The following is a 57,671-nucleotide window of genomic DNA, read 5'->3' on the forward strand; positions in this document are numbered from 1 at the left end:
TTGGTCAGCAACGCGGCGACCGGCGGATTCCGCCACTTGCTGGACTCCAACCCCAAACACTTCGCCGCGGCGATGAACACCAACGTGCTCGCCCTGATCCACCTGGTCAAAGCAGCCGTGCCACTGTTGGAAAGGGCGCAGGACCGCGGCAAAGTCATCGCGATTTCCAGTCACGGATCCCACATGGCGCTGCCCATGTACGGCTTGATCGGGGGATCGAAAGCGGCGTTGGAAAGCATCACGCGACACTTGGCGTTGGAACTGGGGGATCGTCGCATCAACGTCAACGTGGTTAAATCGGGGCTCGTCGAAACGGATTCGACGCGTCGCATCCCGGGGGCGGAAAAAATGTTTGCCGCCCGAACGGCCAAGACCATGATGGGAAAACGACAGCTGGAGGCCTCCGACGTCGCCAATGCCGTCGCCTTTTTGGCCAGCCCGATCAGCGATTTGATTCAAGCGACAACCATCACCGTTGACGGGGGAGCCGCCGCACACGTGTAGTCGCACACGCATCGCCGCGTGCCAGTCGCTGCGTGCCAGTCGCTGCGTGCCAGTTGCTACGTGCCAGTCGCCGCGTGCCAGTCGCTGCCGAGCCGAACCATGAACGTCCACCACCATCAAGACTCTGACACGCCGCTTGCCGTGATCGGAATGGCCTGTCGTTTGCCCGGCGCGGACGACTTGGATGAATACTGGTCGCTGATGATCGAAGGCCGCAGCGCGATCGCAGAACTGCCTCCCGAGCGGTTGGATCAACGACGTTACTACGACCCTGAAATCGGACGCTTCGGCAAGACGTACTCCAAAATCGGCGGCATCGTCGGCAACCGCAAGACGCCGATCGAGCCGTTTCGTCTTTCAGACCACGACATCGACAACGCGGACCATTCGCATTTGGATTTGTGTCAGGTCGCCGGTCAGGCGATTCGCGATGCCGGCCTCGATCCGCAGGCCACCGGGTCGACACGCGGTGGCGTGTACGTCGGCCATCAACGTGGTTCCAACTTGATCGGCGAATTGACACTCGGCGTGATGGCCACCCAGGCGATGGATTGTCTTCGGCAAACGGATTACGTTTCACAAATGTCCGCCCACGAGCAAGCCGCCTTGGTCGAGGAAATGGCTCATCGGGTGCGTCGTGATCTGCCCGAGCGACGTCCCGGCGGCGGCCCGTTTTTGGAAAGCTCCGAAGCGTCGCGGCTGATCTCCAAAGCGTTCGGGCTGGACGGTCCTTGTTTGTCGATCAACGCGGCGTGCAGTTCTTCGCTGGTCGCGCTGGCCGCCGGCGCCCATGCGCTACAAATGGGTGACATCGACTTGGCCGTGATCGGCGGGCTGTCTTATTGCAAGCTGGACGCATTGATCTTGTTTTCGCAAGCGCAGACCGTCAGCGGAACCGGTTCACGTCCGTTTGATGCCGACGCGGACGGACTGGTCGCCGCGGAAGGCTACGTCGTCGCGGTGGTCAAAACGCTCGAACGTGCCTTGGCGGACAAGGATCCCATTCGTGCGGTGATCCGTGGCATCGGTGTTTCCTCCGACGGCAAAGGCAAAAGTCTGTGGGCGCCGCGGCGTGAAGGACAAATCGCCGCCGTCCGCCGCGCCTATTCGGCCGACGTGGCGCCGAGCTCGGTTCAGTATGTCGAGGCCCACGCGACCTCGACACCGGTCGGTGATTCGACCGAAATCAACAGCTTGGCCGAGGCGTTTAACGAATCTTTCGAAAGTGAACTGAATCAAAAGATTCCGATCGGCAGCGTGAAAGCCAACATCGGCCATACGCTGGAGGCCGCGGGACTGGCCGGGCTGATCAAAACGGTTCTGGCGATGCAGCACCGAATGATTCCTCCGGTGATCAATTTGCGTCAGCCGAACCCGAAAGTGGATTGGGCGGCTGCGCCGTTTCAACTGCCGACGACCGCGATCCCCTGGCCGGATCCGCCGCCGGGCAGCCCCCGGCGGGCAGGCGTCAACGCGTTCGGCATTGGCGGATTGAACGTCCACGTCGTTCTGGAAGAACACTCGACCGCGACGCCAAGGCGTTTTCGATCGCCCGGCGAACAGTCCGCCGACGACCGGTCGATCGCCGTGGTCGGCGCCGCGCTGCTGACGCCCGGTGCGCGAACGATCGCTCAGTTTTGGGATCTGCTGTCGACTGGGCAGGATCCCAAGGTGCCCGTGCCGGACGATCGCTGGGATGTCCGTCTGGACCACGGGGACGAAGCCAAGCGTTGGGTGGGCGGGTTCATCCAAGATTACCAATACGATTGGCGACGGCATCGCATTCCGCCGAAACAGGTCGCCAACGCCGACCCGCTTCAGTTCATGATCCTGGACACGGTCGCCCAAGCGCTCGAAGACTCCGGATACAAGTCCAAGCTGGACCACGAGCACACCGCGGTCATCGTCGGCAATCTCGTCGGCGGCGAGGCCAGTTCTCAGCTGCTGGTCGGGCTGCGGTTGCCGGCGCTGCGTGAGGTGATCGAAACGGTGCTGAGCGAGAAAGGCGTTCCACCGGCGCAGATCGCCGAGACGTCGCAGCGATTTGCCGAGGTGCTGTTGGAGCGGATGCCGGCCTTGTTGGACGAAACCGGTGGATTCAGCAACAGCTCGTTGGCCTCGCGGATCACCAAGACCTATGACCTGATGGGCGGTGCGTTCGCCCTCGACAGCAGCGACAACTCTTCGATCATGGCGGTCAACACAGCCCGAGGGTTCTTGCTGCGGGGCGGGTGCAAGATGGTGATCGCTGCCGGAGCCCAGCGTGACCTCGGCCCCCATGCGTTCGAATGTCTTCGCCTGGCATCGCGGCTGAGTCCGTCCGGTCGTGTCCGATCGCTCGATCAATACTCCGACGGCATGGCGCCGGCCGAAGGCGTCGCGGTCGTGTTGCTGAAGAAATTGAGTGACGCCAAAGCCGACGGCGACGAAATCCTGTCGGTGATCCGCGAGATCGGTGTCGCGCGTCACGACGATCAACAAACCGCACAGCGACTGGCCATCGGTCGCGCCCTTTCTGGAGCGGAGGTCACACCCGAACAAGTCTCCGCCGTCGACCTTTCCGCCAGCGGTGTTGCCGAGGAAGACCGTGACGAATTTCATGCGATCGCTGAGGCGTACGCTGTGCAGCGTGAGCGACCACTTCATCTGCGCTCGCTGGCGGGACAACTCGGTCACGCCGGCAGCGCAGCGGGAATGATTGCGCTGATCAAGTCGTCGTTGTCGTTGAAGCACCTTCAATCGCCGGTCGGTCTGCCTGCCGATCAGCCGATCGACGCCTTGTCCCACCAAGCGTGGTGTGAATTCCCTGTTGCAAACGAGGACTTGCCGCTGGTCGATCCCTCCGGCCGCGTCTTTTCCGCACTCAATTGCTACGCCAGGGGCATGGCATGTCACGTCGTGATCGAGCGGGGACAGCCCGTCCCGAGCACGTCGTCTCAATCCGGTCGCGGCAACACGATTCGCTCTGTGTCCAATCCCGATCACGGCTATCGAAGCTGGATCGCTGAAGCCGACTCGCTGTCCGAACTGATCGACAACGCCAAACAGATTGCCGCGGGCGGGTCCGTCGATTCGGCCGCCGCACGGCACCGCACGGTTTCCGACAGCATTGCTTCCAACCGCACTCTCCGGCACGGGCTGGCGATCGTCTATCGATCTGAAGATGAACTTCGCAAGCGCGCGGGGCTGTTTGTTTCCCGCCACTGCGACCCCAAACGCGCTGCCCTGTTTGAAAGCCAGGGCATCTACTGTGTCGAACGAACGCGGCGACCGATGGTGGCGTTCTTGTTTCCAGGTCAAGGATCGCAGTACCCGTCCATGCTGACGGATCTGGTTTGGGAAAATCCCGTTGCCGCCGCGGCCGCCGCACGCATCGATGGCATCCTGCAATCCTTGGACTACCCGAGTTATCGAGACTTGGTCGTCGACCAGGCGGATCGCCTCGGAACGGACGTCTGGCGCACCCAACTTTCATTGCTAGTCGCGGATTCGATCCTGATGGAAGTGGTCGACGCGATGGGCATCAAGCCCGATCGCATTTCGGCACACAGCTATGGAGAGTTCCCGGCATTGGTCGCAGCCGGTGCGTGGGATTTCCGAACCGCGGCGTTGGCGACGTTTCATCGTTGTCGGTTGATCACCGAGTCCACACAAATCGACGGCGCGATGCTCGCAGTCGACTTGGATCGCAATGAGGCGAGTCAACACTGCAACGCCTATCCGGGCGAAGCCTTCGTCGCGAACTGCAACAGCGACCGACAAACCGTCATCGCCGGCAGTCGTGGCGTGATCGAGAGCTTGAAAACGCGGATGGCCGAAGCCGGGGTCCACGCCAAAATCCTCGGCGTGCCGCGTCCCTATCACACACCGTTGATGGCACCGATTCAACCGGCGTTTCGACAGATCCTCGACCAACTGGAAATCGCCCCGCCGCGGACTCCGTTGTTGAGCAGTGTCGACAACCGCTACGTCGCCGAACCGGACGCGATCCGCGAAAACTTGGTCCGTCAGTTGGTGCAGCCGGTGCTGTACACCGACCAGATCCGGCGACTGGCCGGCGAAGGCGTGAACGTGCTGGTGGAAATCGGCCCCAACCCGGTTCTGACACGGCTGCACGAACAGATTGTCGGGCAGATCGTCGGCGACGAATCGTTGTCGATTGCGACGGACCACAGAAAGCGTCACCCGGGTGAGTCCCTGACCCGGCTGGACGCCGCATTGCGGGCCGCCGGTGTCCCGGTCGGCGGATCGGACGGCATGGAAACACGGTTGCGGCGTCCGGGCTCCGAGGGTGAGCTTCCGTCACCGGCGTCAGAATCCGATGGGCCCGTAGGCTCGCGCCAAACGGCTGATCATCAACAGACATCAGCCGGTTCGCGCCTGCGTCCGGGCTTCGGGAGTGATCTTTCGTCGCCGGCGCCAGATTCCGAAGCGGGGCTTCAGCTCTTGTTCTTGGAGGGTTCGCCTCGCGCGATGGGGGCCGCACACGGTCAAGCCATGGCGGTGGCGATACGCCGCATGCTCGATCGTTACCAAGAGATTGCAACGGGCAAGTTGGGCAGAACACTGCCGGATCTGTCGCTCGCCAAATCGATGTTGGACAAACTGGTCGACGAATCGGCGTCCGAGGAAATGCGTGGGATGGCTGACGCTGCGGGCGTCCCCGTCGACGCGCTGTTGGAACACAACCTATACGCTTATCCGGAGATCGGCGCCGGCTGCACGCAAATCCTGGCCGGCCGACCATCGTCTCCATCACGATCGGGCGGACAACCACGCCAGACACAGTGGCTGCACGCGGCCAATGAAGACATGCCGCTGGGGCTGTTTCTTCGCGACACGATGCGTCGCTGCGTTCAAGTCCGGCGACCGACCAATGGATTGCCGCACGTGCTGTTCTCCGCCGCAGGCCACGTGTTGGGGATCAACGGCGTCAATGCAGCCGGGTTGGTGATCACCGGCTCGATGTTGTTGGACCGGCCCCGCCGCAGCGAAACGCTTGACGGACTGCTGCACTCGATCGTCATCCGTCGCGTTCTGGAAACTGCCGAATCGGTCGACGACGCCGTCGACATGCTGCGACGCACGCGTACCACCGGCGGCTGGGGGATGTGCGTTTCAGACGCGTGCGGGAGCGATCCGGCCTACGTCGAATACGATTGCGGAACGTTCCGATCCGAGCGGCTGAATGACCATCGGCTGGTCAGCAATCATGCCCAACTGCTACCGCCCGTCATCGACACACCCAAGCACTCGCTGTTGCGTCAACAACGACTCGAATCACTGTGGCGGCAGAAAGGCGACGAGGTTCCATCGACCGCGATGCTGCAGCGATGGTTGAGGGATCAGTACGACGAAGGCCGTGGTCGGGAAGTCCGCTTTGCGACCATGAACACCATCCGGCGAGTCGACAACCAGGTCAGCGTTCTGTTTGATATCCGTTCCGCACGGGCCTGGGCAACGCCGGGCAATCACGAAACCGGGGCGGACGCGAATCAGTTTTTCGAACTCGACTTGCAGGAATTGATCGGACTGCAGCCGGGCGGGCGACAACCTCGACATACTGCCGCGAAGCCGAATGCCGGGAAAAAACCAGAGTCGACAACCGACCGAGTGATCTCCTGGAAAGAATTTTCGCAACGCTCCACCGGTGTCGACGGTCGATCACCGCTCGATGATGCGGGCAAGGTCTGCAATCGATTCGCATTGCGGTGTATCGAAGTTCCGCCGGCTCGCCGGGCAGAGGCGGCGACGGCACTCCACGGCGGCGTCGTGTTACTCGGTGACAACGCCGCTGCCGACACACTTGCCCAAAAGCTGCAAGGTTCGGGTCTGCGTTGTCTGCATCTGCGCCGGCTGGACGACGTGACCGCCGCCGTGTCCGAACTGGAAACCTTTTGTCACAGCGGTGTGCCGACGAACCTGTTCTTGCTGACGGCATGGGATGAACACGCCGCCCAGGGTGTCTCGACGGAGCATTGGCAACAACGCCGACAGAGCGGCATGTTGGTTCCGTATCAAATCTGCCAGCGTTGGCTGAAGCTGTTGAACGACAACCAGCTAGTCGGCGAGGGAACGATCGTCGGCGGTGTCCGTCTGGGCGGACTGTTGGGCTTCGACGACCGCGTGACCTCGCCCGAAGGTGGATTCGCGACAGGGCTGATCAAGGGTCTGTTGATCGAAATGGGTTTCGCCGCACAGACTTCGTTTCGAGCCCGTGTCGTCGATTTTGATGCCGATGCCGATCCCGGTTTTGTGGCGGCTCGATTGATCGACGAATCCGCCGCCGCAGCCGGACGGACGGCGGAGATCGCTTATCGCGGCGACAAACGTCATGCCGTCGCGCCCGTGATTCTGCCCGTCAACCAACTGCCCACCACCACGGCGGATTTCGGTCGGGTCTGGGTGATCACCGGCGGCGCCCGAGGCGTCACCGCAAAGATTGCCAAAGCCATCGGTCAGCAATTCGGCGTCAAGCTGCACCTGATCGGTTCAAGTCCCCTACCGGAAATCGACGACGGTTGGCGAAACTTGGACCCCGACCAGCGAAAGCATTTACGTGCGGAAGTCGTTCGCAAGGCGCTCGAGGCGGGGGAGGTCCCGATCGATGCCTGGTCGCGCGTGGAAAAGGCCTTGGAGATCGACGGAAACCTGCGCGACTTCGCCGAGTCGGGACTGGACGTCACCTACCACGCCTGTGACGTCAGCGACCATCGCGCGCTGGCACAGTTGTTAGACCTGATCCGTCGAACGGACGGTTCAATCGACGGCATCGTGCACGGCGCGGGCTATGAAAAAGCGACCAGCTTTACCAAGAAGAATCTCTCGTCGGTGCAGCGGACGATCACCTCGAAAGTCGACGGCGCGATCTCACTGATGGAATTGACGCGACAAGACGACTTGAAGTTTTTTGCCGCGTTTGCATCCATCTCGGGTCGCTTCGGTGGCGTCGGGCAAACCGATTACTGTTTGGCCAACGAACTGCTGTGCAAACTGGTCAGCTGGTTCCGCCAGACGCGTCCCGAGGTTCATGCGGTCGCCTTTCATTGGCCCTCTTGGGATGAAGTCGGAATGGCCGTGCGCCCCGAATCTCGACTCGCCAAGACGCTCATCGACGCCAAGTACATGCCCGTCGAAGAAGGCGTTGGACACTTCATCGACGAATTGCGACGCGGTTGCCCCGAAGCGGAGGTCTTGATCACGGATTGGGAACGCTACAAACGCTACTACACCGACCAGTACGTCGCGTCCCTCAGCCCCTACCCGATAATCGACCGCGTCCAGTGTGGAGATGATGAACTTGGCGGCAGCATCACGACCTCGCACGTGGTCGATCCGGTCAATGACAACTTCCTCAGTCAGCACCTGTTGCGAGGCCGACCGATCTTGCCGTTCGTCGCCGCCGCGGAAGCCTGTGCCGAAGCGGCGAGTCTGCTGACCGGTGGCCGAGCAGTGACAACGATCGAAAACTTTCGCATTGCCGAAGCGATGCGGTTTTTCACCGACCAGCGTCAGGAAATTCGTGTCCGCGCCGAGCGAACCGGTGACCAAGTCCGTTGTTCATTGCTCAGCGATTTTAAAAACCGCAAAGGACAGGTGCTCCGCAAAGATCGTGTCCACGCCGACTGCATCATCCGATCGGACCAGCCCGATGATCGCGCGGACGAACCGGTTGACTTTCCCGATGTCCCGTACATTCCGGTCCATTACCTGGATCACAAATTGTCGGTGTATCACGGCCCGATCTATCGCCAGCTGGAACAGTTTTATTATTCGCAGCAGCAGTCGTGGGCGAAAATCAGAATTGCCGACCCGGCGGAGTTCCTTTCGGCCGATAGCGGCGATCGCATCATGCTGCCCTGTGTGCTGATCGACACCTGCGTGTTTTCGGCGGGAGTTCATGAATGGACGATTGATCGGACGGCGATCGCACTGCCGCATTCGATTCGTCGATTGCGGATGTTCGCGGCACCCGTGGTCGGCGAGCAGGTCACAGCCCGGATCGTCCCGCTCGAATCGACCGACAAACACGCGACGTTCAACATCGACGTCTGGGACCAACACGGACGTCCGGTGCTGCAGATCGAAAACTATCGCGCGAATGTGCTTGTTGCGACGATCCCACTCGATCGGGCCCAATCAGCCGATTGACACTCCATCGCTCTGAGGTCGCAGCGACTGTTTCAGGCGGCGTAGGTCAGGCTGTGCCTGACGACCCGTTGGCATGCACAGCATGCCCTACTTGCTGATGGCCCGCTGGCATGCACAGCATGCCCTACGTGGTTGCCCCGTCTCCGATCACGCGGATGAAGACGAGCGGCCGTCCAACCACACGCCGTGGAATCCTGCCGGAACACGTTGCGGCATCGGGATGCGAGCGATGACGGGATCGTTGTCGAATCGTCGGCAATCGAGAATCACGAATTCGGATCGATCGTCCGCTTCGTCGTGCACCATCGAAACCAGATAGCCGTCGTCTTCACTGACTTGGTTCGGTCGGGGCACGAAGATGCCTTCACCGGCAAGCTGACTGGGTGCAAATTCGTGACGCTGCGATGTGTTTGCGATCAGATCGTATTTGACCAATGCCGGAGCGTCGTTGGAGAGAAACGAGGCTGCGTAGCCGTATCGACAGGGCGCCCCAACCAAAGCATCGTCCACGCGGGGGAATTCAGCGGGTCGATCGTCGACAGCGCCCTCGACGACTCTGCCCGACTTGATATCGATCACCCAGCGATACATGGACGCATCGAGCTGCAACTGGTCGCGGGATGTTGACGAGCGATTCAACACGCCGGGTGCACCGGGGAATCGGCAAGCATAGAGCGTCAACGTGTCGTCGTTTTCCCAGGCGTTTAACACGTGAAACAGAAAACCCGGCTCGACATCAAACCAGCGCAACTGGTCGCCCGAGCCGTAACGGGGCAAGATGCCGATGCGAGCCCCGCGTTCGGCCCGGTAGCGTAGCATCGCCCCTCCGACAAGCGGCATCAGTGGGCGCACCAGCATCGGAAAATCGAAGAAGATCGTATAGCGTTGGGTGATGGCAAAATCGTGCATCATCACAATTCTGCCGACGGGGATCGTCGTCTGATGGACCAGCCGGCCTGCGCGATCCAAGATTCCATATCGGACACTGTTGCCACGCAGCGAATTGCCGAAGAACAACAGTTCGCCGGTGACAGGATCAATCTTTGGATGAGCGGTCACGGCATGCTGTTGCTTCCCGAAAAAATTGTCGGGGCCGACCGTCCCGAGGTCTTCTGGGCGGATTTCATAAGGGGATCCTGCTTCCCAGAGTGCGAAGAGTTTGCCGTGGTGCCAGACGAGCGAGGTGTTGGCTTTGTTGAAAAAATCGGCGCCGCCCTTTCGAGCCCCCTGAGCGAGCGTTTGCAGGTGTTCAAGCGGGCGAGCATTGACATAACTTGGCGAATGGTTGCGTCCGCTCTGTTGTTGCTTCTTCCATGACGATGTTCGAACAAATCGATTCAGGTAGCTCGCCTTTCCGTCTTCGATGCGAACGCCATGCAACATGCCGTCACCGTCAAACCAATGGTAGTGCGAAGCCGGCGGGAACATCGGGTTGGGGCCGTTGCGGACCCACATGCCGTTGAGATCCCGAGGCAGTTTACCGACTACGGGCAAGTCGGATCTTGCGATCTCGTCCTGGGTAGGTGCAAGTGCGCCGGACAGATAAGCGTTCGGCATTTGGGTCGGAAAGGACGATGCGGTCGAGACGGGTTCGGACATTTGACGGTATTCGGTGGGGGTGTTGACGAGTCCAAGTCACATTGGGCCCGTCGAGCGAATCGTTACAGACGAATTCTCGTTTTGTTCAAAAAACCAAATGTCACGACTCATTGTCCGATTCAGCGCGTCGTTTTTCAAGTCGCCCCGACGATCGTTGATGTTACCGTGCCGATCAAATTCGGCCACATTAAAGGCGTGCATTCCGTTGTCACCATGTGAATCTGGCGTCCTCAACGGATCATTAGACGACAAACCATGATGCGACGTCCTCAGGTGAACTAAAATCGGCTCCTGATCCAATCGCTCAACCCCCACGGACACGATCATGATGCTCCGGTCACTTCTTTGTTGTTTCGCCTTTTACGCCGTCGCGTCAAACGTCGCGGCGGGCGAAATCTCGATCGGCAACGACTCGGGAACCCAGGTTTTCACGCTGCGGCAGGGAACAACGGTGGTCAAATTTTCTCCCGGCGCGGGCGCCAACGCGTACTCGATACGCGTCGATGATGTCGAGTATCTGCGACAACCGGAGTCGCTGGACAAACTGCCCGGCGTCGGGTTCGGAAATCCCGTCCTGTATCCGACTCCGAATCGAGTCAAGGGTGCGGCGTTCGAATTTGGCGGCAAAACGGTTCGTTTCCAGCCCAACGCGGGTGGCAATTTCATTCACGGTCTGGTCAATCGGCATGCTTGGCAATTCGTCCGATCCAGTTCCGATTCAACGCATGCTGCGATCACCTGCGCGGCCGATTTCGGTGACGGCACCGCGTTGCATTCGCAGTTCCCGTTTCCCCATCAGCTTTACTTGACCGTGACCGTCCGCGAGGGTGCGGTCCGCTGGACGTACAAGGTTGACAACACCGGTGGCACCGCCGCGGTGCCCTTCGGATTTGCCTTGCATCCGTATTTCGTTTACCAGGGCCGGCGTGAAAACACGTACCTGAAAATCCCAGCGACACATTGGATGGAATCGGACAAGCAACTGCCATCGGGAGAGCTGGTTCCCAAGGACCAGTTGGATTATCCGCTCGGCGAGTTCATGTCGCTTGAGGGAACGAGGTTTGACGACGTGTTCTGGGGCATGAAACCGGATCAGCCCACCGTCATCGACTATCGCGACGTGAACCGAAAGATCACCATCGCTGCATCCGAAGCGTTCACGCACCTGGTGGTCTGGACTCCGGACCGACCGTATTTTGGAGTGGAAAGTCAGACCTGCAGCACCGACGCGCACAATCTGCACGCGGCGGGCAAGACCCGCGAAGCGCACCTGCAGATCTGCCAGCCCGGCCAAACCCTCAGCGGTTGGGTGGAATACCGATTCGGCGAGTGAATCATGGCGGGCGATTGGACACAGCCGGCTGGAGAATGGAGGCCGTGATCTCGGCTACAATGCCAGTGTTCTTGAACCTATTCGATAGAGGTCGATCAACATGTCCATCAGACGCCGCCGATTCCTCCAACAGACCGCGACGGGATGCGCAGTGGCAATGGCTCCCGCTGGTCTGCTCGTCAATAGCGCTCGGGTCACCGCCGCCGACGACGATGCGATTCCCGTGCCCGAACCACGGATCGCTCGATTCGAGCGAATGGCGTATGGAATGTTCATTCACTGGGGCCTGTACTCCCAACTGGGACGCGGCGAATGGGTCATGCATCGCGAGAAGATTCCCAAAGCCGAGTATCGCAAGCTGCGAGACACGTTTACGGCGAAAGCATTCGATGGCCGGAAGCTTGCAAGAACGGCACGCGTGGCGGGCATGAAGTACATCACGCTCACCGCACGACACCATGACGGGTTCAGCCTCTATGACACGCGAGGGTTGTCCGAACACGACGCCATGCACACGCCGGCCGGCCGTGACCTCATTCTGGATTTTGTCAATGGATGCCGAGCGGAAGGGATCACGCCGTTTCTCTACCATACGACGCTCGACTGGTGGCAGGAGAGCTTCGAAACAGACTTCGACGCCTACCTGGACTACCTGAAAAACTCAGTCGAGATCCTCTGCACGGAATATGGCCCGATCGGCGGATTCTGGTTCGATGGCAATTGGAGTAAGAAGAACGCGGACTGGAAAGAAGGTGAGTTGTACAAGACGATCCGGCGCCATCAACCGGAAGCGATCATCGTGAACAACACCGGCCTGAGCCACCGCGGGGCTCTGGGTCATCCCGAAATCGACTCGGTGACGTTTGAGCAGGGCCGCCCCACCCCGCGCGACCACCGTGGAAAGCCGAAGTACGTGGCCGGCGAGATGTGCCAGACCATGAACCGGCACTGGGGGATTGGCACGAATGATTTTGCCTACATGGGCCCACCGGAAATTATTGAGAACCTTTGTGCGTGCCGCAAAGTCGGCGCCAACTATCTGCTGAACGTCGGACCGACGGCGGAAGGTGCGATTCCGGACTACGAAGCCGCCACGCTTCGACGCAGTGGTGATTGGGTCGCCATACACGCCGAGGCCGTTTACGAAGGTCGACCGGCGGGGCTCCAGGGCGAGGGAGACGACTTTGGCCTGGATGCCAACGGCCCCACGTACTTGTTTGTCCATCACCTGGGCACGCGTGGTGATGCGAATGTCGCAGTGGGGCCGACCGGCGCTGGACCGCGTACGTTCACAGGCATCAAGACAAGGATTGACTCCGCTGTGTGGGCCGACAACGGGGAGAAGCTGAAGTTTGAACAGGACCTGGATGCCGGCACGCTCACCGTCCGCTGCACCGGGTTCCCCTACGGCACCAACACGGTCGTGCGGTTGGTGCGACTCTCATGACGGGCGTCCGATGAGATGGGTTAGAATCCAGCCATGATTTCTTCGCTCTCGTTTAACGGTAGGTTTTATGTGTCGAACACTCAGCCTTTCGATGGTTGTCTGGATGACGATCGTGTTCATTGAGTCGCCGATGACACGTCCCGTTCACGCCGAAACCGCACAACCCAAGCGTTGGGCGATTGTGATCCATGGCGGTGCGGGCGGAGATCCGTCGAAGTGGAGTGATGAAAAACGCAACGCACGCCTGGATGGACTGGAGGCGGCACTGAAAATCGGACGCGACCTGCTTGCCGGCGGTGGCTCGTCTCTCGATGCGGTGGAAGCGGTGATCCGGTCGTTGGAAGACAACGCCAGCTTCAACGCCGGCCGGGGTGCGGTGCTGACCCAAGCCGGAAACGCGGAGCTGGATGCGTCGATCATGGATGGACGAAACCGTGCCTGCGGTGCGATCGCCGGCGTGACGACCATCAAGAACCCGATCGCGACGGCGCGATTGGTCATGACCGACACCAAACATGTGTTGCTGGTCGGCCGCGGCGCCGAGGCCTTCGCGGCGTCTAAAAACGTGCCGCTGGTCGACCCGAAGTACTTCTTGAGCCGGCGTCGGCGGACGCCGCAGCAACCGGATCCGTCGGAGCATCCGCACCTGGGCACCGTCGGTTGCGCCGCACTCGATTCGGAGGGGAACCTTGCCGCGGGAACCAGCACCGGTGGCACGCCGAAAAAGCTGCCCGGCCGTGTCGGCGATTCGCCGATCGTGGGTGCGGGCACGTTCGCCGACAATGCGTCCTGCGCCGTTTCGGGAACCGGCGTCGGCGAGGAATACATCCGCAACGCCGTGGCCTATGACATCGCCGCTCAGATGCTGTATGCCAAACGGTCGCTGGAAACCGCCATCACGGAGATCATGACCGAGCGACTTCAGCCGGGGATCGGCGGTCTGATCGGCGTCTCCCACGACGGCCAAATCGTCATGCAGCATAACACGCCGGGGATGAGTTGCGCGGCGGCCGACAGCAACGGTCGCTTCGAAACCCATCTGGCGCTCGACAACGGCGGTCGCCCCGCAGTCAACGCCGCGAAGCCGATCGACGCCGCGAAGCCGATCAACGCCGCACGTTCAACCGACGCCGACAAGGAAGAGATTCGTCGTCTGATCGGCCAACAAGCCGACGCCTGGAACGCCGGCGACATCGATCGCTTCATGGACGTCTACTGGCACGACGAAGAGCTGACGTTCTGCTCCGCGGGTAGCATCACCCGCGGCTGGACGGCAACCCTTGAGCGCTACAAACGACGTTATCCCGACAAAGCGACGATGGGCAACCTCTCGTTCTCGGACCTTGAGTTTCTGCGCCTCGGCGACGACGCCTTTCAAGTGCTGGGCGTTTGGCAACTGACCCGCGACGCCACTCCGATCGGTGGTCGTTTCACCCTGGTGCTCCGTCGATTCGACGACACCTGGCGAATCGTGCACGACCACACCTCGGTCCGGGACGCGCCCTAAACGCCCCATCTTTTGACCAATCAATCTTTTGACCCATCAATCGTCGTCTTGACGGGGTCGATAGGTGGCGATCACTTCCTCTTGAATATTGGGCGGTGCAGGTTCTTCGTGGCTATGCTCCACTGAGAATGCCCCCGCTCCGCCGGCGATGCTTTTCAACTGATTCGAGTACGCCTGCAATTCGCTCAGCGGCGCGATGGCCTTGATCACGCAACTGTCCTCTTGCATTTGTGTATCGGTGACACGGGCGCGGCGAACAGACAAGTCACTGGTGACGTCACCAAGATATTGACCGGGCACGTGGACTTCCACATTAGCGTAAGGTTCCAACAAAACCGGCTTGGCTTTCAAGACGGCATCGATGAACGCCTTTCTTCCCGCAGTCATGAAAGCGATCTCCTTGCTGTCGACCTCGTGGTGTTTGCCATCGTAGACTTCGACACGGACGCCGGTCATCGGGTATCCGGCGACGGCACCATCGTCGAGCACCTGTCGGATTCCTTTTTCGATCGACGACATGAACTGTTTCGGGATCGAACCGCCGACGGTCTTGTTTTCGAACTCGAACCCCGTCGGGTGATCTTCCGGCAGCGGCGCGACGCGCAAGTAGACTTCGCCGAACTGTCCTGCACCGCCGGTTTGCTTTTTGTGGCGATAGTGGCCCTCGGCGGGAAGCGTGATCGTTTCTTTGTAGGCGACCTTGGGCTCCGATGTTTCCAAGTCAATTCCGTACTGGTTGGACAACTTCTCGAGCGTGATCCTGAGATGCAACTCTCCCAATCCGCGCAACACCGTCTGTTTGGTGGCGGCCACACGCTCCAGGACCAGACAGGGGTCTTCGTCCTGCAGCTTGTGCATCGCGGCGGAAAACTTGGCTTCGTCGGCGTGACTTTTCAGTTCCACCGCCAATCCGTACATCGGCTTGGGCAATTCCAGCGGCAGCAACAGTGGCGGGTCTTCGGGAGTCGCCCCGTCATGCAGGACGCCGTCGAAATGGATCTCATCGATTTTTGAGATCGCACCGATTTCACCGGGTCCGATCGCCTCGGTTTCCTTGTGCTCTTTTCCTTGCAACCGCATCACGTGGCTGATGCGAAGGGGTTTGCGGCCGTCATCGATGAACAGCTCCGATTTTTGACGGACGATGCCCTGGTGCACGCGGAAGATTCCCAGCTTTCCGACGTGTTTGTCGGTGGCGACTTGGAAGACGTGGGCGATCGTGGGCTTGCTCGCGTCGAATTCCGTCTTCAGCGGTTGACCGCCTTGGACAAAGGGCCGCGGGTTTCCTTCCAAGGGACTTGGCAACAACGAGGCGGTGACGTGGAGCAGATGCTCGATCCCCGCACCGGTCTTGGCCGACGCGTACACGATCGGAACCAAATGACCTTCGCGAAGGGCGCATTCGAACGCATCGTGCAATCGGTTCGGGTCGAGTTGGTCGGCACCGGCGTCGAGATACGTCTCGGTCAGCTGCTCGTCGACCTCGACCACCTGTTCGACGATCTGGGTGTGGGCCGCTTCGGCCGAACTGAACGCGGTCACATCGTGTGCATCGGTCTCGAACACTTCGACCACGCCCGACAAATCGGGTGTGGGCAGGTTGATCGGCAGGCAGACGTTCCCGAACACCGATCGAATCTGCTTCGTCAGTTTCTCCAGATCGGCCTCCTGGGCGTCGATCTTGTTGATCAGAATCATCCGCGGCAGGTTCCGGTCGGTCGCCACTTTCATCAGCCGCCGCGTTTCACTTTCGATCCCTTTGACCGCATCGATCACGATGACCACCGTTTCGACGGCGGGGAAACAGGCGATGGCGTGGCCGATGAAATCCGACATGCCCGGCGTGTCGATCAAATTGACGCGGTGATGTTCATGATCAAAATGAACGATGCTCGGGGCGAGCGAATGCTGGTATCGATGCTCCTCTGCCGCGAAGTCGCTGACCGTATTGCCTTCTTCGACCGTGCCGAGTCGGCTGATTTCGCCGGCGGCGAACAAAAGTCGTTCACAAAGCGTGGTCTTGCCAGATCCAGTCTGACCACAAAAGCAAAGGTTTCGAATCAGTTCTGGCTTGGGGACGGCCATCGAAGAGCTCCTTATCAAGTAGGGCCGCACAGGTTTGAACGTGCGTGCCGGGGGTCGACAATCTATCGCAAGCAATGGGATCACGCTGGCCCGTGACGATCAATTCGACACCCGAGACGAAGTGTCGCTGCAACGCTGTGCGTCATGTGCACCAACACCGTTTCCCGAGGCGCCTGAAGCGTGTGGATACGTCACGCCTTGTGCGATAACGCGCGCCCTTTGTCTTCAAAAGCAATGGGCAGAACGTTTTCCGCGGCGGTCAAACCGTCTCCCTCGGACGCAACGGACCTGGTCACGGGGTTCCCCTGCACGCGGTGTGCCTCTTTGTCGCGCCAATTGATAGAATGATGTCGACTCAATCGAACGATCGAGGGTTTAAGCAGACGTTGTATCGCGAGCAGGGCGTTGGCACCTATTTGATCGTCGATCCGATTGGAGAGACGGTCCAACGGATCCAACGGAGCGACCCCGCGTGCGTCTCCATCGCGACTTCGCAGGCGCTCCAGTTGGCGGTCTGCGAAACGTGTGAAATCGAAGTCGAGCCAAGTCGCTTTTTTCCCAAACATCGGAAAGCGTGAGGGCGAATGCATCGCAAGCTGGAAGCTTACGCCACCTTTCTAACTAGAGAACCAACATGAAACCAAATCGCCTCAGTCGCCGCCGTGCGCTTGCCAGTTCACTTTCGTTTGCCGGTGCGGCGGTGCTGGCCGGTCGCGATCAACGCGCCCTCGGCTTCGCCGCGGCCAACGAGCGGCCTCGCGTCGGCGCCGTGGGGACCGGCAGTCGCTGGTGCATCAAAGCGACCGGGATCGACAGACCCTATGGGTCGGCGCCGGATTTCCGCAGGTACGGTGACTACGTCGCGATCTGTGATGCCGACGCGAATCGGCTGGCGATGGCATCGGATCTCGTGAAAGATTGGACGGGAACGAAACCAAAGGCCTCGGCCGATTATCGATCGATTTTGGACGACGACCGCATCGACATCGTTCACATTTCGACGCCTGAACACTGGCACGCCAAGGTCGCCATCGAAGCGATGTTGGCGGGCAAAGATGTGTACTGCGAAAAACCGATGACGCTGACGATCGAAGAAGGCCGGTTGATGAGTGAGGTTTGCAAGACCACCGGACGGGTTGTGCAAATCGGCACGCAGCAACGCAGCAGTCGACAGTTCATCCAGGCGATCGCGCTGATCCGCGCCGGGCGTCTCGGCGAAGTCAAAAAGGCGACGTGCAGTATTGGTGGCGCACCGACAAGCCCGGCGTTGCCCGTGGTCGCGCCGCCGAAACACTTCGATTGGAATCTCTGGCAGGGTCCGGTGACGGAATCCGAGTTCCACTATCTGGCCGGCGACTATGGAGAAACCAAAAGCTGGTCACGCGGTCACTACGAATTCCGCTGGTGGTACGAATATTCCGGTGGCAAGCTGACCGACTGGGGCGCCCATCACGTGGACATCGCCACTTGGGGGCTGGGGTTGACCGAAACCGGACCGATTTCCGTTCATCCGGTAAAGGTAAAACACCCGGTCGAATTCAAAGACGGCTACCCGGTCGATCACACGCGTTACAACACCGCGACAGAGTTTCTGATCACGGCAACGTTTGCCGACGGCAAAGAGATCGAAATCCGCCACGACGGCGATAACGGAATTCTGTTCGAAGGGACCGAGGGTCGGTTGTTCGTCAATCGCGGACGGATCACCGGCAAACCTGTCGAAGATCTGAAAACCAATCCGTTGCCCGCCGGGGCACTCGAAGAAGCTTACAAGAACCGGCCGTTGACAGACCACTTCCGCAACTTCTTTGAAGCCGCACGCGACCAGACCGAACCGATCTCCGATGTCTTCAGCCACCACCGCGCCTTGTCGACGTGCCATTTGGCAGGCATCGCCGCACGACTTGACCGTACGGTCCACTGGGATCCGAAACAGGAACAGGTCGTGGGCGATCCATTGGCCCAGAGTTTGATCGCCCGCGACCGACGCAAAGGATTTGAGATCGAAATGTGATCTGGTGGGCAGACCGACCGCGGTTTCAGGTCCGATCTTTCAGACTGGCGGCCAACGTTTATTTTTTCACCACCCAGATGTTGCGATAGTAGACCGGGTTGCCGTGGCCTTGCAGATACAAGGCATCCGGCTCGGGGCCTTCCTGGTGACGACCGGGCGTGTGCTTGGGCAGTTCCAGGTCGTCGTGAATGACCACCCCGTTGTGTTTGACGGTGACCCGGGCGTTGGCGATCTTCTTTCCCGCGTCATCATAGCGCGCTGCGGTGAAATCGATGTCATAAGTTTGCCACTGCAGCGGCGGCAGGCACATGTTGACCCTGGGCTCGGCGATCTGGTAGATCCCGCCGCACTCGTTACTCTTGCCTGCGAGCGCGAACGAATCGAGGACCTGGATTTCGTACCGGCTTTGCACATAGACGCCGCTGTTGCCCCGTCCTTGGCCTCGCCCACTGGGCTTGAACGGCGTGCGAAATTCCAGGTGCAACGTGTGGTCCGCGAACTTCTCTTTGCTGAACGTGTCGGCCAGCAACAATCCATCGTCGACTTGGGCGCCTTCGAACGCGTCACCGTTGCTGCCGTCAAACAACACCAAAGCGCCCTTGGGCGGCTTGGCGCCGAGCGTCGGACTCTTGCGGACGATGCGTTCCAGCGTCGCGACCTGCTTTCCATCGGCATTGATGACACGCAATTCGCCGCCGGAAACGGAGATCGTAAAATCCTCATGCTGGAACGTGGCATCGTCGCCTTCGAGCGTTCCATCGGTTTCAAAGAAGATGTCTTTGTGGCTCTGGTTGTTGCCGGGCAGTCCACCCTTGTAGGCGACCATGTGAAACTGGTCATTGCCCAGCGCGATGATTTGCGCGGCGTACGTGTCGCCTTTGTCACCGGCTTGCCCTTCGTATTCGCCCTGCAATTTGTACGATTGGGGTGTCGCGTCGGGGTCGGTGTAAACGTCTTGGCCGTCCTCTTTCGCGATCGATGCGGTCGCGATCGCCATCACGATCAAAAGGCTGAGTGCTGATTTCATGGTATCCTCGAAAAACGAAAAGGTTTGGTGTCAGGGGAGAACCTGAGAGTTTATCGTGCCGATCCCGGTCCGTGTGTTTTTAACGACCGCGGATAGGGCGACATTCCCACGGATGCCGCCGTTTGAAACATGTGAGTCCTCGACGAAACACTGTGAACCAACACCTCAAACGAATCCGCATTCGCCTGACCGGGCGCATCCAAGGGGTCGGATTCCGACCGTTCGTGTGGAATCGCGCAAACGACGCGGGGCTGACCGGCTGGGTCCAAAATGATTCCCGGGGCGTCACGATCGAGGCCCAAGGGGAGCGACACAACCTGGATACGTTTTTGCGTGGGTTCCAACAGGGGCTGCCGCCCCTGGCGACCATCGATTCGCTCGAGACCGCCGACTTGCCGGCGATCGAGGAATCCCATTTCACGATCCGCGACAGCGCCACATCGCCACACGCCAGCACCGCGGTGATGGCCGACATCTCGGTCTGTGTGGATTGTCTGGGGGAGATGCAAGACGCGCACAATCGCCGCTATCGCTACCCGTTTATCAACTGCACCAATTGCGGCCCACGTTTCACGATCGTCGAAGCCATTCCCTATGACCGTGCGTTGACAACGATGAAGTCGTTCGAGATGTGTGATCGGTGTCGCGAGGAATACAACGATCCGTCGGACCGACGTTTTCACGCCCAACCCAACGCCTGCCCGGAGTGCGGACCGCAGATCTGGTTTGTTGCCTCGGACGAATTAACACGCGATGCCCCAATCCGCGCATCAAAGCATGACGATCCATCACGGGTGATCGAATCGTTCACAGCATGCATCCTTGACGGAGGCATCGTCGCCGTCAAAGGCATCGGGGGCTTTCACTTGGCCTGTGATGCGACCAATGTCGATGCGATCAGAAAACTTCGCCAGCGAAAAGGGCGAATCGACAAACCCTTTGCGATCATGGTCACCGACAGCGAGCACGCCGAACGGTTCGCGGAAGTCAGCCGCGGCGAACGACGTTTGCTGGAAAGCAAGGAACGCCCGATTGTGCTGTTGCAGAAACGAAAGCTCAACGCCGATGACGCCGGGTACGATTCCGCCGGGTACTCTGGCATGCTCGACGCGGTTGCCCCGGGAAACCACTGCGTCGGCGTGATGCTGCCCTATTCTCCGTTGCACCATCTGTTGATCGAAGCGGTCTGTCCATTGTTGATGACCTCGGGCAACCTCTCGGACGAACCGATCGCTCGAACGAATGACGAAGCCGTTCGGCGTCTCGGTCCCCTGGTCGACGGGTTCCTCTTTCACGACCGAGACATCCATGTCGTTTGTGATGACTCCGTTGTCAGCCCACTCGGCGCGTCCGCGCTGCCGATCCGGCGCTCGCGTGGTTTCGCCCCGATACCGATCAGGCTAAGCCAGAACCGTCCGAGCGTGGTGGCGGTCGGCGGCGAGATGAAAGCCACGTTCTGCATCACCCAGGGACAGAACGCCTACATCAGCCAACACATCGGCGATGTCGGCAATCTGGAGACGCTCGGTGCCCTGCAGCGGAACGTCGATCACTACTTGCAACTGTTCCGCATCGACGCGGATGCCGTCGCCGCCGATCTGCATCCCTCGTCTCTCTCTGGACAGTTTGCCGAAAACCTTGCCAAAACACTGCGGGTGCCGTTGGTTCGCGTGCAGCACCACGTTGCCCACGCGGTGTCCTTGATCGCTGAACATCAGCTCGACGCCGATCAACCCATTCTCGCGTGCTGTTTCGACGGCACCGGATATGGAACCGACGGGGCGATCTGGGGCGGAGAATTTTTGACCGTCAACTGCAAGGGCTTCGAACGGTTTGCCCACTTGCAATACTTCCCACTCCCTGGCGGCGACGCCAGCATCAGGCGGCCGTATCGCACGGCACTGGCCTTGCTGAGTGCCCATGGATTGCCGTGGGACGAACGGCTGCCTTGCGTTTCATTTTGTCCGACCGGCGTGCGGCGCCTATTGGAGCAACAACTCCTATCGAACCTCAACTGTTTTCCGACCAGCAGCGCCGGTCGGCTCTTTGATGCGGTGGCTTCGCTGATTGGCATTCGGCACGAAGTCAGCTTTGAAGCCCAGGCGGCGATCGAGCTGGAATCACTGGCATCCGAGGTGATCGACCAGGTGGATTCCGGGGCGTATCGTTTTCAGATCGCCGAAGCATCGGACCACACCGCGATGCAAATCAGATCCCACGACTTGGTCGAATCGATTTGCCGAGACGTCATCGCCGGAGTGGACCGACGCCGGATTGCCGCACAATTCCATCACGCCGTCGCGGCGATGATCAGCAACGTCTGCCAATCAGGACGTGGGCGAACCGGCATCGACGTCGTCGGTTTGACCGGCGGTGTTTTTCAAAACGTCTTGCTCACCACGTTGCTGACCAAGCGGCTGGAAGCATCCGGATTCTACGTGCTGGTTCACCAACAGATTCCTCCCAACGACGGCGGACTTTCGCTCGGCCAAGCGGTCGTCGCCGGGTACCGCCTGGACGACGCCCCGAATCGCGTCCTTCTGACCTAGCCACGCTCGCCAGAGCGTGAAAAAGACAGTGCCCCCACGCTCTGGCGACGGCAGCGACGTGAAACCGTACGCCGCTGAACGGGAAAACCGTTATGCTGGACGTTCAACAAAAACCCTATCCCGCCTGAAGCATTGGCGTCTACGCAAACTTCCCTCAACGACGGTGTGAATTCATGTGTCTGGCTGTGCCCGGGAAAGTGGAATCGATCTTCGACGAAAATCAGATCCGAATGGGCAAAATTAATTTCGGCGGTGTCGTCAAAGAGGTCTGCTTGGCGTTTCTGCCCGACATCGAAGTGGGAGACTACGCGATCGTTCACGCCGGGTTTGCGATCAGCCAGATTGACGAAGCCTCGGCGGAGGAGACGCTGCGAACGTTTGATGCCATGGAGCATCTTGATTCATGAAACACTTGACCGAATACCGTGATGGCGAAACCGCGAAACGACTCGCCGGCGAAATCGCGCGTCGGGTGACTCGGCCCTGGGCGATCATGGAGGTTTGCGGCGGACAGACCCATTCGATTATTCGCAACGGGATCGACCAGATCCTTCCGAACGAAATCGAAATGATTCACGGTCCCGGCTGTCCCGTCTGTGTGACACCGCTGGACGTGATCGACAAAGCCTTGGCAATCGCGTCCCACCCCGACGTCATCTTTTGTTCCTTCGGCGATATGTTGCGGGTTCCTGGATCGCAGGGCGACTTGTTTCAGGTCAAAGCGGATGGCGGTGACGTGCGCGTCGTCTATTCCCCGCTGGATGCCGTCAAGATTGCTCGCGAGAACCCCGATCGTGAAGTGGTGTTTCTCGCGATCGGCTTCGAAACGACGGCGCCCGCCAATGCCATGGCCGTCAAGCTTGCCCACGATCAACGCGTCGAAAACTTTTCCGCGCTTGTCTCGCACGTGTTGGTGCCACCGGCGATCGAAGCGATCATGAACTCACCGGGAAACCGCGTCAACGCGTTTCTCGCCGCCGGCCACGTTTGCTCGGTGACCGGGTTTTCTCACTATCATCCCCTCTGCGATCGTTACAAGGTTCCGATCGTGATCACCGGCTTCGAACCGCTGGACTTGCTCGAAGGCATCCGCCGCTGCGTCGTCCAGCTGGAATCGGGGTCCGCCCATGTCGAAAACGCGTATCCCCGTGTCGTGTCCGAGCAAGGCAATGAAGCGGCCCGAGCGATACTGGACGATGTGTTCGAAACGACGGATCGAAACTGGCGCGGGATCGGCTCGATCCCGCAGAGCGGTTGGCGTCTGCGTGAAACGTATCGAAACTTTGATGCGGAATCCAAGTTCGACGTTTCGACCATCCGCACGCAAGAGTCACCGTTGTGCCGTGCCGGTGACGTGCTCAAGGGGGCGATCAAACCGAATCAGTGCGCCGCCTTTGGAACCCAATGCACCCCACGAAGCCCGCTCGGCGCGACGATGGTTTCCGCCGAAGGCGCCTGCGCGGCCTACTACAACTACGGCCGTTTGGTGCCATTGGAAGCCCCCAACAAGAATGTGGCCGAGCAAGCTTGATGGAGGACGACAAACCCCAGAAACGAAGGCACGACAGTACCGCCCATCCGATCGAGATCGGCGGAGCGACATGCCCGGTGCCGCTGCAAGACTATCCGAAGATCGTGCTCGGTCATGGCGGGGGAGGAAAACTGTCGGGCGAATTGGTCGAGCATGTTTTTCTGCCGGCGTTTCAAAACGTTCATCTGAATCGGCTCGGTGATTCCGCCGTTTTCCAGGCCACCAGTCTGCAGGCGATCGGCCAACGTCTGGCGATGTCGACGGATTCTTATGTTGTTCGGCCGCTGTTTTTTCCGGGCGGATCGATCGGCGATCTGGCGATCAACGGGACCGTCAACGACCTGGCGATGAGCGGCGCAATACCGTTGTACTTGAGTGCGGCGTTCATCATCGAAGAAGGCTTTCCGATCACCGAGCTCAAACGCATCGCCGATGCGATGGGCACAGCCGCCCGCAACGCCGGCGTCACGGTCATCACCGGTGACACCAAAGTCGTTGAGCAGGGGCACGGTGACGGATGTTACATCAACACCGCCGGCGTTGGGGTTGTGCCGGACGGAATCGAGATCGCCCCCAACCACGCGCGCCCCGGCGATGTCGTGATCCTCAGCGGCACGCTGGGAGACCACGGGATGGCGATCATGAGTGTCCGCGAGGGACTGGAGTTCGAAGCGGAGATTCAAAGCGATTCGGCACCGTTGGCGGAGATGGTCGCAGCGATCCTCCGGGTTTGCCCCGACGTCCACGTGCTGCGTGATCCGACTCGCGGCGGGCTTGCCGCATCCCTGAATGAGATCGCGGCATCGAGCGAGTGCGGGATCGTGATCGAAGAAACCCGAGTGCCGATCAATCCGATCGTCCAATCGGCCTGCGAGATTTTGGGTTTCGACCCGCTGTTGGTGGCCAACGAAGGCAAGTTGGTCTGCATGGTGCCCGCCGAATTCGCTGATGCGGTCTTATCCGCGATCCGAACCGACAAGCACGGACGCAACGCCGCGATCATCGGCAACGTCGTCGCCGAACACCCCGGAGTCGTCGTCGCCAAGACCGCGATCGGAGCCTCACGAGTGGTCATCACCGCAATCGGTGAACAGTTGCCGCGGATCTGCTGATGACGGAGCCATGAACAGGACATTCTTCGTTTTGGTCTGCTGGTCGGTGCTGGTGCCGATCGTCGCACAGAAAGACGTTTCGGCCGCGCCGAGTGAGACGCTTCGGCCTAACATCCTGATCATCTTGGCTGATGACATGGGATATGGAGATGTCGCCTTCCTTAACCGCGACAGCAGGATCCCCACGCCCAACCTGGACTCGCTGGCAAGAGAAAGCCTTGTTTTCACAGACGCCCATTCATCGGGATCCTACTGTGTCCCCTCCCGCTACGGCCTGTTGACCGGCCGGTACATGTGGCGCACCCGGCTGGGGTCGGGCGGCAACCTCGCCAATTTTGCGGGCACCCTGATCGAGCCGGGCCGAAAGACGCTCGCGGATCTGCTTCGGGAGGCGGGATACTTCACCGGATTGGTCGGCAAGTGGCACCAGGGTATCGATTGGAAGCTGCGCGACGAAAGCGCGCGGGAGGTCATTCGGGTACATCCCAACTACCAGGATTTTCGAAACATCGACTTCGCCTCACCCGTCCTGAAAGGGCCGATGGACTACGGATTCGACTACTCCTTCGCCACCTCCGGATCGGCGGAAATGAACCCTTCGACCTTCATCGAGAACAACCGGGTCACGGCCGTCCCCACCCTCTCCTCGCGGGAAGCCAAGGACAAGTACGGCCAGTGGTACGGCCGAGACGACAACATCATTGCCGAAGGCCACACGATGGACCGTCTGGTCCCGACCCTCTCGAAAAAGGCGTGCGAATTCGTCGAGTCGGCCACCCGCACACGGCCCGGACAGCCGTTCTTCCTCTATTACGCGATGACAACGCCGCACAACCCGATCGTTCCTAACCGGGAATTCGTCGGGACCAGCCGCGCCGGAGCGTACGGGGATTTCGTCGTCGAACTCGACCACCATGTCGGCGCGATTCTGCGCAGAATTGCCGAACTCGGAATCGAAAAGAACACGATCGTCATCTTCACCAGCGACAATGGGCCGGTCAATCGAACCCAGGGGTATCGTGCCAGATGGGTCAGGGGTGATACCGCCGTTTATGGGCACGACAGCAATGGGCCATTCAACGGCTGGAAGGCCGGCCTGCAGGAGGGTGGACACCGCGTGCCGTTCTTCGTCCGCTGGCCGGAGAAAATCAAACCGGGCAGAAGTTGCCCCACAACGATCCTCTTCAATGATGTCCTCCCAACCCTTGCGGAGATGCTGAACGTCAAACTGGACAACCACACCGCCGAAGACGGCCAAAGCTTCTTCAAGGCGCTGACGCAAGAAGCGAGCCCCAGGTCGTTTCACGAGGCGATCGTGCACAATTCCAGCGATGGTACGTTTGCCATCCGCAAGGGTGCGTTCAAGCTGACTGTCAACGGGCCGAAAACCATCGCGCAAGTCGTCGACGACGCCTTCCCTGTCTCGTTCGTGCTTCATGACCTGAGCCAAGACATCGAAGAGACCACTGACATCTCTCACCACCATCCCCGGATGGTCAAAGAGATGCATGCCTTGCTCAAAAAATATCTGCGCGATGGCAGAAGCAACGGCAGCCGATGAACCCGAGTGTGAGGATTTGAAAAGGGGTCAGGAGCAGTAAAGTTAGACTGGGCAAAGCAAGACACCCCAACCTGCCAAAAAGGCTCCTGACCCTTTTTCAGAACACACGGGGTGCCTTCACGAGGGATCATCCGCGTTTTGTTGACGGCCGATTGGGCTTCGGTGACAATGCGGTCCGCATCGTGACCGTCCACCGAGATGCTTTCCACCACACAGGAACCCCGCCTTGTCTTCCATACCCTTTGTACCGCAAAAACACTTCTCCGCCACATCACCCTGGGCCATCGTGATCGTCTGCTTGCTGGCGATCGTCGGCACCGGCGCCGTCGATGCGGCCGATGAACGCCCCAACATTCTCTGGATCACCAGCGAAGACAACGGCATCTCGTGGGTCAGTTGCTACGGCGGCACCAATGCCCAAACGCCGGCGATCGACCAACTGGCCAAAGAAGGTTTTCGGTACACGCATTGTTTTGACAACGCCGCGGTCTGCGCTCCGACGCGATCCTGCTGGATCACCGGCATGTACGCGATCTCCAACGGAACCCAGCCGATGCGCAGCCGAAATGAGATTCCACACGACAAGATCAGGTACTATCCCGACCTGTTACGCCAGGCCGGTTACCACACCTCCAACCCTGGCAAGACGGATTACAACATCGGCGGTCGGGAAGACAAAGACTGCTGGGATTTCAAGGGCGGCAAGGGAATGTCACAGTACGGCTGGAAACATCGGAAACCGGGACAGCCGTTTTTTGCCGTCGTCAATTTTACGGACAGCCACGAAAGTCGCGCCCACGGCGACGTTGAGAACACCAAGAACGATCCGGCAAAGATGAAGCTGTTTTCCTACCACCCCGATCTGCCCGTCATCCGCAAGAATTATGCGAAGTACGCTGATGCGGTCGAGAACATGGATCGCAAAGTCAAAGATGCGCTCGATGAACTGAAGAAGGATGGTCTCTACGACGACACAATCATCATCTACAACTCCGACCACGGCGGCGTCATGGCGCGGAGCAAACGATTCCTCTATTCCAGCGGCGTTCATTGCCCGCTGGTTGTCAGGATTCCAGAGAAATGGAAACAGTTTTATCCGGCTGAAAAACCCGGCATGACGGTGGACCGGATCGTCAGCTTTGTCGACATGCCCAAAACATGGCTCAGTCTGGCCGGTGCCGAAATCCCCGAACAATTCCAGGGCACGATTTTCCTGGGCAATGGCACCGAACCGGCGCCGAAGTATCACCTCGGTTTCCGTGAACGCGCCGACGAACGACTGGACAATGTGCGTTTAATGCGTGACGAGCGTTTCGCCTATCACAAGAACTACATGCCCTACGCACCCGCCGGGCAACACCTGGCGTACCTCTGGAAAGCGCCCCTGACGCCGGCCTGGGAGCAGCACTATCGCGAAGGCAAGACCGACGCGATCACCGGGCGATTCTTCCGTCCACGTGTGTCCGAAGAGTTTTACGACACCGAAGCCGATTTCGACAACGTCCATAATTTGATCGACGCGCCCCAGCATCAACAGAAGATTACCGAACTGAAGCAGGCCTTGCGGGCCAAGCAACTGGAACTGCGTGACTCGGGATTGATCCCTGAAAACATGCGTGATCGCCGCGCCGCAGCCCACGGCATGACGCTCTACGAAATGGTGCGTGACGAATCACTTTACCCGTTGGAAAAATACTTGGACGCCGCCGATTTGGCGCTCGCCCGGGACAAAGACAACCTGCAAACGTTTGTCAATCAAATGACTGATTCTGACGAGGCGATGCGTTGGTGGGCCGTCGTCGGGATTCACCTGCTGGGCGACGACGCCCGCCCCGCCGCGGCCGACCTGGAGCGTGCCCTGCAAGACGATGCCCATGAAGTCCGCATGATGGGCGCTTGGACGCTGATCAATCTGGGGCAAACGGACAAAGGACTCGCCTGCCTGGACGAACTGCTGTTCGATGGCACCAAAAACGAAATGATGCTCGAAAACGTCATCGACTGGATCGGCCAGCCGGCTCTTCCGCTGGCCAAGAAGTACATCGACCAGGGCAGGACTCGCCAAGGCAAATACGGCATCGGAATCTTCGGCCGGATCGCCGAACTCAACGGTTGGTGATGCCAGTGGCGTAAGCAATCCCATGGCACGGGCATCAGTGTTGGTGTGCAGGCTTTAGCCGCCCACTGTCGCTGCGAAGCAGCGACCCGGAATCGCCTAAAGGCTAAACACCAACGTGCGCTGGTGTGCAGGCTTTAGCCGCCCACTCTCGCTGCGGAGCAGCGACCGGGAATCGCCTAAAGGCTAGACACCAACGGTGGCTGGTATTCAGGCTTTCGCCGCCTGCTTTCGCTGCGCGTGATGTGAAAGGAATGACTGACTTGAAAAGCAGCGCGGAGTTCGCGTCTATTCGGTCGATGTCAATCGATTCCCCTCGCCGGGAGATACACTTCGCGCCAACGGTGCGACACCGCAGAGCGGTGCCACAACAAAGCCCGGGGTCGCGAAGCGCACCCCGGGTGGTGGTACAGAGGGAGAGGAACCCCAGCGGGGTTCAACAATCGACGCCGCGCGATCGGACGGCGCAAATGGCGAGGTGATGCGGGCGAACCGTGTTGTTCTGTTCAACCCCGTAGGGGTTGGCGGCCTGAAGGTGACCGGATCTTGGGGTGCGCTAACGCGACCCCAAGCTTTGATGTGGCACGCCGCTGGCGTGAATCGCCGATGCGGGTGGCGTCCCTGAGTGTTCCCATGGCGACGTGGGGAGCGAAATGCATCAACAATACTTTTCACATCCCTCGCAGCGAGTGGAAAATCGCCTGAAGGCTAAACACCAACGGTGGCTGGTGTGCAGGCTTTAGCCGCCCACTGTCGCTGCGGAGCAGCGACCGGGAATCGCCTCAAGGCTAGACACCAACGGTGGCTGGTATTCAGGCTTTCGCCGCCTGCTTTCGCTGCGGAGCAGCGACCGGGAATCGCCTAACCCGGATATTGCATCCGCTGACTGGTTGACTCTGATTTTAGACTGAGTTACGGCGAGGCTGTCCACGATAGCCGGTTTTTGCTGCAATCGATTCGCTGCGGGCAGAGGGCCCCCTACCCCCAGACGACCGGAAGTCGCTGCGCGGTGCCACACGATGCGATGGGAGTGGCTAATCGCTACGGCACAGACGTGCCAGCACCTGATTGAACAGCGGTTCCCAGGGGCAATGGCTGCAAAGATGAAATACCACCCGACGACAAGTCACTCGAACTCGGGCTGCTATTTTCAACAGTCGCAATCGAATCGTGTCCACACGTAGACGACTCTGTTTCGTTCCACTCAGGCCCAGGCGACGCAACCCATCGAGTAGAACGTAAGCAAATGATGAAAGCATCACGCGGAACTGATTGGCAATAAAACGGGTGCAACTGGTGCGATCAGCGAACAGACAAAGCTGTTGCTCTTTGATCCGATTCTCCATCTCGCCACGCATGCAGTAGTGCTCTCGATAAAACTTCTCCGGGTCATAAGCGACAGAGCACCATGTCCCTGGAGTCTTAACTTGTAGCGGCTGCCTTTTGCCATCGACCATCGGTCGATGGTAGGTCGTGTCGACAATGTCGTCACTTGAGAAACAGTTTGTTACGACGAAGCGAGGATTGGGGCCTTTGGCGGTATACTCTGCTTTGCCGACCACCCAGCGATGGCGGTCCCACGTCCTGCCGGTGCGATAGCGAAACCACTTGTAAAAGGCTTGTTTGCCACCACGGTGGAATCTCTCGACTCTTGCGCGAGTCATTTCGCAGGCAATTTGCTTGACCAAAACCTTATTCTTGGGCAAACCAAAGACGTAGTGGACATCGTTTTTGTCGCACCAGCGCATGAGGCGTTCGATCGCAAAACCTCCGTCACCACGAAGGGTGATTTTGACCCGAGGCCATCGTTGGCGGATCCTTGCAACAAGCAATTTTGTGATTCCGCGTGCGTGATGGCCATCACCGAGGTTGGCTGGACGAAGATACGAGACGAGAAGTTGGTCGCCGCAAAACACGTACAGAGGTTGGAAGCAATAGCTGTCGTAGTAGGCATTGAAAGCCTTTTTATCTTGATCGCCGTGTACCTTGTCGTCCGTTGCGTCTAGATCGAGTGTGATTTCATCAGGCGGGGTGTCGAAGCTGTCAAGAAAAATGTCGACGAGGATCTTGCTGAGTTCGAAGAGTTCTTTTTTGGTGATTCGGTTTTCAAATCGGGAATGAGTCGAGGGGCTCGCCAGAGTGGGATCCCAATCGTCATCCGACCTGTCATTGATTCGAGGGGGCCGTCCGGCGGCGACTTGAAAGGCGGCATCATCGCGAAGCTGCTGTTGATCGTTTGCGTCTTCGTATCCGGCCGCGATCGCAAAGATTCGACTGATAAGGATTTCCGCTTGAGAATGAACGGTGTGAATCGGATCACGCGGGTCGTGAATCGCTTGGTCGATCCGCTTGATCAAATTGAGCTTTTTGTCGACTTCGCGAAGCAGGACGAGGCCCCCATCGGAAGTGAGCGATCCGCCGTCGAAATCTACCTCAACGGCCTGCCTTCTGAGGCGTTTCAATGCGGGACGATTTCGTTTACGCTTTGTCATTGCCGAAAGCCTTGGTTTTGTGGTCTATGAAGTGTCGTAACTCCAATAGATACACGAACTAAGGCTTTCGCGCTATAGGGGCAGTCGAATAAGCGGATGCAATATCCGGGCTAAAGGCTAGACACCAACAGTGGCTGGTGTGCAGGCTTTAGCCGCCCACTTTCGCTGCGGAGCAGCTAAGCCAACAACTCGTTGATCAGCTGGCCGCCGAACTGGGAGAGTTGCTTATGGCGGCCGGCGTGGAAGTAGGTCAGCCGGTTGTCGTCCAGACCGAGCAGATGCAACAGCGTGACGTGCACGTCGCGAATGTGGTGCACGCACTCGACCGCATTGGCACCGATCTCGTCGGTCGCCCCGATCGTGTGTCCGGCGTTTGTCCCGCCGCCGGCGAACCACATCGTCATCGCCTTGGCATTGTGATCACGACCGTAGGATTGACCTCCCCCGCGCAACCCGTTGTCCGGTGTCCGGCCGAATTCACCACACCAGATCACCAGGGTGTCCTTGAGCATGTCGCGTTGCTTTAGGTCTCGCAACAGCGCCGCAATGGGTTGGTCGACCGAGCGGATCAACGCCCCGTGCGCTTTTTCGATGTAGTCGTGGCTGTCCCAGTTTCCGGCATAGGCTTGAACAAAACGCACACCGCTTTCGACCAACCGCCGGGCCAACAAACATTTTCTGCCAAAGGAGTCCGTCGCCGCCCCGCCCACACCGTAGGCGTCGAGCGTCGCTTGGGACTCCCCGTCCAAATCCAGCACGCCGGGAACTTCTGTCTGCATCCGGTAGGCGAGTTCATAGCTGGCGATTCTCGCTTCCAACTCACCCCGGCCGGGACGTGAGGCGAGGTGTTGGCGGTTGAGTTGCGCCAGCAGATCAAGATTCTCGCGCTGTCGCTGGGGGGACACCGCCGCGGGCGGGTTCAAATTCAGAATCGGACTGCCTTCGGGGCGGAGCGGTGTGCCTTGAAATCTGGCGGGCAGAAACCCGTTGGACCAGTTTCCCGCGCCGCCCTGCGGATAGCTCGACCGCGGCAAGACCACGAACCCCGGCAAGTTCTCATTCATCGTGCCCAGGCCATACGTCACCCAGGCGCCGATTCCGGGATCGCCGCCGAACTGATTGCCGGTATTGAGCTGGTAGCAAGCCGTCGGGTGATTGACCGATTCGACTTGCGCCCCACGATAAAAGCAAATGTCGTCGACCATCTTGCTCAAGTGTTTCCACTCGGTGCAAATGTCCGCGCCACACTCGCCTGCCTTGGTGAATTGAAAGGGGCTTTTGACGAAGTAGCGTTTTCCCGACGACATCGCACTTTCCATCTCGCCGCTGCGGGTAAACGCTTTGAGATGCTGTTTGGTCAGTTCGGGCTTGGGGTCGAACGTGTCCAGATGCGACGGGCCGCCTTCCATCATCAAAAAGATGCAGCGTTTAGCCCTGGCCGGATGATGAGTCCGTCCCGACTGGTCGGCTTGCAAGAGTGACGTCAGCGCGACCGAACCGAGGCCCGCGCCGAGACCATACAACGCCTCGCGGCGGGTCGGCATCGCCAGTCGATGGGGAGGGTGAGCAGCCATGATCAATCCAGGTAGGCAAATTCGTTGAGATTAAAAATCACCAAACAGACATGCGCCAGTCCGCGCGTTTTCGCATCGACGTCGGCGGGCTGAAGGTCCGGTTGGTAATTGGTGTAAGCCGGCATGGTTTCGATGAAGTCGTAGGGTTGCCCCGTTTTCTCCGCCATCACCGTTCGCATTATCTGATCCGGCCAGGTTTTGGCTTGATAGGATCGCGACGATTCTTCAGCGATCGCGTCGTTCCATTGATCTAGACACAGTGAACGTTCCTCAGCAGTCGGCGTTCGCCCCAGTGCCAATTGGAAAGCACGATCGATGGTCTCAACATCGTCGAGTTGTTCATCGACCAACCGCTTGGCGAACGCGATCGATCGGTCGAAAACCTCTTCGGAATTGAGCAGTGTCAACGCTTGGGGTGCGACCGTCGATGTCTCCCGCAACTCACACGACTTGTCCGGTCCCGGTTGGTTGAACGATTCGAGGAACGGATCCCGCAGCCCACGAATCTTTTCGGCGTACAGGCTGCGGCGGTTGCGTTGCCCGGGAGTCGGATCGGGTTCATAAACCGAAGCCGCCCCGCCCATGATTTGCCGTGGTTGGAACGCGACTTCCAAGTTCACGTCCGGCCGCGCCGGAATCCCGCCGATGCTGCGATTGAGTTCACCACTGGCGACCAGCATGGCATCGCGAATCTCTTCGGCGGTCAATCGACGTGGCTGGAACGAGGCGTAAAGATTCCCTTTCGGATCGAGAGTGGCTTGGCGTTGCGGCTGCGGATGACGGCTGCTGCGGCGATAGGCCTGGGAGGTGACGATCAGCTCATTGAGCTTCTTGATACTCCACCCCTGGTCCATGAACCAGCGCGCCAAGTGGTCGAGCAATTGTGGATGTGTCGGCAGGGCGCCGGTTCCGCCGAAGTTGTTCGGGTTGCCGGCCAGTCCTTTGCCGAAGTGCCACGACCAGACGCGATTGACGATCACGCGGGCGGTCAACGGATTGTCCTCGGCGGCGATCCACCGAGCCAACGCCAAGCGGCGTTTTCCCTTGCCGTCGGGAAACGAAGGAGGCTGCATCTGACCGAGCGCGACCGCAGCACTGAGTGGTCCCGGCTGGACCGGGTCAGTCGGTGAATAGACGTTGCCGCCGGCCAAGATCGCGTCGGCTTCGAGTTGTCCCTTGGCCCAAGGGTTCTCCGGCAACTCGATCCGATTGCCGACGTTGTTGCGTTGGATCGTCTTGCCCGTGTAAACGGCAAAGGCGATTGGCCGGGTGCGATCGAGTTCCCAACGGTGACGCGCGATGTTTTTCGACATTCTGGCCAACGAGGCTTCGTCGCCAGGGTCCAGCCCGTTGTCGCCGACCTTTGCATCACCGGTTTCCTGCTTCCGCGCCTTGGCGACTTTCTGGTTGAGTTCCTTGCGTTCTCGCTCGTAGGCGGCGACTTTGGCGTTGACCCATTGGTCGGACGCTTCGAAACCCGTTTTGTTTTCCACGTCCAGGAACGGTGCGTCGCGCTCGGCGAACTGGGTCGTCGAGAACACCGCCATCATGCTGTAGTAGTCACGTGTCGGCACGGGATCGAATTTATGATCGTGGCACTTGGCACACTGCAAGGCGTGCGCGAGAAAGGTTTGGCCGACCGAATCGGTGATGTCATCGAGCCATTGCTGACGAGTTTCCTTGAACACGCTCATGCCGGTCTGTTCCCACGGCCCCATTCGCAAGAAACCCGTTGCGATCAGATTCTCTGGATCCTCGGCGTCAATCTCATCCCCGGCGATCTGTTGTCGGATGAACTCGTCGTAAGGTTTGTCTTCGTTGAAAGCGCGGACCACATAGTCACGGTAACGCCAGGCGTTGGGGCGACTGTAGTCGTTTGCAAAACCGGCAGTGTCTGCGTAGCGGACGACGTCCAACCAACGCAGGCCGAACTGTTCGCCGTAGTGCGGCGACGCCATCAGTTGCTGCGCGAACATCCGCACGGCGCTTTCGCGGTCGTTGGCATACTCGCGGGTAAAGTGTTTGACGTCCTCCGGTGACGGCGGCAGCCCCGTCAAACCGAAGCTCATCCGTCGCACCAATTCAGCGGCCGGTGCTGGCGGCGCGGGCGCGAGTCCTGCCGCGGCTAGTTTCTCGTCGATGAACCAGTCGATCGGGTGTTTGCCGGCGGGCACCGAGACGTGCTGCAGCGGCCGATACGCCCACAGCTTCTGGGGTTCGTAACGTCGGTTCTGCCAGTCGTCCGACAGCGCCTTGGACGTCGCCACCTGCACACCTTCGGCGTATCGCTGCTGAATCATTGCGACGCGTTGTTCATCCGGCCAAGGCGCTCCGGCATCGATCCAATCACGTATCCACCACGTTTGAGCTTCGGTCAGCTGGTCGGCTTCCTTGGGCGGCATTTCAAAGCCTTCCTCTGATCGGCTGGCGGTCCGATAGAGGTAGCTCTGTTCGCCCTTGCCAGGGATGAGCACTTCATCTTCGAACGACTCACCACCGGCAATCAAGGCTTCTCGAGTTCGCAGGTCCAGCCCACCTTGGATGTCATCGGGTTCCGCCCCGTGACAGGCCAGACACTTCTCTGCGATCAGCGGTTTGACATGCAACGCAAACAGCTTTTCACCTTTGCTGACGTCATCGTTGGCGACGAGCGGTGGAAGGATCCACAGCGGGATCAGGATGATGGCGACGATGGTCCTCATGGTGTTCCTTGTTTGCTCGACCAACGATCTCTTAACGAGCCGACACAATGCCTTGGATTCAGTGACCTATTGTGCCGGCCCTCCGGGCCTACGCGTGTTGCCCCCTCGCAACCGGTGGCTGACGCCACCGGCAACCATTGTGCCAGCCCTCCGGGCTTCAGAGGAATCGCACAGCGATTCCGTCAGTGGCAGTGGCAGTGGCAGTGGCAGTGGCAGCAAATCTCTGATCTTGGATATGAAATACCGCTCCGCCCATTTTAACACACGCCATTGGCCAAGGCGTCCCAGCGGAACCCCATCTCCACTTGGCATTCGTGCAATTCGTGTGATTCGTGGACAACTTTTCGCACTGTTGCCTCGGTCCACGGTTTCCCCGGACGGTTCCACGCTTAAAGTCGCGTTCGAAAAAACTCGACCATGTCATCGAGTGAGTTCCTGTCTTCGGGCGACACCGAGTGGCCTCCCGTTTCATAGACCCGGATCTCGGCGGCGATGCCGGCGTCCGTCATCGCGCGGTGCATGTCGCGTGACTGAAGCCAGGGTACGGTGGAATCATCGCGGGAGTGCAGGAACAGGATCGGCGGATCACTCGGATCGACATGCGTGATCGCCGAAGCGGCCGACCATTCCGGATCCTCGGTTGAAAAAGCCGGGCCGATCCACTCTCCGTTGGTTTTGAGTTTGTTTTTGGCTTTCGGTTGGAGCTGAAGCTGTTCTTGTTGGGTAAACCGCGATACGAAATCGAACACGCCGGCGAAACAAACGGCGGCTCGGATGTGGCTGTCGGGATCGTCGTCTTCGCCGGTGACCGCCAGCAGCGCGGCGAGTGTTCCGCCGGCCGATCGGCCCGTCGCGCCGATACGCTCGGCATCGATTTGATATTTGTCGGCCACCTCGCGGATGAATCGGACGGAGGCTTTCACGTCGGCCAGGGTGTCGCGATGCCGATGCTCGGGACTGCCGCGATACGAGATCAACGCGGCTGCAAAACCGTGCTTCGCCAAGTGTTCTGCAAAGGGTTTGAATCGCTGTCCGTTCTGCGGACGAAAGCCACCGCCTTGAATGACGATGACACAGGGCGACCGATCGGCAGACGCTTGGGGAACGTACAGATCCAGTGTCAGCGACGCCGTAGCTTTGCTGAAATGGAGGCCCTTCACGACCGTGAAATCGTCGGCTCGCGTGTGACGGCTCAAGGAAACGCTGACGCAGCATGCGACCAGCATCATCGACAGGAACCGTGGTCGCATCGGACAGGAAATTCGCATCGAAGACTCCGGGCGGGCGTCGGTGGTGGAACAAATCAAATTCATGACCGCGGTGATTTAGAATGGGTTATACTAGCGGCCCCCCCAGTCACTCGCCCACCGATGATTCACCAAAATGCGTTTTCTCGCGATCGCATTGCTACTCACCTGCATCTGGCATGACGCGCCGGTCTTGGCGGGAGATCCGATCGGCTGGTCGGGCGATTGGACACGGTCGCGATCCGGCGGGGCGGCGGAGTGGTTCGAAATCCGCGGGACCGGCGGGCGAAACAATCCGCTGCGGCGACGGCTCGATGCACCGTTTGATGGCGACCAACTGTTCGTTCGTTTTCAGCTGCGCTACGATTCATCCAGTCTCGACACGCCTCCCAACGGAAACGGCGAGTTTCTGGTTTTATGGCTCGACGAGCAGGACGGGGGCGACGCGGCGGGACACAACGGCGGTGTGCCGAACATCGGGCTGCATGTCGACGAAGACAAGAACGCCTTCATGGCACGCTACGTTTCCTCGTCCCAACACTTTGCCGAGATCGAACTGCAGGGCGATCGCGTCTACACGATCCTGGCCAAAGCCTCGCGATCGCGATCGGGCAGCGGACAACCCTATGACCGGTTGAGCGTCTGGATCGATCCTGAAATCCTTGACGCGAAAGCTCCGGCCATCGAGGTCGCTGCAACAAACGCGATTGGGTCGATCGGCTGGATCGGATTTTCGACGGGGATGAAGACCGAACGCGACGATCGAATCTTGGTCTCCGAGGTATCGCTGGCGACCACCTGGCTGGAATCCTTCGGCTTGCCCGCCCCAGTCACTCCCACGACACCGACGACGAAACCAGTGACGGTGCAGACACTCACCGCAACGGTCCGTTTTGCCGATGACGTCTATCCGATTCTGCATCGACATTGCTTTGAGTGTCACAGCGGCGAGGATCCAGAGTCCGGATTGCGATTGGACAGTTATGACGAAGTCTTGAACCAATTGTCTCCCCGCGATGCCGATGCCAGCCATCTGATTGCGCTCGTCGAATCATCCGATCCGGCAAAGCAGATGCCTCCGCCCGATGATGACCACACGCAACTGAGTGCGGACGAAATCCGCGTGCTGCGTGATTGGATCGATGAAGGCGTCGTCTGGGACCATCGACTGCTGCCAACGCCCGCGATGCAGTCCGATCACTGGGCGCTACAGCCCGTCCGTCGACCTGAGATTCCTGAGGTATCGTCCACTCGGCCCTTGCGGACACCCGTTGACGCGTTCATCGCCCGCAAACAACAAGAGATGGGCACGACGCCTGCGGAAACGGCTTTGTGGTCGACGCTGCAACGTCGAACCGCGTTGGATCTGACGGGGCTTCCACCATCGGCGTTCCCGGGACTTGAGCAAGCCTCCAGTCACGAATCACTTGATCGCTGGATCGATCAATTGCTGTCTTCACCGGCTTATGCCGAACGCTGGGGACGCTACTGGTTGGATCTGGCCAGGTGGGCCGAAAGCAATGGTCATCAACACAATCGACCGCGGCCCCACGCCTGGCGTTACCGTGACTATGTGATCCAGAGTTTTCAAGACGACAAACCGTACGACCAGTTCGTTCGCGAGCAACTTGCCGGCGACGAACTGCACGGGGCATCGCGTTGTTTGGAGGCGACGGGATTCCTGGCCGCCGCCCGATACAGCGGCAATGAGCTGGACAAAGAGATTCAACGCCAGGACATTCTGGTGGATGTGGTCAACACCACGGCAAAAACGTTCCTGGGCGTCACGCTCGAATGCGCCCAGTGTCACACCCACAAGTTCGACCCGTTTACGATTCGCGACTACTACCGATTGCAGGCGTTCTTTACGCGCGGGCAACCGGGAAACCTGTTGCTGGCCGATGCCCCCGCCGAAGCGGAGTCGTGGATCGACGCGCGTTGGCAACTATTCGACTCCGTTCACTCGCGGATGATTGCCCAAAAGCGTCGTGCCGGCGTCCCCGAGCCCGTCTTGGTGATTCCCAAGTCGGTGATCGGCGCAATGAATGCCCAGGAACGCAAAGCGCTGGCCGCACTCGATTCCGCGATCGCGTCGACCCCACTAGTCTGGGGCTGGAGCGGAGGCGATGCGGGAGTGTCCGTCGCGCCCCACGAGATGCGTTGGCCGTTGCCGCGTGATCTTCAATCGGTCGCAGAAATGAAAACCTACCTGCGGTTGCGCGGTGATGCCAAGTCGGTCGGCCCGGAAGTTCGCGCCGGCTGGCCGGCAGTTTTCGGACCGACGCCTGACGGTGCGACTTCACGAACCGACTTGGCCGACTGGATCGCGTCCCCGGATCATCCGTTGACCGCGCGCGTCTGGGTCAATCGGATTTGGCAGTGGCATTTCGGCACCGGTCTGGTTGCGACCTCGGGAGATTTTGGGACTCAAGGTGCTGCCCCGACACACCCCGAACTGCTCGACTGGCTGGCCGACGAATTGGTCGCCAGCGGCTGGAGCACGCGGCACATTCATCGACTGATCCTCCGATCGATGGCCTATCGACAATCGGCGGCGTTTTCACAGCCCAACCATGACATAGATCCCGATTGCCAATCCCTGTGGCGTTGGACCCCGCGACGACTGGAATCCGAAGCGATCCGGGATTCGGCGTTGTCCGTCGCCGGCCGACTGGACACGACCGTGGGAGGCCCGAGTGTGAGTGACGAGGATGCGGACGAAGCCTACCGGCGCAGCGTCTACCTGCCACAGCAACGCGAACGGATCGCAGAATCGTTGACGCTGTTCGATAGCCCTGCGGCGGTGGCAACCTGTTCGCGGCGTCGCGTGTCGACCGTCTCGCTGCAGCCGCTGTACCTGCTCAACAGCGACTTCATCAATACGATCAGCCACCGTTTTGCCGATCGTGTCCGCAACATGGCCACGGAAGACCAATACGCCGCAACCGCGCTGCGGCTGGCGCTCGGCAGAGACGCGTCCGAGGAAGAGGCGAAGAAGATGACACAGTACCTGCGTGATCATTCGCTCGAATCATTATGCCTGGTCATCCTGAACTTGAGCGAGTTTTTGTACCTGAATTAGAGAGACGCATGACGTCAAACCCTTGGATCGACCGAAGACGATTCCTGTACGGCGGCGGACTCGGTGCCGGTGCGATGGCGCTGCAGCTGTTGCGCCACGCCGAAGCGGAAGGGGCCAATGCGACGCACCACCCCGCCACGGCATCGAGCGTGATCTTTTTGTTCATGTCCGGCGGTCCGAGCCAAGTCGACACGTTTGACCCCAAACCGGAGCTGGACCGGCTGGCGGGCAAGGACGTTCCCGACAGCATTGCCGAAACGATCCCCAAAATCAAACGAGCCGGGCTGAAGAACTTGATGGGTTCGCCGTGGTCGTTCAAACCCTACGGCGAAAGCGGAATTCCGGTTTCCGACTTGCTGCCCAAAACGGCGGAACATGTCGACGATTTGTGTGTCATTCGATCGATGCAGCACAACAATCCGGTGCACGGGCCCGGCGAATGCGTCGCGCTGACGGGCACCTCCGCCGGTGATCGCCCCAGTATCGGCAGCTGGTCGCTGTATGGTTTGGGAACGGCCAACGAGAGTCTGCCCGCATTCATCGGAATGAACCTGCACACCGACGGCATGCAGTTTCCCCAAGGTGCCGGTTGGGGATCGGGCTTCTTGCCGTCGGGATTCCAAGGCACCGTCGTCGACCCGGCCAAGGGGATTCGGCACGTGGACATGCCGGAACAGACGTCCAAGCAGCAACGCCGCGATCAACTGGAATTGATTCGTTGGTTCAACCAAAGGCACTTGGATCAATCCGGAGGCCAAAGCGAACTGCGGGCGCGATTGGAATCGTATGAAACCGCGTTCCAGATGCAGACGTCGGCGCCGGAGTTGTTTGACATCGGAAAGGAAACGCAGCAAACGCGAGATCTGTATGGTTTGAATCATCCCGATGGCAAAACGGTCGGCCGCGCGTGCCTGCTCGCTCGACGCATGGTCCAACGCGGCGTACGGTTCGTGCAAGTCCGTGTCGGCGGCTGGGACGCCCACGGCAACATCAAGGGCAACCATTCCAAAATGGCCGCGCGGACCGACGTCCCGATCGCCGGTTTGCTGGCGGATCTCAAGCAACGCGGCTTGCTTCAATCGACGCTGGTCGTCTGGGCCGGCGAGTTCGGACGCACGCCGACGATGGAAGGCCGAGGCAAGGGCCGCGATCATTCTCCGGCCGGCTATTCGATCTGGATGGCCGGTGGCGGCGTTCAAGGCGGGCAGATCATCGGCGCGACCGATCCGCTGGGTTACGTCGCGACCGAACGCCCGGTGTCCCCACACGACTTTCACGCGACCATGCTGCACGCGTTGGGAATCGACGCCAACCGTTTGACCTACAACCATCACGGCCGCGATGAAGTGCCGACGGTGTTCGGAGGCGAGGCCGTTCGGGAAGTCTTTGGGTAGCAGGACGTGATGCACCGCATCACGGACACCGTCAGGCACGCTGTGTGTGCCGTCGTCGATCGAATCGCAACCGACACACGTGTTGAGCCAATGGCGTTCAATTGAGCGTCGTTCGTTTTCGCTGGGGCCCGTAGGCTCGCGCCAATCGGCTGATCATCGTTTGACATCAGCCGGTTCGCGACAGCGCGAGCGGCGGCACCTCCGCTTGCCGAAACGTTGCGGCGTTGCCCCGCGGCCTTCCACTGCCAATCACATCCGAAATCGATTTGCGGGAGAATCCCTAACTGCCGATGCCGGCCAGCCAGACCAGCAGGGCGATGACGACGAAGCAGACCGCCACGGAGATGGCGAATCCATACACGTCGGATTTGCGCGGACGCAGCGCTTCGATGTCCGTGCCGGGAAACAGCCTGCGGTCCTCGAAACGTTTCGGATTGCTGTACGACTCTTCCAGGTTGCGGCGATCGGTTTCCGGGTCGGGATCCACTTCCGTTTTCATCTTGGCGTAATAGCGATCCAACACCGACTCGCTCGTGCGGGGCGTCAGGAAGCTGGCCACGATCAGCACCAGGAACGGCAACAGCACTCGCGTCGGCAATCGCAGGGTTTCCAGCGTCGCTTTGGAGACATTTGCCAGATCGATCCCGATGTAGTGATAGAGTACGAAATCGAGCTTGAATGTCCCCTCGCCCTGCAGCTGTCCGGTGCGTCGTTGGGTCAAGATGGACGCCGCCCCGTCTTGCACCGTGCTGATCATCTGCAGCGATTCTTCGCCGACCGGCTTCACGCCGCCGCTCCAAAAAATCGAGGTGTCGCCGGAAATCAAGACGACTTCGATCTGATCTCCGACCTCGCACCGCGGCGGCTCGGCGCCGATCTTCTGACGCATCGTCTCATCATCCTTCGCCTGCTCCATCGCTTCGACCCAAGCTTCATGGCGGGCCACATCGGCCGGCGTCGCCGTGCGTTTGATCGACTTGACGATGCGGTTGGTCGTCGTCGTCCATGCCGGATCGGTGCGCATCTCGGGTGAGACCATTGGAATCACGAGCGGCAAAATGAAAAAGAACAACGCCGAAAACGCGATCGTGATCCACACCGCGGTGCCATTGGCACGGCGCCAAAACATTCCGATCCAGAACGGCGCGGCGAACAGAATCGGCAACTCGATCGCGAAGGTAAACTGAGCGAATACGTCTGCCATGGTGATCGCCACGATCGACGCTCCCACGATGATGGCCAGCCCCGTCACGCGAGCCACCTTCACACTCTCGCGGTCCGTCGCCGACGGATTCACGTAGGCCGCATACAGGTTGCGGGTGATCAGCGCGGAACTGACAATCATGTACGTATCGGCTGAACTCATCATCGCGGCCATCAGACAGGCCAACATCAGACCGACCAACCCTAGATTCAACGGCCCCAGGATCTCGCGGGCCGCGATTCCCCACACCAGATCAGGATCCACGGCCAACTCGGGACGACCGGCCAACAGGGCCAGTGCGATCAGCGCCGTGATCGCCCAGCCGACGGTGCACAGGCGTTTGAGAAAGTTGCCGACCACCAGCCCGATCCGTGCTTCGTTTTCACTTTTTGCCGAGCCGCCGCCGGTGGCGATGAAGTGCGGTTGGACGACGATTCCGACCAGAGCCAACAGCGTCAATGCGACGATGTACTGCAGCGGAAACTCGCCCGCACTCGGCCCGGCAAATAGACTGAAATAGTCTGACGAAACCCGTTCGTGCATGATCGTGAATCCGTCCATGAACCCCTGCGTCGACGGGTCGCCGAACTCTTTGACCAACGCCCAGAGCCCATAGGGAATCAACAACACGCTCAACAGGATGATAAAGATTCCTTGAATCAAGTCGGTCCAATATGCCGCCGTTAAACCGCCCAACACGCCGTAGACGATCACAATCGCGGCCAAGCCCGGGATCAAGACGTACTTCAAGTCCAACCCCGCGATCTCATCGAGGCCCATCAACGGCACCGCGAATTTTGCGATCGCCGACAACATCGTCGACAGATAGAACATGTAGAAGATGATGGCGAAAACGGCGTAGGCGGCGCCCAATGCCTTGGACTCGTAACGCTCGACGAACCAGTCCCCGAGCGTCAAATGCCGCATCCGCCGATACCACACCGCGGTGATCCAATAGACCGGGGTGACGAACAGCCACATCAGCGCCGACCACACGCCGCTGAGCCCGCTGGTCCAACCGGTACGGCCGACCTGGATCGGTTCATGCGCCCCCGTCCCGGCGCCGAACGCAGCGAAGGTTTGCAACAACTTGCCGAACCCACGCCCGCCCATGAAGTAGTCTTCTTGCCCTTTGACACGCCCCATCGCCCACAATCCGATGGCGATCATCACGATGAAGTAAACGGCAACAACGACGTAGTCGATCCAGGTCATCAGCTCTACTCAGGTGGGCGTTTTCCGGATCCGTCACTGCGGCGCGAAGGGTGACTTCGTTTTCCCACAGACATCAGCCGTTTCGCGTCAGCGTTCAGGCTCTACTGTGTCTTGTCCCACAGCAACAAATCCATTCGAAGGATGGCCCAACAGAATACACTCTCCAGACGCACCGGTGCGCAACGGCAAGCCGATCCCATCGGATTTCGGTCCTGCGAAGGTGTCGCGTCACCCACCGTCCCCGAACATGAGACTCAGTGCATCACATCGAATCGCTTGCCGCCCAACAGGCTGAACTGTGGACCTTGAATCACCGCCCGGTGTGACAAGGCTTCGCTCAATCGTTCCATCCCGGATCGGGAAACCCGCGTCGATTTCAGCCCGACGGCTTTTAATCCTTCCAGCGAATGCAGATGCACCAATCCGGCGTCGGTAATCTTGCAACCGGCAAGGTCTAAACAGACCAAGTCGCCGAGCCGCCCGAGACACGTGAGTCCCGAATTCGTCACTTTCGTGTGAGAGAGAAACAGCTTTTCGAGATTCGGTTGCAGCTCGACGATCGTCGCCAAGCCTTCATCGTCGATCGCGGTGTTTTCCAGTGACAGCGAAATCAGCGACGGCAAGGATCGCAAGCGGGACAGATCGGCGTTCGTCACCTTGGTTCCTGATAAATCCAATTCGCTCCGATCATCAGTGAACGTCCCGCCGAGCTTTTGATAGGCGACGATGGTTCGATCGGACGCGTCCGCAGGATCGGCCTGTGTGGCGGGCGCAACCGTTTCGGGCACGGACGCGACGATCGTTTCGGGCGCGGTGTCGGTGGTGACGTCATCTGACACAGCCGTGGTGTGGGTGACGACCTGCAGCACCGCCGGATCGCGGTCCGTGTTCTGCTCCGCAGCGGGATCGACGATGGCGGGGGTTGGTGGCTGCGGCGTCACTTCGGGGTGCTCGTTTATGACAGGCACTGTGGAAACGGCAACGCTGTCATCGGCAACGCTGTCATCGGCGAGACGCAGTTCGTCCGTCTCGGATTCATCGTCTGCCATGGAGGCGCGGGGACTTGCGTCGACCGGCGGGTGTTCCATGGAGATCGGTAGCTTGGCGATCGCGTGGGGTTGACCTTGCACCTGGGGACCGCGCGATACAAATTGAATGGAGAGGGCTGCGAGTGCGATCATGACGGTCGACGCGACCAAGCGGCGGAAGCGCCGGCCCTTGCCCGTCTTTCGTTTCCGCCAGGACCCCGTCCGTGCGACGTGCGAACCCGGCAACGGCGACAGCGCTGCGAGTTCGTTTCCTTCGGCCGCCGTCGTCGACTGAAACCGCGGGTCGATCGCGGTGGCAATCGCGTCAGGATTGGCGATCGGGAACGCCGGATCCATTGATCTGGCAGCGGACGATTGTGCGACGGCCTGATGCAAGGCGCGAACCATTTGGCGACAGGAATCGAAACGCGCCGATGCGTCCAGGCTGGTGGCCCGCTCGAGTACCTTTTGTTCGTCAACACCGACCTTTGAAAAATCCAGTTCGCCGCTGACGTGACAATGGATCGCCGTGGCTTGATTGATCGCCTGAACTGAATGGTCGCCGGTGCGGAGGTAGTAATACGTCAACGCCAAGGAGTATTGATCACTGGCGACCGAACCATGTCCTGAAATGCTCTCCGGTGAAATGAAGGCGGGTGAACCGATCATGCCCGTCGAGCGAATCGAATCGGCATAACAAGGTCGGGCGACACCAAAATCGCAGAGCACTGCGGCGTCGCCGACCAGCAAGATGTTGTCGGGTTTGATGTCGCGATGGGCAATCGACACCCGTCGTCCGTCGCCGAGATCGTGACGGGGCGCATTGAGGAAATCCAATCCGCGCGCCGCATCCTCCACGTAGTCGAGCAGCTCTACCAGGGGAATCCCCGACTGGCCCCGCGATCGATAGTCTTGCAGCACGTCGTCCAAGCTTTTTTCGCCGACCACCATCGCGATGACCAACGTCGCCGGCTCACAGGGCGTCATTCGAAACCGGTTCGTTCGTCCATCACGGATCGGCTTTCCCGTCCGATCCAACAGCCAGTAACCGGTGATCGGCAACAGATTGGGATGGCGAACGTTTTTGATCGCCGAGATCGACTCGAATTCTTTGGCACCACCGGCTTGGTGCAGATCGAGGAACTTGAGTGCGACACGGGTATCGCCAGGGCCGTCGGCCGCCCAGACCACGCCGAACGAACCTTCACCGAGCTTTTCAGCGAGAACGTAGCCCGGAATCGGCTCGCAGCCTTGTTGGAGAATGACCATATCGCCGGGCCTGCAATCGTCGGTTTGGGAGAGATGAGCGTCGTAGAACGCTCCCGTACGATTGACCAAGCGGCCAGGCGACCAGGGTGTTACGAAGAATCCGTCGCGGCCGACGCGAGCGGACGCGATACAAATCAATACAAACCGTTACAGGGCGATACATTTAATCGGACAGCCGGTGTTCCGTGTAGCGTTTTGATGGTGCAGGGATTGAGGCGACAGGCGTTGATGAATCCGCGGTCGACTGCTCCGGTGACGTAAATCGCTCCGGCGGCGTCGCAAAACTTGGTTGTTGGTCGATGGGCGAGGGTTATAGTGAAAGTTGCTGTTCCGCGTCCCTACTCGGTGGGGAGAGGTCGAGCTGCCTGTAGGCCAAGAAGTGTGACGGCAGGCCCCTTTGCCACCCGGTGATTGCGGTGTGCATTTCTTTTCTCTCGAATTCATTTTTATGTTGGCTCGTCAAATGAAGTACTCAAAGCGCAGTCGAGGTTTCACATTAGTGGAACTTCTTGTCGTCATTGCAATCATCGGCATCCTTGTCGGATTGCTTCTTCCGGCAGTTCAAGCCGCCCGCGAAGCAGCTCGGCGGATGAGCTGCAGCAACAATTTCAAGCAGATTGGATTGGCCATCCACAATTACCACTCGGCCTACAAACAAATCCCGACGCATGGGACAGGAACGAACGAGGAGCCTGCGAACCGATACTGGCGCACCTCGGTCGTTTCCAACCGCGTTCGCCTCAGCTCACTCGTTCCGATCACGGCGTTCATTGAACAGCAGGCACTGTGGGATCACATTTCCAATCCCAGTCAACAACGAACCGATGGCGGCTTACAGAGCCCGCCTTGGAATGCGATGGGACCGACCGCCGATCAGATTCAGTACATTCCCTGGGTGACGGAAGTCCCGACGTTCCGTTGCCCCAGTGATCCGGGGACGGGACTGCCAGCCTTGGGACGCACCAACTACGCGTCTTGCTTGGGCGATTCGATCTGGAATCTTCACCTGGGTCCCTACAACAGCAATCGCACGGCAAAAACGACGGGCCGTTCACGGCATGCCCAAGCGGCGCATCGCGGTTTCTTCAAGCCGGTCGACGTGTCAAAGTTTCGTGATGTTCTCGACGGATTGTCCAACACGATCGCAATGGGCGAGATCATGACCGCCTTGCAAGATGGCGATAAACGCGCCAACGGCATTGCGACAAACGGCGGAAACGCGAGCCCGATCGGCCACGCTCAAATCCGCAACAACCCATCGATCTGCCAGGACAACGGCTACGTCGATCCGGACCGACCGCGATTCTGGTTGCCCGAGTGGCAACAACGGAACCGTCGCAACTTCGCCCGCGGACATCGCTGGGCCGACGCGTTGCCGATCATGGCGAGCGTTGTCACCATCTTGCCTCCAAACCGTGAAGCCTGCGGACGGCACAATGCCTTGGGGACGACGCTGGTGGCAACGGTCTCCAGTCGGCACCAGGGTGGCGCCCACGTCCTGATGGGCGACGGAGCGGTTGTCTTTTTGAGCGATTCGATCGAAGCGGGCGACTCACGGGCCGCCAATATCTGGCTGAACAATGTGCCGGGTTCCCAAAGTCCGTATGGATTGTGGGGCGCCCTCGGCACACGCGCTTCCAGCGAAACCATCGAAGAGCAGTTGAACCAATAAAGTTTGATGAATCTTCACGCCGCCGCCCCTCTGGCTTCGGCCCGTTGGGCGGCGATTGTTTGTCGAAAGTTCCCCGCAATGAGAAGTAAGAATCGATGAAGTCTGTTTACGTTTGTCTGGTCGTTTTCTGTATCAGTTTTGCCCTACCTGGTTGCGGGGGCTCGAGCGAAACCACGCTTGCGACCGAGGGGGCAACCGCGGACGACTTTGCCCAGTATGAAGCGGATTTGGCTGCCGCGAACGCCGACGCGGGCTATGAAGAGGAGATTGAAGGGGACGCGGAATAGGCAGCAGCCGGACGCGAGATTCGCGACCGTACTGCGTTTCCCGTCCCGCTCATTTCCCTACCACTGCATCGGCGTCTTCGATGCAGATGATCTCTTTCATCGTGTGTGCATAAAGACGCCCCTTGGAGTAGGTCAACGATGCCAGCGTCCAGGTTTCTCCGCCGGGGCCGAGGTCGTTGACGGCGACGAGGGCATCCGGCGAGAGCTGCTTGACGTGCGTGTCGATGACGTACACCGTTCCCGTCACGACGGGCAAGAACAGATAGCGACCCACCAATGTCGGACTGGCCGCCGAAATGTGGCCCCAGCCCGTTCCGCTGTGCCCTTTGTCGCCGACGGCAAATCCAGACGCATTGGTGGGTCGATTGTCGGGATTGCCCTTGCCCCACAACAACACATCCTGCTTTCGTGACGTCGCACTGGGCATCAACTGCGCCGGCAATTCCAGATATTCCACGGCGCCGGATTCGACGTTCACCCGCCCCAGATAGTGAACGTTGTGCGAGAGAAACCAATGCCATTGGCCGACAGCCAGATTGGCCTGATTGGTATTCGGATGCCCCTTTCCGGCCTTGACCGCCACATCGGTTTGTTTCGTCCAGCTTCCACGTTCGGGCTCGAACGCCCAAACCGTCGCACCGTCGTACAAGGGCTGCGTGCGGAGCAGTTTGCCGGAAGACGCATCCATCACCAGATGATTGCCCTTTTGGAATCCAAACACATAGCGCTGGTTCCAGTGACTGGCGAATGACGGATCATACCCCTGAAGCTCGGTGCTCCAAAGCGTCTTTCCCGCTTCACCGGGTGCCAGGCTGGTGAGACTTTGGCCGGATGGTTTTTCCAATGGACCGTGTGGCCCACCGCGGGCATGGGCGACGGCCCATTTTCCGTCGGCGGTCAAGCCAACCGTGGGCGTGTTGTGTACCGAAGTCCCGACCTGTTCGCGCCACAGCACCTTGCCGGTTCGTTTGTCGATGCCGTGCAGATACGTCCAAACGTCTTTCTCATCGACGTCTGCTGGCACCGCGGTTCCGGCGGACTTTTTCCCCGGGGCGATCCATTTCTGAATCTTCCCGCCGGCCTCCTTGTTCGCGACCTCGACGTACAAGATCGTGTCGCCCACCAGAAACGGTTCCGCTTGGCGATTGTTGTGTTTGAAACGCGGCGTCCACTCCCGTAACCAGACCTGGTTGCCGTTGAAATCGTAACACGCCATCGACCCGCATCGATTGAAAAACCAAACATGTCGGCCATCGGTGATTGGGGCAAACACCGTTCCGTCGGTGAATCCGCCGGCCAGCGAGATGAAGACGCTGCCCGGCAACGTCGCCTGCCAAAGCTTCTCGCCCGTGTTTGCGTCCAGGCAGAAACCGATGATGTCGGTGACCGCGTTCTTTTGCTCCAGCGTTTGAATCGGCACATGGGTCGTCACAAACACACAGTCTCCCCAGACGGTGACGTTGCTCATCCCGGCCTCGGGCAGCGCGGTCCGCCAGCGAATGTTTTCCTCCCGCGTCACGCTCCAACGCAGCGGTGCACGGCCGTCGGTCTGCCAGTTGCTGTTCGGCCCGGCCGCCTGATGCCAATGGTCTTCGGCCCGCAGCAGACTGCCCCCGAAGATAAAGAGTCCAGCGAGCAGCCATCCGGTTCTGACGATCATCGAAGGTCCTAGGCGAGTGAAACGTAGTTGCCATGAGGCATGAAAAACGGAACGAATCGGTGCATTTTACAAGCCTTTGAGTCGTGCGCCGCTTTTTGCCGGCCCCCTGTTTCGACGATCGCCGGCTTTTCGTAGTGGATCCCGGACTTGCCGGGCGCCTACAATGCTTGATGCACTCTCCCCCGCCACAGGCTGCAGAAACCTAGTAGCCTCGCCCCGCCCCCCAAGACGACCCGGTAATTGAGCCATGAGATCGATTTTATTGATCGCTGCACTCGCCATCCTCAGCCAGGACGCCTGGGCCGAGGGAGATCCACAAAAGTTTGCTGAATATCGAGCTCGGCTCCAGCAACGTCGCGACGATGCGTTGGAAATGCGCCGGCAACAACGGCTGTCTCAGCAGTCGGCCCAGGCCATGCAGTCGGCTCAGGCCACGCCGTCAGCCCAGACCAATCGGTTTCGTCCCGCACTCGATGGCTACGTGCCCCAGCCGGCGCTGCGCGGCTATGTGCCGCAACCGGCGCTCCGCGGCTACACGCCTCGACCGGCACTGCAAGGTTACGTGCCGCGACCGGCCCTGTACGGCTGGACGCCCCGACCGGCACTCTATGGTTACTTCCCCCAACCGGCCCTGCGTGGCTACACACCCCGGCCCGCGCTTCGCGGTTACACGCCTCAACCGGCCCTGCGCGGGTACACGCCCAAACCGGCACTCTCGGCAGAGTGACCCCGGACGGAAACCAAGTCAACTCGATGCAATGGAAAGCCGATCGACAGGCCGCACGAGGCCGTAGTGCTGACCGGTACAACAGTCAGGCTGCCGAGCAGTACGATGGCGTGCCTGGATTGGGAACGTTGTCCGCAGAGATGCAATCTGCATTGCTGGCAGATTTGCAACACGTCACCACGATTTTCGAAAACGCCGATGTCTTAGATGTGGGGGCCGGGACGGGCGCATTGTGCAGTGCGTTGACCGACTTGCCGTTGGAATCGATCACCGCACTGGAACCATCGCCGTCGATGCTGGAACGGTTGAAGACGAAACCGGAACTGAAACGGGTCAGACCGATCGTTGGCTCCTGCGACCATGATGACGACCGAACGCTGTTCGCGGACTCAAGTTTTGACGTCATCGCATCCAGAAAAGTTGTCAGCAGCTTGTTTGACCCGCTGGTCGCATTTCGTAACTGGCACCATTGGTTGCGCGTGGGCGGTCACGTGGTGATCATCGACGGCCTGTTTGGCCGCGATTCCTATGTCGGCGACTGGGCCGAAGAAGTTGATGTGCTGCCGTTGTCGACCAGCCAGTCGATGGCAACGGTCCCATATTTACTGGAGGCGGTTGGATTTACGATTGAATTCGTCGACCTGACTCATCAGTGGAACCAGACCGCTCGAACGCCACATTACATCGTCGTCGCGTCGAAAGAATTATCGCAGTAGAACCGTCGCGGCGACGTGAAGTGCCACTTCGCTCAACCGCGGCCAGTCGAGCCATTGCGGCGTGTCGCCCCATTGCTCGGGACCTACGCCGTTGGTCGCGCGACGCTTGCCAGAGCGTGGATGTTCCGCCGTCTGGCGACGGCAGCTACGTCACAGGAAACAGTCGCTTAGCGACCGAGCCGTTTTTCGATTTCGGCTTTCACCGCGTCGGCGTCGGCGGGCAGATGCACCGCGGGGTTGGCGTATTGGCTGGTCACCTCTTCGAGTCGTGATTCGTGATAGGCGACTTTGAAATCGGTGAATTTTAAACCGTGGGCGGTGCTGATCACGACCGTCTTGTGGTCGGATTTGATCACGCCCCGCTTGATCAGCTTTTTCAGCACGGCCAGCGCGACGCCGGTGTGGGGGCAGGTGAACATGCCGGTCAAGTCCGCGTGGGCGGCCGCCGCGGCCAATTCGTCTTCGGTCGCTTGTTCCACGATGCCGTCGGTTTCCACGATCGCCCGCTCCGCTTTGGCGTAACTGACCGGGTCACCAATTCGGATGGCGTTGGCCAGTGTGTCCTGGGCGGTCACGCGAATCTTCTCTTTGAATCCGTTCTTGTAGGATTCATAAAACGGATTTGCCTTGGCCGCTTGGGCGGCGACCAGCCGGGGCATGCGGGTGATCAACCCCAAGTCCAGCATCAGCCGAAATCCCTTGTGGAGCGCGCTGATGTTGCCGAGATTGCCAACCGGAATCACGATCCAATCGGGCACTTCCCAATCGAATTGGCGAACGATTTCGATGCCCACCGTCTTTTGGCCTTCGATCCGCAGACTGTTCATCGAATTGGCCAGATAGATCGAATTGTCCTGTGTCACTTCCTGGACGATTTTCATGCAGCCGTCAAAGTCGGTGTCCAGTGCCAGCACGTGGGCTCCGTTGGCGACCGGCTGAATCAGCTGTGCGGTGCTGACCTTGCCGGCGGGCAAGAAGATGACCGCCGGGATTGCGGCATAGGCCGCGTAGGCGGCCAGCGCCGCACTGGTGTCGCCGGTGCTGGCGCAGGCGACCGCTTTGACCGGACTGCCCTGTGCCATCATCTGCTTGACGACGCTGACCAAGACCGTCATGCCGAGGTCTTTAAAACTTCCGGTGTGGCTGTTGCCGCACAACTTGATCCACAAGTCCGGGACGCCCAACTGCTGACCCAATCGCTCGGCCCAGAACAAGTTGGAATTTCCTTCGAACATGCTGACGACGTTTTCGTTAGCCAGCGAGGGGATCACCCACTCACGCATGCCCCAGACGCCGCTGCCGTAGGGCCAATCCGAGGTGCTGGCGCGGGAGTCGAACAGTTGCTGCCACTGGTAGGGGTTGCGTTTCCGCAGCGGCTCGCGCTCGTGATGCACCTCCAGCAGACTGCCGCAGGACGGGCAGGTGTAGATGACGTCGAAGATCGAGTGCTTGGCGGTGCAACCCGCGATGCAACGAAAATAGACAGTCTGGTTCTCTAAATCCGACTTGGACTCGACAGCGGACGACATGGTGAAATCCCGGTAAGTGCAGAATAAGACCGCATTATGTCCAAACCGACCTGGGATGGCAAAGGGCAAGCGATTCGAAAAGACGCCCGCTGCGGAGATCGGACGGCTAATCAGACAGCTAATCAGACACCGGATCGGCGGGAGCTCACAAGTCGGTACAATCCGCGGCGGCAGCCAAGCCTTTGAAATCTCGGCCGTCTTTGGAGGTCGTCGTTTTCATCACCGTGTTGTTCGTGAAAAGCAGGATTCGCCACGCGAAACCGCCCGCCGACCCGCCCGCCAACCCGCGCGTCCCCCCCGCCGAGTTCACCCTTGCGAAAAATCGACAAAACCTACGCCGACCCCCTGGGGCTGATCTGGATTCACGCCGCCGGCCGAATGGGCATGCGGATCGAGCGCAGTGCGGAGGTGAATGCGTCCTGGGATGGGCGTGGCGTGCTGACGATCGGGACGCCCGAAACCTTGGACCCGGACGACTCGCTGGCGCAAATGATTCTGCACGAAATCTGCCACGCCCTCTGCGAAGGCCCCGAATGTGTGCACCAACCGGACTGGGGTCTGCAGAGTTTTGATCCGTCCAAAAAGTTCCACGAGCACGCCTGCCTGAGGCTTCAAGCGGCCTTGGCCGACCAGTACGGCATGCGTTCGTTCTTTGCCGCGACGACCATGTTTCGCTCGTACTACGACCGGCTTCCGGCCGATCCGCTCGAAGGCGGCGACGGCGGCGGCGATGACGGCCAAGCGATCGCCTTGGCCAAGGCCGCCTGGCAACGTGCCCACCACGGACCCTGGGCTGAACCGCTGCACGACGCCCTTCGCCGCACCGCCATCCTCGCTCGAGCCCTCTCGGGACTGACGACCGAGAATTCCCTCTGGCACGGGCAAGGCGACGCTGCCGTCTAGCGGGCTGTCGATTCAATCGACAAGGTTTTGACCAGCGCAGGGCCCGTAGGCTCGCGCCAAACGGCTGATCATCAATTGATATCAGCCAGTTCGCGCCAGCGCCCGGGCGCCCATCAATGGCGATTTCGCGGTATTGCGATTGCGTCCTACCGCTAAAACCTCGCTGAACGAAGACCCCCGGCATGCACAGCATGCCCTACGAAGCGCTCGTTCAAACCAGCGTCTGCTTCGCTCCACCGAGCAGGTGAAAGTGTAAGTGCGGCACCTCCTGGCCTCCCGCCTGGCCGCAGTTGACGACCATGTTGTAGCCATCGGCCAAACCTTCCTGGGCGGCGATCTTGGCGACCGCCAACACGCAGTGACCGACAATCGATTCATCTTCGTCGGACAAATGCGCCAGCGATTCAATCTCTTTCTTGGGGATCACCAAGACATGAACCGGCGCCTTGGGATTGATATCGCGAAACGCCAAGCACACGTCGTCTTCGAATACGATGTCGGCGGGAATTTCGCGGTCGATGATTTTGCTAAAGATCGATGGCATGGTCGACGGTGTGAACCTGATCTTGGGAAGTGAACGAGGTACTACGATCCCAACCAAGCTTTGACGTCCATCGCATCGGCTTGATCGGGCTGGCGAAACTTGCTGATTCGGCCGGCCGGTTCATCGTACAACAGCATCGTCGCCGCGGACAGTTCGCTTGCGATCGGAGAATCGATCAACAAGGACGAATCGGACGCATTCAATTGCCCCAGCACACGCAGTTCGACATCGTGCTGCGATTGCCGGGGCAACCAACGCGTCATGATTTCCACGCCGCCGCACACCAAAATACAGTAGACGTTGGCCGGCGGTCCGTCCTTGAGCACTTCGCGCATCGCCTGGCCTCCGGACATGCTGCCCTGCGTCGCATCGAGCGAAAAATTAAACGCGTCTTCGTGGCGAAAATCTCGGAATCGATCCAACGGATCAATCACGATCACGATCGGATGAACCCCCTCGGCCTCGTCACCGCGTTCCTTCACCAGCTCGGCCAACTTGCCCATTTCCGGCGCACTGTCCCGCGGCTTCACTTCCCGGAAGTTAAACCCCGCCCGCTGCAACCACGGAGAGAAGGACTGAGTTTCGTTGGTTCGGTTGCCATTGAAATAGATCACTTCCAATTCCGAGTTCGACCTCGCGAACCCGGAAAGCATCGCCGAGAGCAACCCGGGGCGGGCTTCCGGCGCCGGAATCATCACCACGTTGCGGCCGGCGTTGCGCGACAATTCGATTGCAACCGGCGGACCGATTTCTACGGACTCTCCCAACAATCCGTGCAACTCTTCGCCCGACTGAGCCCGATCGCCGATCGCGGCCGCAGCCAACCCCGGCGACCATTTGCAGGGACGATTGCCTTCAAACACCACCGGCGGAGGAAGTTTTTCGAGAAACACTTTGTCCCGCTGCGCGATCTTGGACAACAACTTTCGATGCTCGTCGTTGCTTAGCCAGGCAACCTGGAACGGTTGATTGCCTTCGATCAATCCGCCCGCATCGTTATAAATCGCTTCACCGGGTCGCGTGATCAATCGCGCCGCGGTGTTGTCATCGGACAAGATCAACGCCGCGTCGGACTCGCTGCATTGCATCGCGATTCGAACGGCCATCTGCCCCAGCGTCGCCCGCGGCAACGAATAGGCACCCGCCAGCGACTGGCTGCTCAAAATCACGTGGATCCCAAACGACCGCCCCTGACGAACCAGCCGGTCCAGCAACATCGAGCACTCCGCGGCCACCTTGTCGTCGCGAATGAACAACTCTTGGAATTCATCGATGATCAGCATGATTCGCGGCATCGGCTGTCCGCTCGCCGATCGATAGTCTGACAACTCCTGCGTCGACTGCGCCCGGAACAGTTCACCACGCTGTTGCAATTCCTGGTCCAGCCGCTGCAGCACGCTGCGACCGAATTCGCGTTCGCTTTCGATGCCGATCACCCGTGCGTGCGGCAACGCGCTGTCGGCATACGTCTTGAATTCGACGCCCTTCTTGAAATCCAGCAAGTAAAACTGCAGTTGGTCGGGCGTGTAGTGATGTGCCCCCGAGGTGATGATGGAGTGCAGCAAGGTACTTTTGCCCGATCCGGTTTTCCCGGCGATCAACACATGCTGGCGGACGCCTTCGCCCAAGTCCAAGGCGAGCGTCCGTTGTCCGCCCTGGCTGCCAATCGTGATCTCGATCCCCTCGTCGGTCCGCGCCTTGCCGCCTTGTGCCGGCAGGACCGACTCCAGCGGGATTTCCACCCGCGCGGCCATGGTGGCGGCCGTCCCGATCTGGTTGGCCAGTTCCCCACGCAGATCGGCCGCGACATTCTCCGCCGGCACAAACTCCAATCGTTCCAGACCCTCGTGCCGCACGCTCCAATGGCCCTCTTTGTCGACCGACAATTCCAGCACGCGGCTGTCGTGGGGCAACGGCAGATCGCTGGGCCAAACTTGATCCTGCTTGCAGACCATGAAAACGAACACGCCGCAGCGAACGCCACTTTCGATCAGCGCTTTGAGATGCTTGTACCCGCCACGGGTCAAGCCCTCGGGAAACCCGACCGAGGCGACCGCTTGATAGGGCTCGGCCATCGAACCTGCGATCAGGTTGTAGTCCTCGACTCGTTCGAACTGGTCCCGCAGACTGGACTGCAAAACATCCTCGGCGTGCTGAGCGATTTCGCCCAAACGTGTTTCAATTTGATTCTCGGTCGTCCAGACACGATGGCTAACGAGGGTGGGATCATGATCGGCCAAGGACATGAATGAGGTAAAGTTCTGGCCGCGACCGATGGGATCGATCAACGTCAACTTGGTTCGCCCGCCGGAGGTCCCCGAAAGCATTCGCCACAACACCTGATGAACCAGTTCGATCGCCTTGGACATCTGGTCCGGGGCGGCGTGAATGATCAAACCGCTGTGGAGCCGCCGATGGAGCGCCACCGGCATTTCGTCGGGAAGGTCACCGCTGCGAAACAGCGGCTTGACTTGATCGGAATGGTTGCCCGCCCCGTCGGGAGCATCCCCGATGCGTTCGGACGTCAGCGTCCGCGCCAGAAACTCAGTCACTTTCAAATGCCCGAGCGGAACGAAATCCAACTCGTCGCACTCGGTGTGCGGCTGGTCGGCGACCTTGTCCCACTTTGGAAACCGAATGGCGCACGCCTTTCCGGCCGACTTGATGCGTTCCAAACCGCCCCGCACGCCGTCTCGCATTCGATCGGTCACCCGCTGCAATTCCTCGTGCCGTCGCCGCGCGTTGGCTTCCCGTTGCCGGTGCAAGGCTTGGTCGGTGTCGGCCAACTGAGCCGTGATGGTTGCCGCGACCTGCTCGGCACGATGATGCATCTCCGAATTTACTTTGCCATAGCCGGACAGAAAATCTTCACCGAGCTGCTCCAATTGCTCGGTCAATTCTGCCCTGGCCGCTTCCTGCTCGGCCGCCAACTGCTGCGCCAGATGTTCCAACTGCTCTTCGCGCCATTGCTCGGCCGCTTCGAGGTGCCGATCACGGCGGTCTTCCAGTTCGGCCAACGCGTCGCGGGCGGTGTCTTTGGAGATTTTGCATCCGGCCGCGGCAGCTTCTTCGGCGGCCTGCCCCGTCCGAATGATCATGGGGTACATCCGCCGGGTATGTCGTCGCAGAGGAATCAGCAACGCCGCGTAAATGCAAAACCCGATCACGGCCGCGGCCACCACGCCGGAAACCATGTACAGCCAATACTCAGCCGGTTGGACGACCTGCACGCCGACACACCACAACACGACCGCGACCGCGACGCCACCGGGCAAATAAAACGAATCATCGAACTTGGCCGCCGCACTGTTTTGCAGCTCGGTGACAAAGCCCCGACACTTTCGCGAAAGCCGATACACGGTGTCGACCGAATCCGCGATCGATTCCGGTGCCGGCTCGCTCATGTCGTCTTCGGGAGTCTCCGCCGGTGGGACGTTGGGCAACCGATCCAGTCGCCGAATCGTCAGATCGCGCGCCCAAGCCACGTCTTCACTGATCGGAACGAGCGAGGCATTGATTTGCTCGATCTCTTTTTTACTCTGCTCGCCGGGCTGGTGACGCCGCGCCTCGAATTGATGCAGGACGGCTTCGCGACGCGCTTCGACTTTCCGCTCGATCGCGGTTTTTCCCTCGGCAGCCTTCTTGCGATACAGCGACGCGAGACGATTGACCTCCGTTCGTAACCGAACGGTTTCCTCTTCATAGCTGGCGAACACCTTTTCCTCGGCCGCGTCCCATTGCCCCAGCGTGATCCGCCGCTGCCGTCGACACTCGGCCGTCACGCCACTGCGATCGGACAGCAACTGTTGCTCCTCTTCGTCGCGTTGGGCGGCGTGCTGGTTGATCAGTTCCTGACGCTGGGCTTGACAGGTTTCAAACCGCGCGACCAA

33 protein-coding genes (2 of these 33 running past the window's edge) are annotated in these 57,671 nt (G+C 59.7%); 20 read left to right on the forward strand and 13 right to left on the reverse strand.

Going from position 1 to position 57,671, the window contains the following annotated elements; all coding sequences use genetic code 11:
• Together TBK1r_RS22045 and TBK1r_RS22050 are read left to right on the forward strand one after the other, a co-directional pair.
• On the forward strand, positions 1-504 hold the 3' portion of the coding sequence (locus TBK1r_RS22045; RefSeq protein WP_145215507.1) for an SDR family oxidoreductase. 261 nt of this gene lie to the left of the window's left edge; only the last 504 of its 765 coding nucleotides appear in the window; the start codon falls outside the window, past its left edge; it ends in the stop codon at positions 502-504.
• A 99-nt stretch (positions 505-603) separates the two neighbouring features.
• Positions 604-8,655: a type I polyketide synthase gene (locus TBK1r_RS22050; RefSeq protein ID WP_145215509.1), complete on the forward strand. Its 8,052-nt coding sequence runs from the start codon at positions 604-606 to the stop codon at positions 8,653-8,655.
• A gap of 147 nt (positions 8,656-8,802) precedes the next feature.
• On the opposite strand, the gene TBK1r_RS22055 is transcribed toward TBK1r_RS22050, so the two are convergent.
• Positions 8,803-10,254 (reverse strand): carotenoid oxygenase family protein, encoded by a 1,452-nt coding sequence (locus TBK1r_RS22055; RefSeq protein ID WP_145215513.1) that lies wholly within the window; start codon positions 10,252-10,254, stop codon positions 8,803-8,805.
• 325 nt (positions 10,255-10,579) lie between these two features.
• Between TBK1r_RS22055 and TBK1r_RS22060 the strand changes: the two genes are divergently transcribed.
• The 3 genes from TBK1r_RS22060 (at position 10,580) to TBK1r_RS22070 (ending at position 14,541) form a co-directional block, all read left to right on the forward strand.
• The gene (locus tag TBK1r_RS22060) at positions 10,580-11,587 is read left to right on the forward strand and encodes an aldose 1-epimerase (RefSeq protein ID WP_145215516.1); all 1,008 of its coding nucleotides are present in this window, start codon (positions 10,580-10,582) and stop codon (positions 11,585-11,587) included.
• Positions 11,588-11,687: 100 nt separating this feature from the next.
• A complete protein-coding gene (locus TBK1r_RS22065; protein ID WP_419580262.1) occupies positions 11,688-13,034 on the forward strand; it encodes an alpha-L-fucosidase in 1,347 nt (448 codons plus the stop codon).
• Between the two features lie 91 nt (positions 13,035-13,125).
• Positions 13,126-14,541 (forward strand): isoaspartyl peptidase/L-asparaginase, encoded by a 1,416-nt coding sequence (locus TBK1r_RS22070; RefSeq protein ID WP_145222925.1) that lies wholly within the window; start codon positions 13,126-13,128, stop codon positions 14,539-14,541.
• A gap of 36 nt (positions 14,542-14,577) precedes the next feature.
• Here the strand turns inward: TBK1r_RS22070 and fusA are convergent, their stop codons facing one another.
• The gene (fusA, locus tag TBK1r_RS22075) at positions 14,578-16,626 is read right to left on the reverse strand and encodes an elongation factor G (RefSeq protein WP_145215519.1); all 2,049 of its coding nucleotides are present in this window, start codon (positions 16,624-16,626) and stop codon (positions 14,578-14,580) included.
• A 344-nt stretch (positions 16,627-16,970) separates the two neighbouring features.
• Between fusA and TBK1r_RS22080 the strand changes: the two genes are divergently transcribed.
• Positions 16,971-17,204, forward strand: a complete 234-nt coding sequence (locus tag TBK1r_RS22080; protein WP_145215522.1) for a PDDEXK family nuclease — start codon at positions 16,971-16,973, stop codon at positions 17,202-17,204.
• 56 nt (positions 17,205-17,260) lie between these two features.
• The gene (locus tag TBK1r_RS22085; protein WP_145215525.1) at positions 17,261-18,640 is read left to right on the forward strand and encodes a Gfo/Idh/MocA family protein; all 1,380 of its coding nucleotides are present in this window, start codon (positions 17,261-17,263) and stop codon (positions 18,638-18,640) included.
• A gap of 58 nt (positions 18,641-18,698) precedes the next feature.
• Here TBK1r_RS22085 and TBK1r_RS22090 read toward each other — a convergent pair whose 3' ends face one another.
• A complete protein-coding gene (locus tag TBK1r_RS22090; protein WP_145215528.1) occupies positions 18,699-19,667 on the reverse strand; it encodes a 3-keto-disaccharide hydrolase in 969 nt (322 codons plus the stop codon).
• Positions 19,668-19,819: 152 nt separating this feature from the next.
• Here TBK1r_RS22090 and hypF point away from each other — a divergent pair, with 152 nt between their 5' ends.
• From hypF to TBK1r_RS22120, 6 genes are all read left to right on the forward strand, one after another.
• On the forward strand, positions 19,820-22,216 hold the full coding sequence (gene hypF, locus TBK1r_RS22095; RefSeq protein WP_419580263.1) for a carbamoyltransferase HypF: 2,397 nt from the start codon (positions 19,820-19,822) through the stop codon (positions 22,214-22,216).
• Between the two features lie 173 nt (positions 22,217-22,389).
• Positions 22,390-22,623, forward strand: coding sequence for a HypC/HybG/HupF family hydrogenase formation chaperone (locus TBK1r_RS22100; RefSeq protein WP_145215533.1), 234 nt, complete (start codon positions 22,390-22,392; stop codon positions 22,621-22,623).
• On the forward strand, positions 22,620-23,747 hold the full coding sequence (gene hypD / locus TBK1r_RS22105) for a hydrogenase formation protein HypD (RefSeq protein ID WP_145215537.1): 1,128 nt from the start codon (positions 22,620-22,622) through the stop codon (positions 23,745-23,747). The genes TBK1r_RS22100 and hypD overlap by 4 nt, the downstream gene beginning before the upstream one ends.
• Complete coding sequence (hypE, locus tag TBK1r_RS22110; RefSeq protein WP_145215540.1) at positions 23,747-24,859, forward strand: hydrogenase expression/formation protein HypE; 1,113 nt, start codon at positions 23,747-23,749, stop codon at positions 24,857-24,859. The genes hypD and hypE overlap by 1 nt, the downstream gene beginning before the upstream one ends.
• A gap of 10 nt (positions 24,860-24,869) precedes the next feature.
• Positions 24,870-26,420 carry a sulfatase family protein gene (locus tag TBK1r_RS22115; protein ID WP_145215543.1) on the forward strand — a complete coding sequence of 517 codons (1,551 nt, stop codon included), beginning with the start codon at positions 24,870-24,872 and terminating at the stop codon, positions 26,418-26,420.
• Positions 26,421-26,646: 226 nt separating this feature from the next.
• Positions 26,647-28,539: a sulfatase-like hydrolase/transferase gene (locus TBK1r_RS22120; RefSeq protein ID WP_419580264.1), complete on the forward strand. Its 1,893-nt coding sequence runs from the start codon at positions 26,647-26,649 to the stop codon at positions 28,537-28,539.
• A gap of 1,031 nt (positions 28,540-29,570) precedes the next feature.
• On the opposite strand, the gene TBK1r_RS22125 is transcribed toward TBK1r_RS22120, so the two are convergent.
• The 4 genes from TBK1r_RS22125 to TBK1r_RS22140 all read right to left on the reverse strand — a co-directional run bounded on the left by TBK1r_RS22125 (position 29,571) and on the right by TBK1r_RS22140 (position 36,572).
• Complete coding sequence (locus TBK1r_RS22125) at positions 29,571-31,028, reverse strand: IS1380 family transposase (RefSeq protein WP_145208447.1); 1,458 nt, start codon at positions 31,026-31,028, stop codon at positions 29,571-29,573.
• Positions 31,029-31,204: 176 nt separating this feature from the next.
• Positions 31,205-32,602, reverse strand: coding sequence for a DUF1501 domain-containing protein (locus TBK1r_RS22130; RefSeq protein WP_419580265.1), 1,398 nt, complete (start codon positions 32,600-32,602; stop codon positions 31,205-31,207).
• A 2-nt stretch (positions 32,603-32,604) separates the two neighbouring features.
• On the reverse strand, positions 32,605-35,304 hold the full coding sequence (locus TBK1r_RS22135) for a PSD1 and planctomycete cytochrome C domain-containing protein (RefSeq protein WP_145215546.1): 2,700 nt from the start codon (positions 35,302-35,304) through the stop codon (positions 32,605-32,607).
• Positions 35,305-35,693: 389 nt separating this feature from the next.
• Positions 35,694-36,572 carry an alpha/beta hydrolase gene (locus tag TBK1r_RS22140; protein WP_419580266.1) on the reverse strand — a complete coding sequence of 293 codons (879 nt, stop codon included), beginning with the start codon at positions 36,570-36,572 and terminating at the stop codon, positions 35,694-35,696.
• A 115-nt stretch (positions 36,573-36,687) separates the two neighbouring features.
• Between TBK1r_RS22140 and TBK1r_RS22145 the strand changes: the two genes are divergently transcribed.
• Together TBK1r_RS22145 and TBK1r_RS22150 are read left to right on the forward strand one after the other, a co-directional pair.
• A complete protein-coding gene (locus tag TBK1r_RS22145) occupies positions 36,688-39,633 on the forward strand; it encodes a PSD1 and planctomycete cytochrome C domain-containing protein (protein ID WP_145215552.1) in 2,946 nt (981 codons plus the stop codon).
• Positions 39,634-39,641: 8 nt separating this feature from the next.
• A complete protein-coding gene (locus TBK1r_RS22150; RefSeq protein ID WP_145215555.1) occupies positions 39,642-41,027 on the forward strand; it encodes a DUF1501 domain-containing protein in 1,386 nt (461 codons plus the stop codon).
• A gap of 280 nt (positions 41,028-41,307) precedes the next feature.
• On the opposite strand, the gene TBK1r_RS22155 is transcribed toward TBK1r_RS22150, so the two are convergent.
• Both TBK1r_RS22155 and TBK1r_RS22160 read right to left on the reverse strand, forming a co-directional pair.
• Positions 41,308-43,446, reverse strand: a complete 2,139-nt coding sequence (locus TBK1r_RS22155; RefSeq protein ID WP_145215558.1) for a sodium:solute symporter family protein — start codon at positions 43,444-43,446, stop codon at positions 41,308-41,310.
• Between the two features lie 254 nt (positions 43,447-43,700).
• Entirely contained in the window at positions 43,701-45,743 is a 2,043-nt protein-coding gene (locus TBK1r_RS22160) for a protein kinase domain-containing protein (RefSeq protein WP_145215562.1), read from the reverse strand.
• A 463-nt stretch (positions 45,744-46,206) separates the two neighbouring features.
• Here TBK1r_RS22160 and TBK1r_RS22165 point away from each other — a divergent pair, with 463 nt between their 5' ends.
• Together TBK1r_RS22165 and TBK1r_RS22170 are read left to right on the forward strand one after the other, a co-directional pair.
• Positions 46,207-47,415, forward strand: coding sequence for a DUF1559 domain-containing protein (locus TBK1r_RS22165; protein ID WP_145215565.1), 1,209 nt, complete (start codon positions 46,207-46,209; stop codon positions 47,413-47,415).
• 95 nt (positions 47,416-47,510) lie between these two features.
• Positions 47,511-47,702, forward strand: coding sequence for a hypothetical protein (locus TBK1r_RS22170; RefSeq protein WP_145215568.1), 192 nt, complete (start codon positions 47,511-47,513; stop codon positions 47,700-47,702).
• A 49-nt stretch (positions 47,703-47,751) separates the two neighbouring features.
• Here TBK1r_RS22170 and TBK1r_RS22175 read toward each other — a convergent pair whose 3' ends face one another.
• Positions 47,752-49,362, reverse strand: a complete 1,611-nt coding sequence (locus TBK1r_RS22175) for an outer membrane protein assembly factor BamB family protein (protein WP_145215571.1) — start codon at positions 49,360-49,362, stop codon at positions 47,752-47,754.
• Between the two features lie 247 nt (positions 49,363-49,609).
• On the opposite strand from TBK1r_RS22175, the gene TBK1r_RS22180 reads away from it, so the two are divergent.
• Together TBK1r_RS22180 and TBK1r_RS22185 are read left to right on the forward strand one after the other, a co-directional pair.
• Positions 49,610-50,089, forward strand: a complete 480-nt coding sequence (locus TBK1r_RS22180; protein ID WP_145215574.1) for a hypothetical protein — start codon at positions 49,610-49,612, stop codon at positions 50,087-50,089.
• Positions 50,090-50,115: 26 nt separating this feature from the next.
• Positions 50,116-50,805 carry a class I SAM-dependent methyltransferase gene (locus TBK1r_RS22185; protein WP_145215577.1) on the forward strand — a complete coding sequence of 230 codons (690 nt, stop codon included), beginning with the start codon at positions 50,116-50,118 and terminating at the stop codon, positions 50,803-50,805.
• Between the two features lie 167 nt (positions 50,806-50,972).
• On the opposite strand, the gene thrC is transcribed toward TBK1r_RS22185, so the two are convergent.
• Positions 50,973-52,334, reverse strand: coding sequence for a threonine synthase (gene thrC / locus TBK1r_RS22190; protein ID WP_145215580.1), 1,362 nt, complete (start codon positions 52,332-52,334; stop codon positions 50,973-50,975).
• A 312-nt stretch (positions 52,335-52,646) separates the two neighbouring features.
• Here thrC and TBK1r_RS22195 point away from each other — a divergent pair, with 312 nt between their 5' ends.
• Complete coding sequence (locus tag TBK1r_RS22195; RefSeq protein WP_145215583.1) at positions 52,647-53,237, forward strand: hypothetical protein; 591 nt, start codon at positions 52,647-52,649, stop codon at positions 53,235-53,237.
• A 211-nt stretch (positions 53,238-53,448) separates the two neighbouring features.
• On the opposite strand, the gene TBK1r_RS22200 is transcribed toward TBK1r_RS22195, so the two are convergent.
• Together TBK1r_RS22200 and TBK1r_RS22205 are read right to left on the reverse strand one after the other, a co-directional pair.
• Positions 53,449-53,781, reverse strand: coding sequence for a histidine triad nucleotide-binding protein (locus tag TBK1r_RS22200; RefSeq protein WP_095739753.1), 333 nt, complete (start codon positions 53,779-53,781; stop codon positions 53,449-53,451).
• A gap of 41 nt (positions 53,782-53,822) precedes the next feature.
• Positions 53,823-57,671, reverse strand: the 3' portion of a protein-coding gene (locus TBK1r_RS22205) for an FtsK/SpoIIIE domain-containing protein (protein WP_145215586.1). It continues 69 nt past the right edge of the window; 3,849 of the gene's 3,918 nt are visible here — the last part of the coding sequence; its start codon lies beyond the right edge, outside the window; the stop codon is at positions 53,823-53,825.

It is taken from the genome of Stieleria magnilauensis (genome assembly GCA_007753675.1).
GTDB classification, from domain to species: domain Bacteria; phylum Planctomycetota; class Planctomycetia; order Pirellulales; family Pirellulaceae; genus Stieleria; species Stieleria magnilauensis.

What these genes read in the sequence shown, in the direction of transcription:
- TBK1r_RS22050 (WP_145215509.1), top strand. Translation starts at nt 604, where the DNA reads ATGAACGTCCACCACCATCAAGACTCTGACACGCCGCTTGCCGTGATC.
- TBK1r_RS22055 (WP_145215513.1), bottom strand. Translation starts at nt 10,254, where the DNA reads ATGTCCGAACCCGTCTCGACCGCATCGTCCTTTCCGACCCAAATGCCG.
- TBK1r_RS22060 (WP_145215516.1), top strand. Translation starts at nt 10,580, where the DNA reads ATGATGCTCCGGTCACTTCTTTGTTGTTTCGCCTTTTACGCCGTCGCG.
- TBK1r_RS22065 (WP_419580262.1), top strand. Translation starts at nt 11,688, where the DNA reads ATGTCCATCAGACGCCGCCGATTCCTCCAACAGACCGCGACGGGATGC.
- TBK1r_RS22070 (WP_145222925.1), top strand. Translation starts at nt 13,126, where the DNA reads ATGGTTGTCTGGATGACGATCGTGTTCATTGAGTCGCCGATGACACGT.
- fusA (WP_145215519.1), bottom strand. Translation starts at nt 16,626, where the DNA reads ATGGCCGTCCCCAAGCCAGAACTGATTCGAAACCTTTGCTTTTGTGGT.
- TBK1r_RS22080 (WP_145215522.1), top strand. Translation starts at nt 16,971, where the DNA reads ATGATGTCGACTCAATCGAACGATCGAGGGTTTAAGCAGACGTTGTAT.
- TBK1r_RS22085 (WP_145215525.1), top strand. Translation starts at nt 17,261, where the DNA reads ATGAAACCAAATCGCCTCAGTCGCCGCCGTGCGCTTGCCAGTTCACTT.
- TBK1r_RS22090 (WP_145215528.1), bottom strand. Translation starts at nt 19,667, where the DNA reads ATGAAATCAGCACTCAGCCTTTTGATCGTGATGGCGATCGCGACCGCA.
- TBK1r_RS22100 (WP_145215533.1), top strand. Translation starts at nt 22,390, where the DNA reads ATGTGTCTGGCTGTGCCCGGGAAAGTGGAATCGATCTTCGACGAAAAT.
- hypD (WP_145215537.1), top strand. Translation starts at nt 22,620, where the DNA reads ATGAAACACTTGACCGAATACCGTGATGGCGAAACCGCGAAACGACTC.
- hypE (WP_145215540.1), top strand. Translation starts at nt 23,747, where the DNA reads ATGGAGGACGACAAACCCCAGAAACGAAGGCACGACAGTACCGCCCAT.
- TBK1r_RS22115 (WP_145215543.1), top strand. Translation starts at nt 24,870, where the DNA reads ATGAACAGGACATTCTTCGTTTTGGTCTGCTGGTCGGTGCTGGTGCCG.
- TBK1r_RS22125 (WP_145208447.1), bottom strand. Translation starts at nt 31,028, where the DNA reads ATGACAAAGCGTAAACGAAATCGTCCCGCATTGAAACGCCTCAGAAGG.
- TBK1r_RS22130 (WP_419580265.1), bottom strand. Translation starts at nt 32,602, where the DNA reads ATGGCTGCTCACCCTCCCCATCGACTGGCGATGCCGACCCGCCGCGAG.
- TBK1r_RS22135 (WP_145215546.1), bottom strand. Translation starts at nt 35,304, where the DNA reads ATGAGGACCATCGTCGCCATCATCCTGATCCCGCTGTGGATCCTTCCA.
- TBK1r_RS22140 (WP_419580266.1), bottom strand. Translation starts at nt 36,572, where the DNA reads ATGCGAATTTCCTGTCCGATGCGACCACGGTTCCTGTCGATGATGCTG.
- TBK1r_RS22145 (WP_145215552.1), top strand. Translation starts at nt 36,688, where the DNA reads ATGCGTTTTCTCGCGATCGCATTGCTACTCACCTGCATCTGGCATGAC.
- TBK1r_RS22150 (WP_145215555.1), top strand. Translation starts at nt 39,642, where the DNA reads ATGACGTCAAACCCTTGGATCGACCGAAGACGATTCCTGTACGGCGGC.
- TBK1r_RS22155 (WP_145215558.1), bottom strand. Translation starts at nt 43,446, where the DNA reads ATGACCTGGATCGACTACGTCGTTGTTGCCGTTTACTTCATCGTGATG.
- TBK1r_RS22160 (WP_145215562.1), bottom strand. Translation starts at nt 45,743, where the DNA reads ATGGTCATTCTCCAACAAGGCTGCGAGCCGATTCCGGGCTACGTTCTC.
- TBK1r_RS22165 (WP_145215565.1), top strand. Translation starts at nt 46,207, where the DNA reads ATGAAGTACTCAAAGCGCAGTCGAGGTTTCACATTAGTGGAACTTCTT.
- TBK1r_RS22170 (WP_145215568.1), top strand. Translation starts at nt 47,511, where the DNA reads ATGAAGTCTGTTTACGTTTGTCTGGTCGTTTTCTGTATCAGTTTTGCC.
- TBK1r_RS22175 (WP_145215571.1), bottom strand. Translation starts at nt 49,362, where the DNA reads ATGATCGTCAGAACCGGATGGCTGCTCGCTGGACTCTTTATCTTCGGG.
- TBK1r_RS22180 (WP_145215574.1), top strand. Translation starts at nt 49,610, where the DNA reads ATGAGATCGATTTTATTGATCGCTGCACTCGCCATCCTCAGCCAGGAC.
- TBK1r_RS22185 (WP_145215577.1), top strand. Translation starts at nt 50,116, where the DNA reads ATGCAATGGAAAGCCGATCGACAGGCCGCACGAGGCCGTAGTGCTGAC.
- thrC (WP_145215580.1), bottom strand. Translation starts at nt 52,334, where the DNA reads ATGTCGTCCGCTGTCGAGTCCAAGTCGGATTTAGAGAACCAGACTGTC.
- TBK1r_RS22200 (WP_095739753.1), bottom strand. Translation starts at nt 53,781, where the DNA reads ATGCCATCGATCTTTAGCAAAATCATCGACCGCGAAATTCCCGCCGAC.